Consider the following 57671-nt stretch of genomic DNA (forward strand, 5'->3'; position numbering starts at 1 on the left):
TGAAGTCTTTCTTTTGCATTCTGAAGTCTGAGATGTTTTATGGTTATGAGAAGATGTTTAAGTCAATTAAGCATTTGAAACAAGCTATTGTAAACTATTTTGATTATTACAACAACGAACGAATTGGGGCAAAACTAAAAGGACTCAGTCCTGTGCAATACAGAACCAAATCCTTCGGATAAATTAATTGTCTAACTTTTTGGGGGCAGTACACCTTCTTCATTTCGATACAAGCTAGCTTAGTTTCTACTGAATATACTTTTTTGACTATAACAAAACACTCCTGTTTCTAGTTTACCAGAATTCAACAGGAGTGTTTTCTTGTGTCTCATTTTATTGGTGCAGTGCCCCGAGCTAGTTTTTTATTTTAGTCCGTAGTTATAATCATCGTCTTGCATGGCTTCAACAGTACCTAGAAGGTAACCATTACCGACTTGAGAGAAGAAATCGTGGTTTGATGTTCCTGTAGAAATACCATTCATAACGATTGGATTAACATCGTTAGCAGAATCTGGGAAAAGAGGATCTTGTCCTAAATTCATCAATGCCTTATTGGCGTTATAGCGAAGGAATGTCATTACTTCTTCAGTCCATCCAACACCGTCATAAAGAGATTTAGTGTAGAGTTCTTCATTTTCATACAATTGATAGAGGAGATCATACATCCATTCACGGAAACTCTCTTGCTCTTCTTCAGGTAATTCGTTGAATCCTAGTTGGAACTTATAGCCAATATAGGTACCGTGAACAGATTCGTCACGGATAATGAGTTTGATAATTTCAGCGACGTTAGCTAGCTTATTATTACCAAGATAATAGAGTGGAGTGAAGAAGCCTGAATAGAAAAGGAAGGTTTCAAGATAAGTTGAAGCAACTTTTTTCTGAAGTGGCGTTCCGTTTTCATAGATATCATTAATGATTTTTGCTTTAGTTTGCAAGTACTTGTTGCTATTTGTCCACTCAAAAATTTCCTCAATTTCTGATTTAGTATTCAAAGTTGAGAAAATAGAAGAGTAAGATTTTGCGTGAACAGATTCCATAAACTGAATGTTGTTCAAGACAGCTTCTTCATGTGGTGTACGAACGTCTGCTCGAATGGCTTCAACACCCGTTTGAGATTGCATGGTATCTAGCAAGGTCAAACCGCCGAAAACTTTTCCAACTAAATCTTTTTCTTTAGCTGAAAGTTTACGCCAGTCATCAAGGTCATTTGAAAGGGGGATACGAGTATCTAACCAAAATTGTTCAGTTAATTTTTCCCAGGTAGATTTATCAATCGCATCTTCGATTTCATTCCAGTTAATGGCTTTATAGTAAGTTTCCATTAGAAACCTCTTTCTTTATTGATATCATTTCTATTTTATCATAATTAAAAATCATGATATAGTTTTTTGAGTTTATCTATTAAAAAAGTCGGCGAACCGACCTTTTTATGCATTTTATAAATAAGAGTAGTGAAGTTGTTAGTCTCAAATCACTATCTTAGATGACACAGCTTTCACACTGGTTAGAGCCAACTTCTTCACCGTCATCTGTGTAAGTACGGATGTAGTAGATTGACTTGATTCCTTTGTTAAAGGCGTAGTTACGAAGGATAGAAAGGTCACGAGTTGTTTGTTTATTTTCCGTTTTCCATTCGTAAATTTCTTTAGGCAACTCACTACGCAAGAATAGAGTTAATGACAAACCTTGATCAACGTGTTCAGTCGCAGCGGCATAGACGTCGATAACTTTACGCATGTCCATGTCGTAGGCTGAAGTGTAGAAAGGAATAGTGTCTGTTGAAAGGCTGTTGGCTGGGTAGTAAATTTTTCCGATTTTCTTCTCTTGACGTTCTTCAATACGTTGTGTGATTGGATGAATAGAAGCAGAACAGTCGTTAATGTAAGAGATTGAGCCATTTGGCGCAACAGCCAAACGGTTTTGATGGTAGAGACCATCTTTCTTAACGAGTTCACGTAGTTCTTCCCAATCTTTGGCTTGTGGGATGAAGTGGCCTTCGAAAAGTTCTTTGATACGGTCAGATTTAGGAACGTATTGGCCTGTAACGTATTTATCAAAGTAAGAACCGTCAGCATATTTTGAATTCTCAAAGCCGACAAAGGTTTCTTGACGTTCACGGGCAATATTGTTAGATTCAACTAAAGTCCAGTAGTTCATAAGCATGAAGTAGATATTAGTGAATTCAACAGATTCAGGGCTACCATACTCGATATGGTGTTTAGCAAGGTAAGAGTGAAGCCCCATAGCTCCCAAACCAAAAGTATGAGCTTGTTGGTTACCATTTTTGATAGATGGTACAGCATCAATACTTGAGCTGTCTGTAACAAAAGTAAGCGCACGTGTCATAGCCTTAATGGAACGACCAAAGTCAGGTGAAGTCATCATGTTCAGGATATTAGTAGATCCAAGGTTACATGAAATATCTGTACCGAGTTTGACAAACTCTTGTGCATCGTTAAGTTCACTTGGTGTTTGAACTTGGAGAATTTCAGAACAAAGGTTGGACATGACGATCTTACCATCAATTGGGTTGTATCGATTGGCTGTATCAACATTGACAATATATGGATAACCTGATTCTTGTTGGAGTTTAGAAATTTCAGTTTCTAGCTCACGTGCATTAATCTTGGTTTTTGTAATATTGGGATTGGCAACCAACTCATCATACATAGCTGTAATATCAATGTAGTTATATGGTTTACCATACTCTTTTTCGACTGAGTAAGGGCTGAAGAGGTACATATCTTCATTATTACGTGCCAACTCGTAGAATTTATCTGGAACTGTAACACCAAGTGACAGTGTCTTAACACGCACCTTCTCATCAGCATTCTCTTTCTTAGTAGAAAGGAAGGCAAGAATATCTGGGTGGAAAACATCCAGGTAAACAACACCAGCACCTTGACGTTGGCCAAGTTGGTTTGAGTAAGAGAAACTGTCTTCAAAAAGCTTCATAACTGGGACAACTCCAGAAGCAGCACCAGCATATCCTTTGATAGGAGCACCAGCTTCACGTAGGTTAGATAGGCTAATACCTACCCCTCCACCAATACGTGATAATTGGAGAGCTGAGTTAATAGAACGACCGATAGAATTCATGTCGTCCGTTACTTGAATAAGGAAACATGACACGAGTTCACCACGACGGCTACGTCCAGCATTTAGAAATGAAGGAGTAGCAGGTTGGTAACGTTGGTGAATCATTTCGTTAGCAAGGTCACTAGCAAGGCTTTCATCACCATCAGCAAAGTAAAGGGCGTTGAAAAGAACGCGATCTTCAATACTTTCGAGGTAAGACTCGCCATCGTTTGTTTTGAGGGCATATTGTTGGTAGAACTTGTAGGCTGCCATGAAAGATTGGAAGCGGAATTTTTGAGTATGAATGTCTGCAGACAACTTTTCGATGAAAGCAGGTTCGTATTTACCGATGAATTCAGACTCAATATAGTCGTTTTCAATCAAATAATTAATTTTATCTGTGATGCTGTTGAATACCATTGAATTTGGCTTAACATTTTCAAGGAAGAAGGCACGAAGCGCTTCTTTATCCTTATGCAAAGGAATTTGACCGTTTACAGGACGGTTAATTTCATTGTTGAGGCGGAAGTAAGAAACATCGCCAAGATTTTTTAAAGACATAATACAGATACCAGGCTTAGTTTAAAGGTAGATTAAGGTTAACATATTAAACTAAGCAAACAAGTTCCTTTCTATATAAAAACTTGATAATTAAAGGATTTCTTTAAGTTTAGCCGGTTGAAAACCTGAAAAGACGCTATCGCCTGCTTCAATAACTGGAGCAGCAGTGAAACCAAGACTTTTTACGTAATCGATTTTTTCTGGTTGTTCATCAATGTTGATTTCTTCGAAATCAGCACCTTCCTTTTCCAAGAATTTTTTAGTCATTTTGCACTGCATGCAGTTGTTTTTAGAAAACAATGTAATCTTTGCCATTGCAAATACTCCTTTTTTAAAGATTTTAAGTGACTAGGAGTCACTTTTTCGACTTTAATAGAATACCCAAAATATTGGGAAAAATCAAGCTAAATATCTTAAGGGAATACAATATTTTGTGTTTAGTATTGAAACACAACCCTATATCTTGTGTTTTAAAGGCTTTTTTTAGTTTCTTAAATTAAATCAAATTTGTTTATAGAAATTGCTAAAATTCCAACAACTGACTGAATATGTAATAAAACATGACATCAAAATGCCGATTCTATTTGTTTTTTCAAAAAAAACAGTGTAGAATAAAGGAAATTTTTTAACTAATGGAGGTTCAAGTATGCAAGAATACTGTTCAAATCTAACTGTAAATGGTAAGACATTCTCTTTTTATGATCTCGAAAAAGCAGCAAAATCTTATGATGTCAAGGTCGGAGAACTACCTTATAGCATTCGAATACTACTTGAAAGTCTACTCCGAAAAAAAGATGGTGCTGATGTCAAGGAATCTCACATTTCTGATCTAATAAAATTTCCGAATTTTCCAACAATTTCTGAAGTACCATTTAAACCAAGTCGCGTCATTTTACAAGATTTCACAGGGGTTCCTGTTGTCGTTGACTTGGCCTCAATGCGGGATGCTATAGTGTCTAATGGTGGTAAAGCAGAACTTATTAATCCAGAGATTCCAGTAGATTTGGTTATTGACCACTCTGTTCAAGTTGATTCATATGGATGTGATACAGCGCTTGAAGATAATATCAATCTAGAATTTAAACGTAACAATGAGCGCTACGAATTTCTTAAATGGGCCGAACAGTCTTTTGAAAATTACCGTGCGGTTCCACCAGCTACCGGTATTATTCACCAGGTTAATATTGAATTTCTGAGTGATGTCATTATTGAAAAAAATGGGCTACTATATCCTGACTCTATGTTTGGTACAGATAGTCATACAACTATGATTAATGGTATTGGTGTTCTGGGTTGGGGTGTCGGTGGAATTGAAGCTGAGGCAGCTATGCTAGGCGAAGCTTCCTATTTCCCTATTCCAGAGGTTATTGGTGTACATTTAACAGGTGAACTGCCTAAAATTGCTACGGCAACAGACTTGGCTCTCAAGGTTACTCAGGTACTTCGTTCTGAAAATGTTGTTGGTAAATTTGTAGAGTATTTTGGTTCTGGCTTAAAGAACCTATCTCTAGCTGATCGTGCTACAGTGGCTAATATGGCACCAGAATATGGGGCAACTTGTGGTTATTTTCCTATTGATGACGAAACCCTTAACTACATGCGTTTAACTAACCGTGATGAGGAACATATCCAGGTCACCGAAGCCTACACAAAAGCCAATCATCTTTTTTATGACCCAAGTAAAGAAGTCAAGTATACTAAGATTGTTGAAATTGATTTGTCAACCATTAAACCTTCAATCTCAGGTCCTAAACGTCCACAGGATTTGATTCTCTTATCCGATGCTAAGCAAGAATTTCAGGATGCAGTGGTACGAGAAGCAGGTGTGCGTGGCTTTGGTTTGGATAATGAAGAGTTAGAAAAAACTGCAAAAGTTGATTTTGAGGATCATTCAGAAACAATTCAAACAGGTCATGTGGCCATAGCAGCGATTACATCATGTACCAATACCTCAAATCCTTACGTCCTTATGGCAGCCGGTCTTTTAGCCAAAAAAGCTGTTGAGAAGGGACTCGAAGTCTCTCCAACAGTCAAGACCTCTTTGGCGCCTGGATCTAAAGTCGTTACAGGTTATCTCAAAGCTTCAGGCTTGCAAAGCTACTTAGATAAGCTTGGCTTCAATTTGGTAGGTTACGGTTGTACGACGTGTATTGGTAACTCGGGAGATTTACGTCCTGAGGTAGCTAAAGCTATTGTAGACAAGGACTTACTAGCGAGTGCCGTTTTGTCAGGAAATCGTAACTTTGAAGGGCGTATTAATCCACTTGTTAAAGCAAATTTCTTGGCTAGCCCACCATTGGTTGTTGCCTATGCTTTGGCTGGTAATACTAATATTGATTTGACAACGGAGCCTTTAGGTTTTGATGACAATGGGCAAGCTGTCTATCTAGAAGATATTATGCCATCACGTGATGAAATTGAAGCTTATGTTGATAAATACGTAACCCGTCAACTTTTCCGAGACGAATATGCTAGTGTCTTCTCTGACAGTGAGAAGTGGAATGCGATTCCAACTGAACATAGACAAAATTATAAATGGAATCAGAAGTCTACCTATATTCAAAACCCACCTTACTTTGATGCTTTAGGAGATGATTTGACCATCAAACCATTGAATAATTTGAAGGTATTGGCTAAATTTGGAGATACGGTTACAACAGACCATATTTCTCCAGCTGGTAATATTGCTAGAAATAGTCCTGCGGCAGTCTATTTGTCTGAAAATGGTGTAGATTACCAAGAATTTAATTCTTATGGTAGTCGTCGTGGAAACCATGAAGTCATGATGCGAGGAACTTTTGCTAATATTCGTATCAAGAATGAGTTGGCAGAAGGAAAAATTGGTGGATATACTAAATATGATGGTGACATTCTTCCTATATATGATGCTGCTATGAAATATAAAGAAGCTAATCGAGATACGCTTGTAATTGCTGGTAAAGATTATGGGATGGGCTCAAGTCGTGACTGGGCAGCCAAAGGGGCAAATCTCCTTGGTGTAAAAGTAGTGCTTGCTGAGAGTTTTGAGCGTATTCACCGTTCAAATCTAGTCATGATGGGAATTTTGCCGGTACAATTTATGGAAGGAGAAAATGCTGAAAGTCTTGGATTGACAGGACATGAGACCTTTAGCTTTGACCTTTCAGAAAATCCAGGTGTGCATGATGTTATCACCGTTACAGCTTCAACACCTGAACAAACCAAAACCTTTAAAGCCTTGGTACGCTTTGATGCAGATGCCGATATTCGCTACTATAAAAATGGTGGTATCTTGCCAATGGTTGTAAGAAAAAAATTGAAGGGAGCCTAATATGACAACAGTTGAAATTAATGGACTTAAGGATATGATTGCCTGTAATACTAGGATTTCATCTATCATTGATGATCATTTATCGTATTCAGGATATGATATTTCTGAGTTTATGGATAATAAAGCGTCTTTTGAGGAAGTGATTTATCTCTTGTGGAATGGGCATCTTCCTACGCAAATGGAACTCAAGTATTTTGAAGCTGAGTTGCGTAAGAACTATGATATTTCTGATGCTGTAGAGCAATGCATTCTTATCCAATCTCGGCCACATTTGCACCCAATGAGTGTTTTACGTTCAACAGTCTCCCTTCTTGGAGTTTACAATGTGGATGCTGAGGAAAGATCCATGGAGGCAATTTATCAGCAAAGTATTGAATTGATGGCTAAATTGCCTACAATTATTACGACTTTTGCACGCTTACGTACTGGTAAAATGCCCCTTAAACCACGGAAGGATTTAGGCTTTGCGGCTAATTTTCTCTACATGCTGAATGGTGTTGAACCTTCTGAAATTGAAGTTGAGGCTATGAATAAGGCCTTAATTCTACATGCTGACCATGAGTTGAATGCTTCAACTTTTGCAGCGCGTGTTTGTGCCTCGACTCTGACAGATATCTATTCTTGTGTTACAACAGCTATTGGTGCTCTAAAAGGTCCCCTGCATGGTGGAGCTAATGAACGCGTCTTTGATATGCTTAAAGAAATCCGTGAATCCGGTGATGTTAATGCTTACTTGCAGGAAAAGCTTGACTCTAAAGAGAAAATTATGGGATTTGGACACCGTGTATACAAGAAACAGGATCCTCGTGAAATTTTCTTAAGAGATATGGCTAAAAAGTTGACAGAGGGTACTGAGAATGAAGAATTCTTTAATATGTCTCAAGAAATTGAAGAGTTCATGAAAGAAAAGAAGGGATTAATTCCCAATGTGGACTTCTATTCAGCCACTGTATATCATACTCTAGGAATTGATAGTGATATCTTTACACTCATCTTTGCTATGAGTCGGGTTGCCGGCTGGATTGCTCATATTCAAGAGCAACAAAAAAATAACAAATTGATTCGTCCACGCTCGCAGTACATCGGACAAGAAAATATGACGTATATTCCTTTAGAAAAACGCTAGGGAGGAAAGCTATATGGCAGAAAAAATCGTAATGAAAAATGGACAGCTTCAAGTTTCTGATCATCCAATTATCCCTTTTATTGAAGGGGATGGTGTTGGACATGATATCTGGAAGAATGCCCAAGCAATCTTTGATAAAGCAGTAGAAGTAGCCTATGAAGGAAATCGTCATATTGAGTGGCAAGAGCTTCTAGCCGGTAAGAAGGCTTATGACAAAACAGGCGAGTGGTTGCCGAAAGAAACCTTGGAGGCTATTCGAGAAAGTTTAGTAGCTATTAAGGGACCGCTTGAGACGCCAGTAGGTGGTGGTATTCGTTCTTTAAATGTAGCTTTACGTCAAGAACTTGATCTCTACGCTTGTGTTAGACCTGTTCGTTACTTTGACGGAGTAGCAAGTCCACTTAAAGAACCAGAAAAAACAAATATTACTATCTTCCGTGAGAATACTGAGGATATTTATGCGGGAATTGAATGGGAAGCAGGAACGACAGATGTCAAGCGCGTGATTGAGTTTCTCCAGACAGAGATGAATGTTAGTAAAATTCGCTTCCCAGAATCAAGTAGTATCGGAATCAAGCCAATTTCAATAGAAGGAAGTAAACGTCTCATTCGCTCGGCTATCGACTATGCTCTCAAAAACAATCTAAAGAAAGTGACATTGGTTCATAAAGGGAATATTCAAAAATTCACAGAAGGTGGCTTCCGTAAATGGGGTTATGAAGTGGCTCAGGAAGACTATAAAGAAGAATTGATGGATGGTCGTTTAGAGATTAACGATATAATCGCGGATAACTTTTTACAACAGATTCTTTTGAATCCAGAAAAATTTGATGTTGTTGCATTAACCAACTTGAATGGTGATTATGCCAGTGATGCACTAGCTGCTCAGGTTGGTGGTATCGGAATCTCCCCTGGAGCCAATATTAACTATCAAACAGGTCATGCAATTTTTGAAGCAACACATGGAACAGCTCCGGATATTGCGAATCAAGATAAGGCTAATCCTTGCTCAGTTCTATTATCTGGCTGCATGCTTCTAGAATATATCGGTTGGTCTGAAGCAGCTCAACTGATTAAAAGTGCTATTGAGGAGACATTTAAAGATGATATCTTTACAGCTGACTTAGCATTTGGGAAACAAGAATATTCAACGAGTGCTTTTAGTAATCAAATTCTTTCAATTATGTGATTGTTTTTGCTCAAAAATGAAAATTAATGGTTGAAAACACTATGAAAGACATTTTCTGAAAATGTTGTAAATAACTAAAGACTAGTATTTGCTTATGTTTTAAAAAATGAAAATGAGCAGTAAAATGAGAGACAGTCTTTTGAAAAACTTGTAGAAAGTGCGTTTTAACCTTGATAATATCAAACAGCTATGTTATAATTCTAAATTGTAAGGGTTATCATTGATAACTCAAATATTCCAAATTAAGAAGGAGAGTCCATTATGGCTTCTAAAGATTTCCACATTGTTGCAGAAACTGGTATTCACGCACGTCCAGCTACTTTGCTTGTTCAAACAGCAAGTAAATTTGCTTCAGATATCACTCTTGACTATAAAGGTAAAGCAGTTAACCTTAAATCTATCATGGGTGTTATGAGTCTTGGTGTTGGTCAAGGTGCTGACGTAACTATTTCTGCAGAAGGTGCTGACGCTGATGATGCAATCTCAGCAATCGCAGAAACAATGACAAAAGAAGGATTGGCATAAAAATATGACAGAAATGCTTAAAGGAATCGCGGCATCTGATGGTGTTGCAGTTGCTAAGGCATATCTGCTTGTTCAACCGGACTTGTCATTTGAAACTGTTACAGTTGAAGATACAAGTGCAGAAGAGGCTCGTCTAGATGCTGCTCTAGCGGCGTCGCAAGACGAGCTTTCTGTTATCCGTGAAAAAGCAGTTGAAAGCCTTGGTGAAGAGGCCGCAGCCGTTTTTGATGCTCATTTGATGGTCCTTGCTGACCCAGAAATGACTGGTCAAATCAAAGAAACTATCCGTGCTAAACAAGTCAATGCCGAAGCTGCTTTGACAGAAGTAACTAACATGTTTATCGCGATCTTTGAAGGTATGGAAGATAACCCATACATGCAAGAACGTGCAGCGGATATTCGTGACGTTACTAAACGTGTGCTTGCAAACTTGCTTGGTAAGAAATTGCCAAATCCAGCAACAATCGATGAAGAATCAATCGTTGTTGCTCATGACTTGACTCCATCTGATACAGCTCAGTTGAACAAAAAATTTGTAAAAGCTTTTGTTACTAATATCGGTGGACGTACTAGTCACTCTGCAATTATGGCTCGTACACTTGAAATCGCAGCAGTTCTTGGAACAAACAACATAACTGAACTTGTTAAAGATGGTGACATTTTAGCGGTTTCAGGTATTACTGGTGAAGTTGTTATTAATCCAACTGAAGAACAAATTGCTGAGTTTAAGGCGGCTGGTGAAGCTTACGCTAAACAAAAGGCAGAATGGGCTCAACTTAAAGATGCTCAAACAGTTACTGCTGATGGAAAACACTTCGAGTTAGCAGCAAACATCGGTACACCTAAAGACGTTGAAGGTGTTAACGATAATGGTGCAGAAGCAGTTGGTCTTTATCGTACAGAATTCTTGTATATGGATTCTCAAGACTTCCCAACTGAAGAAGACCAATATGAAGCATATAAAGCAGTTCTTGAAGGTATGAATGGTAAACCTGTTGTTGTTCGTACAATGGACATCGGTGGGGATAAAGAACTTCCTTACTTTGACCTTCCTAAAGAAATGAATCCATTCTTGGGTTACCGTGCATTACGTATTTCTATCTCTGAAACTGGTAACCAAATGTTCCGTACTCAATTACGTGCCTTGCTTCGTGCATCTGTTCACGGTAAATTACGTATCATGTTCCCAATGGTTGCTTTGTTGACTGAGTTCCGTACTGCTAAAGGTATTCTTGAAGAAGAAAAAGCTAAATTAGTTGCTGAAGGTGTTGCCGTTGCAGACGACATCGAAGTAGGTATCATGATTGAAATCCCAGCTGCAGCAATGCTTGCTGATCAATTTGCTAAGGAAGTTGATTTCTTCTCAATTGGTACAAACGACCTTATCCAATACACTATGGCTGCTGACCGTATGAACGAACAAGTTTCATACCTTTACCAACCATATAACCCATCAATCCTTCGTTTGATTAACAATGTTATCAAAGCGGCTCACTCTGAAGGTAAATGGGCTGGTATGTGTGGTGAAATGGCCGGTGACCAAACTGCTGTTCCACTTCTTGTCGGAATGGGCTTGGATGAGTTCTCAATGTCAGCGACATCTGTCCTTCGTACACGTAGCTTGATGAAGAAACTTGACACAGCTAAAATGGAAGAATACGCTAACCGTGCACTTACTGAATGTTCAACAATGGAAGAAGTTCTTGAACTTTCAAAAGAATATGTTAACGTAGATTAATCAAAAAAAGTGGAGGCTTGGGCTTTCACTTTTTTTATATCTAAACAGAGACAAAATAATTGACTCATTCTTTAGTTAGGAGTAAAATACGGCTAACCTAGGTTAATAATTTTTAGTATTTTTTGTCAAAATTTTCTGAATAATCCTCATTTAAATGTTGGAATATTTCTAAAAAAGTGATAAAATAGGTCTTATAATAGATAAAAGGAGTTACTATCTTGGCTAAACAATACAAAAACTATGTCAATGGTGAGTGGAAAACATCTGAAAATTCAATTACTATCTACGCACCTGCAAACGGTGAGGAACTTGGGTCAGTTCCAGCTATGAGCCAAGCTGAAGTAGACGAAGTCTACGCAGCAGCTAAAGCAGCACTCCCAGCATGGCGTGCGCTTTCATATGCTGAACGTGCAGCTTATCTTCATAAAGCAGCTGATATCTTGGAACGTGATGCAGAAAAAATTGGACAAGTTCTTTCTAAAGAAATTTCAAAAGGTTTGAAATCTGCAATTGGTGAAGTTGTTCGTACTGCTGAAATTATCCACTATGCAGCTGAAGAAGGTTTGCGTTTGGAAGGTGAAGTACTTGAAGGTGGTGCTTTTGATGCTGGTAGCAAGAAAAAAATTGCTGTTGTTCGTCGCGAACCAGTAGGTCTTGTACTTGCTATCTCACCATTTAACTACCCAGTAAACTTGGCTGGTTCTAAAATTGCTCCTGCCTTGATCGCTGGTGACGTTGTTGCCTTCAAACCACCAACACAAGGTTCTATCTCAGGGCTTCTTTTGGTAGAAGCGTTCGTTGAAGCTGGTATCCCTGCTGGTGTCTTGAACTCTATCACAGGACGTGGTTCAGTTATTGGTGATTACATCGTTGAACACAAAGCAGTTGACTTTATCAACTTTACAGGTTCGACTCCAGTCGGTGAAAATATCGGCCGTTTGGCAGCAATGCGTCCAATCATGCTTGAACTTGGTGGTAAAGATGCCGCTATCGTTCTTGAAGATGCTGATCTTGACTTGACTGCTAAAAACATTGTGGCTGGTGCCTTTGACTATTCAGGTCAACGTTGTACAGCTATCAAACGTGTCCTTGTAATGGATAGCGTTGCAGATGAATTGGTAGAAAAAGTAACTGCTTTGGTAGGTAATATCACTGTTGGTATGCCTGAAGAAAGCGCAAGCGTTACACCACTTATCGATACAAAAGCAGCTGACTTCGTACAAGGTTTGATTGATGATGCAGTTGAACAAGGTGCTACTGCTAAAACTGAATTGAAACGTGAAGGTAACCTTATTTACCCAGCAGTCTTTGACCATGTAACAACTGATATGCGTCTTGCTTGGGAAGAACCATTTGGTCCAGTATTGCCATTCATCCGTGTATCTTCAGTTGAAGAAGCAATCAAGATTTCTAACGAATCTGAATTTGGACTTCAAGGTGCTGTCTTCACACAAGACTACCCACGTGCATTCGCAATTGCTGAGCAACTTGAAGTTGGTACAGTTCACATCAACAATAAAACACAACGTGGTACAGATAACTTCCCATTCCTTGGTGTTAAAGGATCTGGTGCCGGAACTCAGGGTGTGAAATACTCTATCGAAGCTATGACTCGTGTGAAATCAACAGTATTTGATGTTACAAACTACTAAGCGTTAAGTCAGTTAATAATTGTAAAAAGTAAAGAGGGCCTTAGTTATAAGGCTCTTTTTTTGTAAAAATTTGGTATAATAGAATAAAATTTTGAATAGAGTGAGTTTTCTGACAATGAATAAATCTTATTTTTATTTGGTGATGAAGACGCATGAGTTAGAAGTGCCTTACACTGGTAAACTTCGTCGTGTGCGTGTTCTTCTACCTAAAAACTATGAAACAGATACAGATCGTTCCTACCCTGTCGTGTATTTTCATGATGGTCAGAATGTTCTTTATAGTAAGGAGTCATTTTCTGGCTATTCTTGGAAGATTATCCCAACAATCAAGCGTAACCCTGATATTTCGCGTATGATTGTTGTAGCCATTGATAATGATGGTCCTGACCGTATGAACGAGTATTCTGCATGGAAGTACCAAGAATCTAATATCCCAGGTATGCAGTTTGGCGGTAAGGGCGTAGAGTATGCTGAGTTCATTATGGATGTGGTAAAACCCTTTATTGATAAGGAATACCGCACACTTCCAGACCGACAACATACTGCCATGATTGGATCTTCACTTGGTGGTAATATCACTCAGTTTATGGGGCTTGATTACAAGGATCAAATTGGCTGTTTAGGGGTATTTTCTTCAGCCAACTGGTTGCATCAGGAGGCCTTTGATCGATATATATCCCGTCAAGATCTAGATGCTAATCAACGTGTCTATATCTATGTAGGCACAGAAGAAGCCGATGATACAGACAAAACTTTGATGGCTGGTAATATTAAGCAGGCTTATATTGATTCGTCTCTGAGATATTATCATGATTTGATTGATCGTGGGGTTGATTTGGAGAATATTAAGATTCACATTCAATCTGGAGCTGAACATAATGAGGAGGCCTGGGCCGAGAATCTACCTGACTGTCTTCGCTTTTTCGCTGAAAACTGGGAATAGTCATCCTTGCCATAACTATTTAAATTGTAATAAAGGAAAAGGAATTAAAATATGAATACCGAACATCTTAGCCACTGGAGTGGTCAGCTTAATCGTGAAATGTATGTTAACCGTTATGGGCACGCTGGTATCCCTATCGTGGTTTTTGCCTCATCAGGTGGTAGCCATAACGAATACTATGATTTTGGTATGATTGATGCCTGTGCACGTTTTATTGAAGAAGGACGCTTACAATTCTTTACACTTTCAAGTGTAGATAGTGAAAGTTGGCTTTGCGATTGGAAAAATCCACACGATCGTGCTGAAATGCATCGTGCTTATGAACGTTATGTTATTGAAGAAGCTATTCCATATATCAAACATAAAACTGGTTGGTTTGATCCAATGATGACAACAGGTTGTTCAATGGGTGCTTACCATGCTCTTAATTTCTTCTTGCAACATCCTGATGTTTTCAATAAAGTAGTGGCACTTAGTGGTGTTTATGATGCTCGTTTCTTTGTTGGAGAGTTTGGAGGAGATGAGGCTATTTACCAAAATTCACCATCAGATTATATTTGGAATCAAAATGATGGTTGGTTTATTGATCGTTATCGTCAAGCTGAAATTGTTGTGTGTACAGGTCTTGGTGCCTGGGAACAAGATGGTCTTCCTTCTTATTACAAACTTAAGGAAGCTTTTGAACAAAAGAATATTCCAGCTTGGTTCTCTGAGTGGGGCCACGATGTTGCTCACGATTGGGAATGGTGGCGCAAACAAATGCCTTATTTCCTTGATAATATGAACCTATAATATCGTATCTAAGCTATCTAAATAACTATCAAAGAGGAATCACTAATGAATTATCTTGTTATTTCACCATACTATCCACAAAACTTCCAACAGTTTACAGTCGAACTTGCTAATAAGGGAATCACAGTTCTTGGTATTGGTCAAGAGCCTTATGAACAGTTGGATCAATCTTTGAAAGATGCTTTGACTGAGTATTTCCGTGTGGATAATTTGGAAAACTTGGAAGAAGTGAAACGTGCGGTAGCCTTTCTCTTCTATAAACATGGACCAATCGATCGTATCGAATCTCATAATGAATACTGGTTGGAATTGGATGCAGCTCTTCGTGAACAGTTTAATGTTTTTGGTGCTAAGCCAGAAGATCTTAAGAAGACCAAATTTAAGTCTGAAATGAAAAAGCTCTTCCAAAAAGCTGGAGTTCCAGTTGTACCTGGTGCTGTCATTAAAACTAATGAAGATGTGGATAAAGCCGTACAAGAAATCGGTCTTCCAATGATTGCTAAGCCAGATAACGGGGTTGGTGCAGCTGCAACTTTCAAACTCGAAACAGAAGATGATATCAATCACTTCAAAGCTGAGTGGGACCGTGAAACCGTTTATTTCTTTGAAAAATTTGTAAATTCAAGTGAAATCTGTACTTTCGATGGTTTGGTTGATAGAGATGGTAATATTGTATTTTCAACTACCTTTGATTATGCTCACACTCCACTTGACTTGATGATTTACAAGATGGATAATTCTTACTATGTTCTTAAGGAAATGGATCCTAAATTGCGTAAGTATGGTGAAGCCATTGTCAAAGAATTTGGTATGAAGGAACGTTTCTTCCATATTGAATTTTTCCGTGATGGTGATGATTATATTGCTATTGAGTACAACAATCGACCAGCAGGTGGTTTCACGATTGATGTATATAACTATGCCCATTCTATCGATTTGTACAAGGGCTATGCAGATATCGTTGCTGGTGATCCATTCCCTGGATCTCACTTTGAACCACTTTATTGTTTGGCGACTTCACGTCGTGCAAGTTCTCATTATGCTTATTCAGAGGAAGAACTTTTCGACAAGTATCGTAAACAACTCAAAGTTAAGAAAATCATGCCAGCTGCCTTTGCAGAGTTACAGGGTGACTACCTCTATATGTTGACTACTCCAAGTCGTGAGGAAATGGAACAAATGATTGAGGACTTTGGTAAAAAAGCTTAATCTGTATATGTTAAAAGCACTTCAGTTGATTCTGAAGTGCTTTTGTCATGCCTTATTTTTCGTGAAGTTCTTGATTTTTCAGAACCAGTTCTGAAACTTTGGCGAATTTTTTAAGTTTTTTGAGATCTTCTGGATGGGTTACCAAGCTAATCACCCTACCTTCATTTCCCATACGGCCAGTACGTCCTGAACGGTGAGTGTAGGCTTCACGGTCTCGAGGAATATCAAAGTTGATGACCACTTCAAGGTTTTCAATATCAATACCACGTGCTAAGAGATCAGTCCCTAATAAGAGTGAAATCTCGTGATTTTTAAATTTTTCCAAGATAACCTTACGGAATTTAACGTTGATGTCACTAGCCAATGATACCGCTGAAGCTCCGTTAAATTGGAGACGTTCTTCAGTAGCACCAAGATCAGAAAGACTGTTGAAAAAGACAAGGCCACGGAAGTCAGGAATATTGGAGAACTTACGAAGAAGTTCGACACGGTTACGTTTATCAACGCTGATGTAATAATGTTTGATGGTGTCTAGTTTCTGATCAGACAGGTCATAAACGATAGTATTTTCGATAAGATCTTGATCGTCAATTTTGTTGGTTGCTGAAATATAGATCATTTGGTGGTCGCGAGGGACATGGTGGCTGATTTTTGTGACGAAGTGATATTGGCTATCACTGAGAAGCTCGTCAAATTCATCGAGAACAATGGTATTGACGTTCATCATTTTGATTTTTTTGAGTTTAATCAACTCAAAGATACGACCAGGAGTTCCAATAAGAATCTCTGGTCCTTTTTTCAGACGTTCAATTTGTCGTTTTTGACTAGAGCCAGAAAGGAAGAGTTGAGCAGTGATTCCTAGAGGTTCACCCCATTGTTTGGTTACATCAAAAATTTGTCCAGCAAGTTCAGAGTTAGGTGCTAGAATAAGCAGTTGCTGAGCTTTTTTTGGCTTAAGAGAGAGAAGAAGTGGGAGAAGGTAGGCTAGGGTCTTACCTGTTCCAGTTGGACTGATACCTAAGATATTGTCCCCTTCAGTAATTGGTGTAAATAGTTCTTTTTGAATGGAGGTTTCTGTCGTGATTCCTTTTTCTTTAAGAAGGTTTTGCCATTGTTCAGGAAAGTTTTTAAACATAAATATAAAAGTCTCATTTTCTATATGGATTTGCTTTTATTATATCATGATTTAGTGTAGAATAGATACGAAAGACTATATTAGATAGGAATTTACCATGCCTAAAAAACCGATTATTATTGGGGTTACGGGTGGCTCTGGTGGTGGTAAGACCAGTGTTTCTCGTGCCATTCTATCAAATTTTCCAGATGAGAAAATTGCCATGATTGAGCATGATTCTTATTATAAGGATCAGTCACATTTGACTTTTGAAGAGCGTGTGTCAACTAACTATGACCATCCTTTTGCTTTTGATACAGATCTTATGATTGAGCATATCAATGAGCTGATTGCTGGACGTCCAGTAGATATTCCGATTTATGATTACACGCAACACACTCGTAGTGATAAGACCTATCGTCAGGAACCTCAGGATGTTTTTATCGTTGAAGGGATTTTGGTACTTGAAGATAAACGTTTGCGTGATTTGATGGATATCAAGCTCTTTGTAGATACTGATGATGACATCCGTATTATCCGCCGTATTAAGCGTGATATGGAAGAGCGTGGTCGTAGCTTAGATAGTATTATCGAGCAGTATATCAGTGTGGTCAAACCTATGTATCATCAGTTTATTGAGCCAACCAAACGCTATGCGGATGTGGTGATTCCTGAAGGTGTCACAAATACTGTTGCAATCGATTTGATTAATACTAAGGTAGCTAGCATTCTAGAAGAAAGTAAGAAAGCCTAAGCAGGAGCTTGGCTTTTTTGGTATAATTGAAACGTTATGATTATTTTACAAGGAAACAAGATTGAGCGCTCTTTCTCAGGAGATGTGCTCTTTGATAATATTAATATTCAGGTAGATGAACGTGATCGTATTGCCTTGGTTGGCCGTAACGGTGCTGGAAAATCAACCTTGTTGAAAATCTTGGTTGGAGAGGAAGCACCGACAAGTGGTGACATCAACACCAAACGTGATTTGAACCTGTCTTACTTGGCTCAGGATAGTCGTTTTGAGTCTAGTAAGACCATCTATGCGGAAATGTTGAATGTCTTTGCAGATCTACGTGCAGATGAAAACCGTTTGCGTGACATGGAAATGAAGATGGCTGACTTGACTGGGGCAGACTTGGACAAGTTAATGACTGACTACGATCGCCTTTCCGAGGATTTCAGACAGCGTGGTGGTTTTACCTATGAATCTGACATCAAAGCTATTCTCAATGGTTTTAAGTTTGATGAAAGCATGTGGGAGATGTCCATTTCAGAACTTTCTGGAGGGCAAAACACGCGCTTAGCTTTGGCGAAAATGCTGCTTGAGAAGCCTGAACTCTTGGTACTGGATGAACCGACCAACCACTTGGATATCGAAACCATTGCTTGGTTGGAGAATTACTTGGTTAATTATCAGGGGGCTCTAATCATTGTCAGTCACGACCGGTATTTTTTGGATAAGGTAGCAACAGTAACCCTAGATTTGACTAAACATAGTTTAGATCGTTATGTCGGAAATTATTCAAAATTCATGGACCTTAAGGCTGAAAAGTTGGCCACTGAAGTAAAGAACTTCGAAAAGCAACAAAAGGAAATTGCTAAGCTGGAGGACTTTGTTAATCGTAATATTGTTCGTGCCTCTACAACTAAGCGTGCCCAAGCCCGTCGTAAACAGCTTGAGAAAATGGAACGTCTGGATAAGCCAACAGAAGGTCAAAAGTCAGCTAATATGACTTTCCATGCGGACAAGGTCTCTGGAAATGTAGTCTTGACTGTGAGGGATGCTGCTATTGGTTATGACGACGAGATTCTCTCAGAGCCTATTTCTCTGGATGTTAAGAAGATGGATGCCATTGCCATTGTGGGACCTAATGGTATTGGAAAAACAACCTTTATCAAGTCGGTAGTCGGTAAACTGCCATTTATCAAGGGAACATCAACTTATGGTGCCAATGTTGAAGTGGGTTACTATGACCAAACCCAATCTTCCTTGACACCGTCAAACACTGTTCTTGATGAGTTGTGGAATGATTTTGCGACAACTCCTGAAGTTGAGATTCGTAACCGTTTGGGAGCCTTTCTCTTCTCAGGTGATGATGTCAAAAAGTCTGTTTCCATGCTTTCTGGTGGTGAGAAGGCTCGTCTGCTACTAGCCAAATTGTCAATGGAAAATAATAACTTTCTAATCCTGGATGAGCCAACCAACCACTTGGACATTGATAGTAAGGAAGTCTTGGAAAATGCCCTTATTGACTTTGATGGAACGCTCCTCTTTGTCAGCCACGACCGTTACTTCATCAACCGTGTGGCAACAAAAGTGATGGAAATTTCTGAGAATGGGGCAACCATTTATCTTGGGGATTATGATTACTACCTTGAGAAAAAGGCGGAGCTTGAAGAATTAGCACGACTTGAAGCGGAAGAAAATCAAGGGCCAGAGGAGACCCAAGTAGCTTCAGCGGGTGCTAGTGATTATCAAGCTCAAAAAGCTAGTCAAAAAGAGATCCGTAAACTAAGCCGACGTATTGAGCAAATCGAAAATGAATTAGAAACCATCGAAGAACGCTTGGGGAAAATCTCTGTTGCCATGCTTGAAACCAATGATGTGGCGGAATTGTCTGACTTGCAGAAAGAACTAGATGACTTGTCAGTCAATCAAGAGGCTCTGATGGAAGAGTGGAGTGACCTTTCGGAACAGTTGGAAAGTTAAACAAACATGGAAACCTTTTTATATTTTAAGTTGTAAAAGGATTTCATTGTTGTCATACTAGTCTTAGTATATAAAAGAAGACTAGATTTATGAACAAAGTGAAGAAAAAAGTGTATCGTAATATGACATCTTTCAATATGATGGCATGGGGATCATTTGCCTTCTTTGTAATCTTGATGTTGGTAGGCCTCTATACTCTTAAACATCCGTTGATGGTTAAGGGGTACTATCTTATGGGATGTGTTGGTTTGATTTTATCTTCATTTACGATATCTAAGGTTGTCCGTGATAACCAAAAGATGAGGAAAACTATAACAAACTCATTGCCCCAAAAACATATGAACAATAATAGGAGAAACCTGAAAAGGTTTTTTCTTTTTTTGCAGAAAATGTACTAATATTCTGAGTTTTGCTAAATGGAAGTGTTATAATGGAATGAGAGGGTTTGAGCACTTTGTTTTATGGTATCGGACCCAATGCCTTATAAGACTAATCATCGTATAAGAATACGTTAGTGAAAAGGTAGGTAATATTATGGAATTCAAAGTGAAAGATGGTCAAATCATCTATTATCGTGACCTTGGTAAAGGCTTTCCAATTGTCTTCTTGCATGGCAACAATTTATCAGGAAACTACTTTGGTAAGCAAGGAATTCTATATCGAGACTATCGTTTAATTTTCATTGATAGTCGTAATCATGGCAGATCCAGTCGTCAGAGTGCTAAGATGACCTTTGAACAGATGGCTGCCGATTTGGAGGAAATTTTGCAATTTTTAAATATCAAAAAGGCTCTGTTTGTTGGTCACAGTGATGGGGCTAATCTAGCTATGGTTTATGCCAGTCGCTTTCCTGACCGGATTGCAGGGCTCTTGCTTAATGCAGGGAATATGACCTTTAAAGGATTAACCAGACGCTCAAGATTTCTGGTTTATATACAGTATTATTGCCTAAAAGCCTTATCGCCATTTTCATCTAAAATGGACATCATGGCTCAGATAACAGAGCTCATGCTACATGATTTGCCACTGGATAGGGAACGACTACATCAGGCTTCCTATCCTGTTTGGGTAGTTATGGGACAAAGAGATGTCATTAGTATTAGTCATTCAAGGGATATTTCGGACCTTTTTCCAATTCATAAGCTCTATGTTGAACGGAGACAAGGGCATCGTCTGGCTCAACGAAAATATAAGGTTTTTAATCAAATGATCCGTGAGTTAGTTAGAATTAGTCGAAAAGAGGTGGTGGCATGAAGCAACTTATAGAGAGACTTCAACCTTTAAAAACTGCCGTTAAATCTATCTTCTTTATTTCTATTACGGTTCTTGTTGTTGTAGAGTTGGTTCGTTTGAAACGAACGATCACTTTAGAATCGCTAGAATCAGCTTTATCAGGTCTGTCAATTTGGCATCTTGCTTTGATGGTAGTGATAGGTTTAATTGCTGTGTCACCTATGCTCTTTTATGACCTTATCTTGAATAGGGAGTTAGAGACGGATTTTTCCAAATCCTATATACTAGAAACGAGTTGGGCTGTCAATACCATTAATAACTTGGCTGGTTTTGCCGGTTTAGTCGACGTGGGGTTGAGGTATTCCTTTTATTCTGAAGATGGGCAGGAGAAGTCTGGTGTTAAGGCACTATCACGTTTATTGCCTTACTTTATGTCGGGCTTGTCACTCCTAAGCGGCTTGGTGTTTGCTACCTTTTGGTTTTTCCCTCTAAGTCCAGACTTGAGAAAGTATTGGTTGCTTTTGTTAGGAATTTTCCTTTATTTGCCTTTTATTTTCTTTATTTCCAGTCGTGAAAAATTGACCTATTTTGGGCAAGTGTCGTTGAAAACGAGACTAAGTCTTCTTTTAGCTTCGACAGCCGAATGGGGAACGGCCCTTGGGAGCTTTGTAAGTGTGGCTTATTTAATGGGCTTGCATGTTCCTCTTTATAATCTGATTCCTCTTTATTTCCTAGCGGTTATTATTGGTATCTTCTCTATGATTCCGGGCGGGATTGGTAGTTTCGATTTGATTGTGATTACCGGTCTGACGTCTATGGGGGTTAGTAATGCTCTAGCGGTCAGCCTACTATTGCTCTTTCGTCTAACCTACTACATCATTCCATTTTTATTAGGTGTTGTCTTCTTTTTCAAACACATGGGAGGCCACATCAATGAGAAATACTTCAAAATTCCTTCACGAGTATTTGGTGGAAGTTTCCATCGTATCCTTGTTTATTTGTTACGTTTTTTAGGAATCTTCTTGATTTTATCTGCCCTAATCCCAGAACGCTTGGCAAATGTTTACTTTATTAACCGTTTCGATCCTATTCAGGAACAGTTGATCTGGCAGTTTCCGAGTATTTTATTTGGAACCCTCTTTGTTTTCATGGCTCGTCTGATCAGACGTCGGGTTAAGGGAGCTTTCATTGCCTCCTTGGTAACCTTTGTCTTGGCTTTAATTTATGTCAATCTCAATGGTATTTCTTGGGCCATGTCATTCCTAATTGTACTCTCTTTGGTGCTTATGTTGATCATCAGAAAGCGGTTGTATCATCGTTACTTTGTTTATAGTTGGGAAGACAAAACTAAGGATTTCCTTTTCCTAGCCTTTACTATTCTGGTTCTTCTTGTTCTGGGTGGTAGCGGTTTTTGGTCTCATTTATTGCCACCTAGGAACCGAGATGTTCTTGGACATTTTGTTCATATTTGGTTTGATATTTTACTGGGATCGGTAATCATTTCAACCATTGTTTGGGTTGTTTTGAGAGTTTTGGCACCTCGTAAGCATTTTGGTCAAAGCATGAATAATGAGCGCTTCACAGCACTTCTTGAGAAATATGGGGGCGCATCAGAAAGTGCTCTAGCTTATTTACATGATAAACGCCTCTTTTGGTATCGTGTCGATGGACAAGACCAGGTAGTTTTCCAATTTGCACAAACCAGTAATAAGTGTGTGATTATGGGCAATCCTATTGGTAATGAAATATATTATCGTCCAGCTTGGGAAGCTTTCTTGAAAAACTTATCTGATTGGAATTTACAGGCTTTATTTTATGAGGCGGATGAGAGTGTGACCCTTATGCTTCATGATTATGGCTTTGACTTCATGAAATTTGGAGAAAATGCCATGGTTGATTTGACAACATTTTCTGTCGATGGTAAGCATGGTAAGAAGTTTCGTAAACCAACCAATCGTGTGGAAAAAGCAGGCTTCCAGTTTAAATTACTTAATCCTCCATTTTCGGAGACTCAGATGCAGGAAATGAAGGCAGTCTCAGATATTTGGCTTAATGGTCGTAAGGAGAAAGGTTTCTCTCTTGGTTTCTTTGATGAAGCCTATCTACAAAAAGCACCGATTGCTATCGTTGAGAGTGAAGAAGGCGACATTGTGGCCTTTGCTAATATCATGCCGACCCAAAATAAACAGGTGGCGACCATTGACCTTATGCGTTACGACTTTGAGAAGGCTCCTGAAGGCATTATGGACTACCTCTTCGTTAAACTCTTCCAATACTTCCAAGCAGAAGACAAGAAGTACTTTGATATGGGAATGGCTCCCCTAGCCAACGTTGGTACTGAAGAAGATAGTTTTTTAGAGGAAAAGGTTGCCAATTTAGTTTATATTTTTGCTCAGCGTTTTTACTCTTTTAGTGGGCTCCAACGTTACAAGGAAAAATTCTCTCCAATTTGGTCTCCAAAATACATTGTCTATCCAAAAAGAACCTGGCTCTTGTTTGATATGATTGCTATTCTAAGGATTGATAATCGTAAAATTGAAGATAAAATGAAGAAAAGACGTCTTTGGAAGTAAATACGACAAAAAAAGTGACCCTTGGAGGGTCACTTTTTTTGTTTAAAAGAATTATTTCTCGAATTCAGCTTTTGATTTAGTATCTGCATACTCTTCAGCAATCTCGCTTGAGAGGATGTCATCATAACTTGGTAATTGAATATCCTGACCATATTTGTTACGAAGGGCAGTTGTTACCAAGCGGTAAGCAAGGTTAGCATTACGAGAAAGAATCGGACCATGGAAGTAGCTACCATAAACGTTTTTATAGTGGACACCTTCAGTACCATCTTCCTTGTTATTACCATTACCGTAGACCACTTTACCAAGTGGTTTTTCATCATCAGAAAGAAAGGTACGTCCTTGGTGATTTTCAAAACCATAATAGGTTTCATTGAACTCTTCGTTATGAATTTTGATGTCACCGATGTAACGGTTATCTTCTTGATTAAGGGTGTAGTGACCCATAACACCAATACCATCAATGCGGACACCATTGGCTTGGACGTAATATTGTCCGAGAAGTTGGAAACCACCGCAGATGGCTAGGAGAACTTTATTATCTTGGATGAATTGACCAATGGCATCACGTTTTGATGGGAGGTCTTTAGCAACGATAGATTGTTCATAGTCTTGACCACCACCAAAGAATACCATGTCGTAGTAGTCCTTGTCGAAGTAGTCTCCAACAGAAACGATGTTGAAGGTCATTTTAGCACCAAGCTTTTCCCCCACGTATTTTATCATAAGGACATTACCGTTGTCACCATAGGTATTGAGCAGATTACCGTAAAGGTGGGCAACATTTAGGTCATAGGTGTAGTCACGATTTTCTGGAGATTTGAGAGAAGTATAAGTCATTAGTTCATCTCCTTTCCGACAACATGACGTTGGGCAAGAATATCACGGAATTCAAGCATGGCAGTATAGGTCGCTAGGATATAGGCATGGTCGCAGTCTTGCTTTTCAATTAGGGTCATAATATCTTCGAGTTTTTCTGCTTGTGTAATTTTGTCCTCTGGATAGCCAGTCACACGAAGACGGCGGGCAATTTCAGAGTGACGGACACCACCAGCATTAATTTCAGGAATATCCATCTCGAGAATACTTTCAAAGTTGGCATCCCAAATCCAGCTGGTGTCAATACCATCAGCATAGTTGGCATTAAGAAGGACTGACAAGCTAAATGGATAGTCTGCAAGTTTAATCATATCCAGAGCTTGGCTAGCTCCAACTGGATTCTTAATCAGTACGAGAGTACATGATTTATCACCAATTTTAAAGGTTTCTTGGCGTCCAAAGACAGCGCGACTCTTTTCAAAACCAGATTTAATTTGCTCTGGCGCAACGCCGAAGAATTCAGCGACAGAAACGGCAGCGAGGGCATTGTAGATGTTGTAGAGCCCCCCAACGTTAATCTTGTAATCTTGACCATCAATGATAAATTCAGAAGTGGTGTTGGTGATTTTTGTCAGCTGCGTTAGCTTATAATCTAATTCTGGACGGTGGAAGTCACAGTTAAGGCACACATAGTCACCCAAGTTAGCGTAAGTATTAAGGCGATACTGAAGAATGCTCTCGCACTTAGGACACACAATTCCTTCAGTATTATAGTGTGCAAGCTCTGGCGCATGTTTTTTAGTGTCAAAGCCATAGAAACGCACGGGATTGACTATCTCTTTAGAATTAAAGAGAGGACTGTCCCCATTAGCCAAAATAGTTGCTGCTGGCGCCTTAGCAGCACCATCTAAAATCATCTGATAGGTAGTGTAGATTTCACCGTAGCGGTCCATTTGGTCACGGAAAATATTTGTGAAGACAAAAAGACTTGGAGTGATGTATTCAGTGATTTTTGGAAGGCTGGCCTCGTCAATTTCCAAGACAGCAATTTTCTTACCAGACTTGGCTTTTTTAGCTGTTAGGAAGGTAGAAGTGATCCCTGTGATCATGTTAGCCCCACTAGGGTTAGTTACAATTTCACCGAAAGCTTCTTTTAGAATACCGACTGTCAAAGCGGTTGTCAGAGTCTTACCGTTGGTTCCAGTGACAACGACAATTTCGTAGTCCTTAGCTAAAGTGTCTAAAATATCTTTGTCAAATTTAAGGGCAATTTTTCCAGGCAGGGTTGAACCACGTCCCAATTTTGAAAGGACGAGATGGCTAGCTTTACCCGCCAGAACTCCCATGGTAGTTTTCATAGTCATGAATTTATTTTATCACAAAAAGTAGTGATTGTAGTCTCAAAATAGTTAGAATTCGTGGTATAATAGAAACTGTTTAAAAATTAAAAGAAAGTGTGATATGTATGGGAATACTTTCGTCCATTGATATTGATTTTTGGCGGTCACTCTTTGATAGTCCGCTGAAAGTTATCGTCAATAGTTTGGACATATTGATTGTTGCTTTTTTAATTTATCGCTTTATTAGGGCCCTACGAGGGACAAAAATTATGACCCTTGTTCAAGGGGTTGTCTTATTTATTTTAGTCAAACTGATTTCTGATTTTATAGGCTTCACGACGATTTCTTATTTGATGAATCAGGTTATCAACTATGGAGCTATTGCGGCGGTTGTGATCTTTGCGCCAGAGCTTCGTTCTGCTCTTGAAACCTTTGGACGTACGCCTCAGCATTTTTTGCAAAATAAAGAGGTTAGCTCAGACGAGAAATTAGTTCAAGCCTACGTTAAAGCTGTTAAGTACATGAGTCCTCGTAAGATTGGGGCTTTGGTTTCTATTGAACAGACTCAGACCTTACAAGAGCAGATTGCGACTGGGATTCCACTTGATGCGGTGGTGACTGGGGAACTGTTAATTAATATTTTCATTCCAAATACACCTCTTCATGATGGGGCAGTTATCATCAGAGATAACAAGGTTGCAACGGCTTGTTCTTATCTGCCATTGACGGAATCTAATAAGATTTCCAAAGAATTTGGGACTAGACATAGGGCTGCTATTGGTCTTTCAGAGCAGACAGATGCACTGACCTTTATTGTGTCTGAGGAAACTGGTGCGATTTCAATTGCGTACAAGGGAAATTTCATCCATGATCTCTCTGTTCAAGAATTTGAACAAGAGTTGAGTCTTATCTTGTTGAAAGAACAAGAACCACGTCAGTCATTCTTCCAACGTTGGATGGGAGGTAGCAAAAAATGAAGCGTTTTGTAAATTTCTTTAAAAACGATCGTTTATGGCAGATGCTAGTTGCTCTCTTCTTTGCTGTGGTACTCTTTTTCACGGCATGGTCGGGAAATACGCAAAATAAAAACAATAGCTCAAGTGCATCTAATACCTTTACACAAACCGTTGAGTCGGTTCCTGTGGATATTAAATATGATAGTGATAAGTACTTTATCAGTGGTTATTCCTATGATGCTGAGGTCTATCTGACAGCAACGACACAATTGGCCTTGACGACTGAAGCAACAAGTGATACACGTCATTTTAAGTTGGTTGCAGATTTATCAAATCTTGGCCAAGGGACAAGTCGTGTTCCTATTCAGGTTAAGAATTTACCGGCTGGAATGTCTGCCCAAGTATCACCATCTACCTTGACAGCAACCATAGGTAAAAAAGCTAGTAAGACATTTGATGTAGTTGCAAATATCACACAGGATAAGTTGGCTAATGGCTATGAAGTGAAAAAGGTTAGCTTGAATGAAACCAAGGTAGAGGTGACGTCAAGTGAGGATATCATCAATCAAATTGATCACGTTCAAGCAGTCTTGGAAGGCGATGACAACTTGTCTGATGATTATGATGGTAACTTGGTTCTTCAAGCAGTTTCGTCTAGTGGAACGATTCTAGCTAGTTCAATTTCCCCAGCTAAGGTTCATGCTAAGATTAGTTTGAGAAAATTGAGTAAATCAGTTCCAGTTAAGCTAGAGTTGACTGGCGATAAGGCTAGCAACGTGTCTAATATCAGTTATAGTTTTGATCGTGGTCATGTGACCATTGTTGGTAGTCAAGAAGAGATGGATAAAATCGATAGCATCACAGTCCCTGTAGACATTAGCCAAGTAACTAAGGATACATCGAAAACCTTAGAGCTTACAGCAGAAGGTGTCACAGTGCAACCAAGTACTGTGAAGGTTAACTTGAAAGTCACGCAAAAGTGAGGGGATTACATTTTTATCAAATTCAGATATAATAGATTGGATTGAGAGGGATTAGTCTCATAAAAATGTAACCAATTAATAATATTTTAAAACAAGGGTTGAAAATATTGGTGCAATCTTATACAGTTAGATTATCTAGATAGGGTTCACTAGATTGACTCTTGCTAAACGGCATCAAAGTTTAAGGAGGATTTAGTGCACAAGCACTAATAGTAAATTTATGGGTAAATATTTTGGAACAGACGGTGTTCGTGGAGAAGCAAACGTTGAGCTTACGCCTGAATTGGCCTTTAAATTAGGTCGTTTTGGTGGTTATGTGCTTAGTCAACATGAAACTGGCCGTCCTAAAGTTTTTGTGGCTCGTGATACACGTATTTCTGGTGAGATGTTGGAATCTGCCTTAGTAGCAGGTTTGCTCTCAGTGGGTATTGAAGTCTACAAACTTGGAGTGCTTGCGACACCAGGTGTATCATACTTGGTACGTACCGAAAATGCTAGTGCTGGTGTAATGATTTCAGCTAGTCACAATCCAGCTCTTGATAATGGGATCAAGTTCTTTGGTGGAGATGGCTTTAAATTAGATGATGCACGTGAAGCAGAAATTGAAGCTCTTCTAGATGCTGCAGAAGATACGCTTCCACGCCCTTCAGCGGAGGGACTTGGAACACTTGTGGATTATCCAGAAGGTCTTCGTAAATACGAAAAATTCTTGGTGGCTACTGGTCTTGACCTCGGTGGTATGAAGGTTGCCTTGGATGCAGCTAATGGTGCGGCTGCGGTATCTGCACGTAACATTTTCCTTGACTTGAATGCAGAAATCGCTGTTATTGGTGATCAACCTGATGGCCTTAACATCAATGCCGGTGTAGGTTCTACACATCCAGAGCAATTGCAGGCCTTAGTTAGAGAAACTGGTTCAGCAATCGGTCTTGCCTTTGATGGTGACAGTGACCGTCTCATTGCCGTTGATGAAAATGGTGATATTGTCGATGGTGACAAGGTGATGTATATCATTGGTAAATACTTGTCCCAAAAAGGTGAGTTAGCTAAAAACACCATTGTTACAACAGTTATGTCGAACCTTGGTTTCCACAAGGCTCTCGATCGTGAGGGTATTAACAAGGCTGTCACTGCTGTTGGTGACCGATACGTTGTCGAAGAAATGCGTAAAAACGGTTATAACCTTGGTGGCGAACAATCTGGTCACGTTATTATCATGGATTACAACACAACTGGTGATGGTCAATTGACAGCTATCCAATTGACTAAAGTCATGGTTGAAACAGGTAAGAGCTTGTCTGAATTGGCAGCAGAAGTGACCATTTATCCTCAAAAATTGGTTAATATCCGTGTGGAAAATAGCCTGAAAGATAAAGCTATGGAAGTTCCTGCAATTGCCGCTATCATTGAAAAAATGGAAGCTGAGATGGCTGGAAATGGCCGTATCTTGGTTCGTCCAAGTGGTACAGAACCTCTCCTTCGTGTTATGGCAGAAGCACCAACAGATGATGAAGTGAACTATTATGTTGATACGATTGCTGATGTTGTTCGTGCAGAAATTGGATTGGACTGAGTATGATAGCTAAACTCAGAGCCTTCATGGCTACTGAAGTATTCAAATATCTCTTCTTTGGGGTTTTGGCAACTTTGGTTTACATGGTTAGTCGTACCTTTATTTTTCAGTTGACCCAACAAGGGACCCTATCGGCTGTCTTGGCCAATGCGATTGCCATTATCTTTGCCTTTTTTACAAATGACATCTTTGTCTTTAATCAGGAAACGACCGGTATGGCCACGCGCTTTGTTAAGTTCGTAGGAGCCCGCCTTTTGACCTTGGTCTTGGATTTGGCATTAGCCTTCTTCTTGGTCGATACCTATCCAGAAATTATTGGTCAATTTGTTGGTCATAGTCAGGCATGGGTAAATGGTATAGAGAGTGTATTTGCTCAGGTCCTTATCATTGTGTTGAATTATATTATTTCTAAATTCTTTGTCTTTACGGGCGAAAAGGTATAAATAAAAAGGAAGTTGTTAGGAAATGTGTTAAAAGCATTTCTTACCAACCTCCTTTTTTGATATAATTAAAGAGACTTAAAAAATAGAAAGATGAAATATGTACGTACAATTATCTCAACGCCTTAAGGATGTAGCAATCTATGTTCCCAAAGGCGCAAAACTCTTGGATGTAGGCAGTGATCATGCCTATCTTCCGATTTATTTAGTTGAAAAAGGCCTGATTACTTCAGCTATTGCTGGTGAAGTGGTAAAGGGCCCTTATGAATCAGCTCTAGCAAATGTCTCAGCTTATGATTTCAATGATAAAATCGAGGTGCGCTTGGCTAATGGCTTGGCTGCCTTTGAGCCTGCTGACGATGTAACCACTATAACGATTTGTGGTATGGGGGGGCGTCTTATTGCGGACATCCTTGATGCTGGAAAGGACAAACTTAAGGGCGTAGACCGTCTGATTTTACAACCAAATAATCGTGAAGATGATCTCCGTATCTGGTTGATGGAAAATGGTTTTGAGATTATTGCAGAGTCTATCATGACTGAAAATGGCAAATATTACGAAATCATGGTGGCAGAAGCTGGACACATGAGCCTTTCGGACAAGGAAGTACGTTTTGGTCCTCATCTCATGAAAGACCAATCTCAGGTTTTCCAGCTCAAATGGCAACGCGAAATCAATAAATTAGAGATTGCTTTAGGATTCATTCCACTGGCCAATCAGGCTGATCGTACAGCTATTGAAGATAAAATTCAAACCATTAAGGAGGTTTTGAATCATGTTAGCTAGTGAACTTATTAAGACTTATGAAGAATTCTGTCCACAGGAGTTTTCTATGGAAGGTGATGTGGTTGGCTTGCAGATTGGTAGTTTGGATAAGGAGATTCAGAAGGTTATGGTTACCTTGGATGTTCGTGAAAATACAGTATCTGAAGCCATTGAAAAAGGTGTGGACCTCATCATTGCTAAACATGCCCCTATCTTCCGTCCGATTAAGGACTTGGTGTCTTCACCGGATCGTGATATTTTACTTGACTTGGTTAAGCACGAAATTGTTGTTTATGTCAGCCATACCAATATTGATGTAGTTGATGATGGCCTTAATGATTGGTTCTGCGAGTTACTTGACATTAAAGACACCACTTATTTAACACAGACTTCTGAAAATCATGGAATTGGTCGAGTGGGTGATATCGTGCCACAGACCATTGAAGAACTTGCTCTTAAAGTAAAAGCAGTTTTTGGCTTGGACAGTGTTCGATTGGTTCGTTATGACCATGATAATCCTCTTGTTAGCCGTGTGGCTATTTGTGGTGGTAGCGGTCAAGGATTTTACAAGGATGCTTTGAAAAAGGGAGCACAGGTCTTTATCACGGGTGATGTTTATTACCATACAGGTCAGGAAATGATTACTAATGGTCTCTTGGCTATTGATCCTGGGCATCATATCGAAGCCCTCTTTATCGCAAAGATTGCTGAGAAATTTGAAGCCTGGAAACGTGAGCATAATTGGAATGTGACGATACTTGAAACTCAGTCATCAACCAATCCTTTTGATCATTTGTAGGAGAATGTGTTTATGACTTGGCTGTTACATCAAAATGTTGTTTTCTTGGCTTTTCTTGCGGGTCTCTTTACCTGGGGATGTACTATTGTTGGCTCAGCCATAGTTTTCTTCTTCAAGAATATTAGCCGTAAATTGCTAGACATCATGATGGGCTTTACAGCAGGTGCCATGATTTTTGTGGTAACAGAGGAATTGATTCCTGAATCACAGACCAATGGTAATACTGATGTGGCAACCTTGGGGCTTATGGTTGGCTTTGTAGTCATGATGGTTATGGATGTGGCCTTGGGATAAATGATTAATGATGAGCTGTGCCTATATGTATAGGTCTCAGCTTTTTTCAAATAGATGGAGTAAAAAATGAAAATTGCAATTGTTGGCGCAGGTATCGTCGGTTCAACGGCTGCCTATTACTTATCAAAAGAAAAAGATGTAGAGGTTACCGTTTTTGACCATGGTCTTGGACAAGCAACCAAGGCAGCAGCAGGGATTATCAGTCCCTGGTTTTCTAAACGCCGAAATAAGGCCTGGTATCGTATGGCTCGTTTGGGAGCTGATTTTTACCAAGAGTTAACTTCAAATCTTGAAAATGATGGTTACGACACGAGCTTCTATGATCAGTCTGGTGTAGCCCTTCTCAAGAAAGACGATAGTAAGTTGGACGGTTTGTATCAGCATGCTGAGACTAGGCTAGAAGAGTCACCTATTATTGGTGAACTCTCTATAAAAAATGCTGACAACCTCCCTGAATTTACTGGATTTGACCGTTATCTCTATGCCTCAGGAGGAGCCAGAGTCGAAGGGGCAGAATTGACAGCAACTTTGATTAATGCCTCTGGTTTTGAAAAGGTAGAGGGGCCAGTTACACTCTCTTCTCTTGATAATGGGTCTTATGAGATTAATTGTCAAACTTTTGACAAGGTCATTCTCGCTTGTGGTGCCTGGCTAGGTCAAACGCTTGAACCCCTTGGTTTTGAGGTGGATGTTCGCCCCCAAAAGGGTCAATTACGAGATTATTTCTTTGATGGGTTAGATACTGGTAAATTACCAGTTCTGATGCCAGAGGGTGAATTAGATGTCATTCCCTTTGCTGGTGGAAAGATTTCGGTAGGGGCCAGTCACGAAAATGACAAAGGCTTTGATTTAACGGTTGATGAAGCTATTCTAGAAGGTTTGGAGGAGGAGGCTAAGACCTATTTCCCTGACTTAAGTACTGCTAAGTCCTTCTCTGAACGTGTGGGAACTAGAGCATATACCAGTGACTTTTCGCCTTTCTTTGGAGAAGTTCCAGAGCTTAAAAACGTCTTCGTTGCTTCAGGTCTAGGTTCCTCAGGGCTTACAACTGGTCCACTTATTGGAAAAAATCTAGTTGATTTGGCCATGAATCGCTCTGGTAGCTTGGACAGTGCAGATTATCCAGTGACTCAGTACGTTAGGAAGAAAGAGCAATAGTTGTAAAGCCCCTCAACATATTAAAATTTAAGAAAAGGATGACAATCACTATTCCCAAGAGTAATAGTGCAAGAAAAGGATTTCATTCGAAATTCTTATTCCATTTGATTAAGAAAATGGACACTTGTGATTTTCTTAATGAAAGCTTAAGAACATAGGGTTTACCGTGACAAGAGGGCTGAAAAATGCTAAAATATAGGTAATATATTAGAGAAAAAAGGAGCCTTCTTATGAAAGGTATTATTCTTGCAGGCGGTTCAGGGACACGTTTGTATCCACTGACACGTGCTGCATCAAAACAACTGATGCCGATTTACGATAAACCAATGATTTACTACCCACTCTCAACGCTTATGTTGGCTGGTATTAAGGAAATCCTCATTATCTCAACACCACAGGACCTTCCACGTTTTGAAGAGCTCCTTGGCGATGGTTCAGAGTTTGGTATTTCCCTTTCCTACGCTGTACAACCAAGTCCAGATGGCTTGGCTCAAGCCTTTATCATTGGTGAAGACTTCATCGGTGATGACAGTGTTGCTCTTGTGCTAGGGGACAACATTTTCCATGGCAATGGTCTTTCTGCCATGCTTCAACGTGCTGAAGCTAAGGAAAAAGGTGCCACAGTCTTTGGTTATCAAGTTAAGGATCCAGAACGTTTTGGTGTTGTTGAGTTTGACGACAATATGAATGCCATCTCAATCGAGGAAAAACCAGAACATCCAAAATCAAATTTTGCTGTAACAGGCCTTTATTTCTATGACAATGATGTCGTGGAAATTGCTAAAAATATCAAACCAAGCCCTCGTGGAGAACTTGAAATTACTGATGTTAACAAGGCTTACTTAGATCGTGGAGATCTTTCTGTTGAGCTGATGGGACGTGGCTTTGCTTGGTTGGATACAGGTACTCACGAAAGTCTCTTACAAGCTGCTCAGTACATCGAGACAGTTCAACGTTTGCAGAATGTCCAAGTAGCTAACCTTGAAGAGATTGCCTATCGCATGGGGTATATCACTAAAGAACAGGTTCTTGAATTGGCACAACCACTTAAGAAAAACGAATACGGACAATATTTGCTCCGTTTGATTGGAGAATCATAATGACTGAACAATTTTTTGGAAAAGAACTAGCTGCACGTAAGATTGATGCTATCCCAGGTCTGATTGAATTTGATATTCCTGTTCATGGAGATAACCGTGGATGGTTCAAGGAAAACTTCCAAAAGGAAAAGATGTTGCCACTTGGTTTTCCAGAATCATTCTTTGCAGAAGGAAAATTGCAAAATAACGTTTCTTTCTCACGTAAAAATGTTTTGCGTGGTTTGCACGCTGAGCCTTGGGATAAATACATCTCAGTAGCAGATGAAGGAAAGGTTCTTGGAACATGGGTTGACCTTCGTGAAGGCGAAACTTTTGGGAATACTTATCAAACAGTCATTGATGCCTCAAAAGGAATCTTCGTTCCTCGTGGTGTTGCCAATGGTTTCCAAGTTTTGTCTGACAAAGTGTCATATAGCTACCTCGTAAACGATTACTGGGCACTTGAGCTAAAACCTAAATACGCCTTTGTCAACTATGCTGACCCAAGCCTTGATATCAAGTGGGAAAACTTGGAAGAAGCAGAAGTCTCAGAAGCAGATAAAAATCACCCATTGCTCAAAGACGTTAAGCCACTAAGAGCAGAAGATTTGTAAAAATAAACCTTGCACAGCATTTTTGCGACTGCAAGGAGCCTGTTAGGATAGTTCCTGCCCTAGTGGAAACAAGATCCCCATAAGGAAATCTTGTAGGGGAATCCGGAGACTTCGGCATCGGATTTAGCCATGAAACCGAAGGGTTGCTGGCGTCCCTCGCTAGCGAAAGGAACGATTAAGAAAAAACAATATTTTTTGGAGAAAAAATGACTGAATATAAAAATATCATCGTAACTGGTGGCGCAGGTTTCATCGGTTCAAACTTCGTACACTATGTCTACAACAACCATCCAGACGTACATGTGACTGTCCTTGACAAACTCACTTACGCTGGTAACCGTGCTAACATTGAAGAAATCCTTGGTGACCGTGTTGAATTGGTTGTTGGTGATATTGCTGATGCTGAATTGGTTGATAAATTGGCTGCTAAGGCTGATGCAATCGTTCACTATGCAGCTGAAAGCCATAATGATAATTCATTGAACGACCCATCGCCATTTATCTACACAAACTTTATTGGTACTTACACACTCTTGGAAGCTGCTCGTAAATACGATATTCGTTTCCACCACGTGTCAACAGACGAAGTTTATGGTGACCTTCCATTGCGCGAAGATCTCCCTGGTCACGGTGAAGGTCCTGGTGAAAAATTCACAGCAGAAACAAAATACAACCCATCATCACCATACTCATCAACTAAGGCTGCTTCAGACCTTATCGTTAAAGCATGGGGGCGTTCATTTGGTGTTAAGGCAACTATTTCAAACTGCTCAAACAACTATGGACCATACCAACACATCGAAAAATTCATCCCACGTCAAATCACCAATATCTTGTCAGGGATTAAACCCAAACTGTATGGTGAAGGTAAAAACGTTCGTGACTGGATTCACACTAATGACCACTCAACTGGTGTTTGGGCCATCCTTACTAAGGGCCGTATCGGTGAAACTTACTTGATTGGTGCTGATGGTGAAAAGAATAACAAGGAAGTTCTTGAACTCATCCTTGAAAAAATGGGTCAACCAAAAGATGCTTACGACCGTGTCACAGACCGTGCTGGTCACGATTTGCGCTATGCTATTGATTCAACAAAATTGCGTGAAGAACTTGGTTGGGAACCACAATTCACAAACTTCGAATCAGGTTTGGAAGAAACGATCAAGTGGTACACAGATCACCAAGACTGGTGGAAAGCCGAAAAAGAAGCTGTTGAAGCTAACTACGCTAAGACACAAGAAGTGCTTAAATAATTGGAAAATCTATCACTTATAAGCTAGTGATAGATTTTTCTATTAAGAATTATTAGGAGAGATGATGCATAGAAAAGAATAGATTGAATATTTTGAAGCGATTAATAATCGTAAGCCCACTATTCAAGAGTGTCAGCAGGCCCTTTTAAATGGTGAATTTGTCATGGAAGAAAAGCAAGCTACTTTTTCTAGCAATAGTAAATCTGGGACTGAAGAAGCCATATTTTTACTAAATCAGATGACTGGTCAATTACTCCTCTGCACAGCAGCTTGTCTTTGTTAAACAGAAAAAGTTTGGTAAGAAGACTTTTATAGGTTTTACCATTGCTTTATTTCTTGTCGTAGCAAAAAGTCTTGGATTCTTTTTGTTTTCTTCTAAAGGAACAAACTTAGGTGGTTTGTGGGTAAATGGTAATAATGATGGGCTTGTTTATGATTTAAATGGGAAGAAGTCAAAACTCGTTGCAGGCTATACGGAAGAAGAAATCAAAGAAATCTCTACTGGTAAGAAAGCTGGACAGAAGTTTGAAGCAAACTTAGAGAAACTCAGTGATTCAAAACTAAAAATTATTGCTGATTTTGACAAGAAATATCAATTATAAACAAAAGAGGTCATACTGGTAACGACGGAAGATTCTGGCTACTATAATCTGATTCAGAAAGTTGGGACAAACTTTGTTCTAGGTTTAAGCTCATCAGAACTAGCCCACTACGGATCAAAAAACAAAGATTTAAAAAAGAGCTATCTTTTTCATAAGGCAGGGGTTCCCAAAGTTTTTGTTGGAAAATGGAAGACATTTAATTATGAAGATGAATCAGAAGGGGAAACGACTATCTCTGAAAATGGTGTTATGACTACAGATTCTGATGATATAGATATATTAATAGCTAAACTTTTAAATGAATATCTGATGGATAAATCAGGCAGAGGAGATAATGGTAAGGTGCAAAAAGAGTTTGCTAGAATACAGAAGTCTCTTAAGTCACATCGTTACCAAGCTAAGAGTGTTAACGATATCTACCATGACGAGAAAGGTTTATACTATTTTCTAGTTGTGAATGGTGGTAAGCGCATTATTGTCTTGGAAGATGGCTACTATCATTCCTATTCAGGTTATCTTGAAAGAGAAGGTACTCGCTAATATCAGATAAGATAAGGAGTACTTAAATAATAGTCAAGAGTCTATCATTCCTGTGGGAGTGATAGACTTTTTTGGTTAAAAGAATATATTAACTTATGACAGCGATACAATTAATTACATAAATGTTACAAAAATTACACAAAATACTTGATTTTTGTAACAAAATAGATATAATAGACATATAGAAAAGAGGTTTATGAAAATGAAAAGAAAAGTTATTCGTGTTTGCTCACTTGTTTTGTTGTCTGTAGCTGTTTCTATAGCTCTTGGTGGATGTGGCTCTAAGTCAGAAAAAGACACTGCAGCATCATCGACAACTTCAACTTCTAAAGTAGTGAAGTCATCTGCTAAAACACAAACATCTGAGAAGCAGTCTGCTAAAAAGGCCAAGACAGAAGCTTCAAAGGATTTTCAAGGCCAAAAAGAAGCGAGCGCTCCTGAAGCAAGCTCTTCAAAAAATCAAGTTACAGCTGGAAATGATGCTCAAGGAGGAACAAGTAGCAGTGCTGCATCTGAGTCAAACAAGTCTAGTCAAGCAACAACTGATACTCAAAGTGACGCTCCTGTCCCAGCAGGTTTGGTTGGAACTTGGACAGGTACGAGTCCTCAAGCAACAGACATTAGTTTTACAGTTGATGCCGAAGGAAACATCACTTCAAAGGCAAATTTCAATGTTGATTACGAACCCTATCGTCAAAGCTCTACAACTGCAAAAGCTGTTCAAATTTCTGGAAATCTCTATGTTTGGGAGGGTGGCGATTTTTCTACCTTGCTTCCAGGTATTACAGGCCTAGGGGGAGCTGGTTTCCAAGCTAAGCCTGGCTTTATTCTTAAAAATGGAACTTATACGCCAGTTCAATTTATCTCTGATTTGGGACCAACCTTTGATTATAGCAACTACAATGCTTTCCCATTCTCATTAACAAAATAAAGTAAAGAAGCTATCTGGAGAGATGGCTTCTTTTTTGGGCTCAAACTCTTATCATTCGAAGTCTCATTTCTGCTTAAAAAATGGTAGAATAGTTACATGCAAACAAAACCAACGTCAGCCTATGTGCACATTCCATTTTGCACTCAAATTTGTTATTATTGTGACTTTTCTAAGGTCTTCATTAAAAATCAGCCCGTTGATGACTACCTGAGTGCTTTGATTCGTGAGTGGGAGCTTTTAAATATCAAGGAGCTTCGTACCCTTTATATTGGTGGGGGGACCCCAACGGCTATTTCTGCAGAGCAATTGGATTACCTTTTGAGCAATCTTCAGAAGAACTTGGATCTGTCTAAGCTGGAGGAGTTTACTATTGAGGCTAATCCCGGGGATTTGACGGTTGATAAGATTGAAGTGCTCAAAAAATCTGCTGTTAATCGCGTTTCTTTAGGGGTTCAGACTTTTGATGACAAGCACTTGCGTCAAATTGGTCGCAGTCATAATCAAGCACAGATTTATGAAAGCATTGATAGCTTAAAGTCTGCTGGTTTCCATAATATTTCCATTGACCTCATTTATGCTCTGCCTGGTCAAACCATGGATCAGGTCAAGGAAAATGTGAGAAAGGCACTGGAACTGGATATTCCACACCTAAGTCTCTATAGCTTGATATTGGAACATCACACGGTCTTTATGAATAAGATGCGTCGAGGTAAGCTTAATCTACCAACTGAGGACTTGGAAGCAGAGATGTTTGACTATATTATCCAAGAGTTGGAAAAAAATGGTTTTGAGCATTATGAGATTTCCAACTTTACCAAACCTGGGATGGAGAGTCGTCACAATCTCATGTACTGGAATAATGATGAGTATTATGGTGTGGGTGCTGGAGCCTCTGGTTATGTCAATGGTGTTCGTTATCGCAATAGAGGACCTATCCAGCATTACCTTAAGGCTATAGCTGAGGATGGTCATGCTAGACTTCACGAGGAGCATCTGACTAAGGCGGAGATGATGGAGGAGGAGTTCTTCCTTGGTTTGCGTAAAAAATCAGGTGTATCTATTAAACGTTTTGAAGAGAAGTTTGGCTTGTCATTCGCGGATACTTATGGAGACATTGTAAAAAAACTACAGGAAGATGGGCTCTTGGTCAAGGATCCAGAAGTTGTTCGTATGACCAAACGAGGACTCTTTTTGGGTGATAGTGTCGCTGAACAATTTATCTTGGAGGATTAGATGGGATTAAAATTTAGTATTCCTTATCAGATTCCGTTTTATGAGACGGATATCACGCATCAGGTAAAATTACCACACTTACTGGCTTTTTCATTGCAAGTATCCGGTATGCAGTCAGAGTCTCTGGGAAATACGGATAAGGACGTTTTTGATAAATACGGTCTGGTTTGGATTGTGACAGACTATGCGATTGAGATTGACCGTTTGCCTCGCTACAATGAAAAGGTGACAATTACAACGGAAGCTATTTCCTATAATAAGATTTTCTGTTACCGTAATTTTTACATCACAGATGAAACTGGTCAACAAATCATGCTCTTTAAGACTACTTTTGCCCTTATGGATTATGAAACGCGTAAGGTAGCCGAAGTGCCAGATGAGGTGGTAGCACCTTATGGGGCTGAAAAAACTAAAAAGTTACTTCGGGGTCCTCGCTACAAGGTTTTGGAAAATCCAATTGAGACGCTTTATCGTGTGCGTTATTTTGACCTAGACATGAATGGCCACGTTAATAATAGCAAGTACTTGGAGTGGATGTTGGATGTTTTCGATTTGGATTTTTTGACCAAGTACACACCAGCCCGTATTGACCTCAAGTACGTTAAAGAAATTCATCATGGGTCAGAAATTTATTCTGGCTATGAGTTTGATCAAGACAGTTTAAGCAGTCAACACCAGATTTGTGTTGATGGTAATGTTCATGCCCAAGTCATTATTCAATGGAAAGAAATAGGAGACAAGTAAGATGACATATAAAGGTTATTTGATTGATTTAGATGGAACCATTTACAAGGGTAAGGACCGTATTCCTGAAGGGGAGGCCTTTGTTAAGGAGTTGCAGAAGCGTCAAATTCCCTATCTTTTTGTGACTAATAACAGTATGCGTACACCAGAAATGGTCCAAGAGCTTTTGCGTAATCAGTGCGAGTTGGAAACGCCTCTTGAAACTATTTATACAGCAACCCTGGCGACAGTTGACTACATGAATGATATGAATCGTGGTAAGACAGTTTATGTTATTGGTGAAACTGGGCTTAAATCTGCTATTGCGGATGCGGGATATACGGTAGATGAGGAAAATCCTGCTTATGTGGTAGTGGGATTGGACCGTGAAGTCACTTATGAAATGTTGGTAAAGGCAACACTTGCTATCCAAAAAGGAGCTATGTTTATTGGGACAAACCCAGATTTGAATATCCCAACAGAACGCGGTCTGCTTCCAGGTGCTGGTTCACTCTTAGCTCTTATCGAGGCGGCTACACGTGTGCCCCCAATCATTATTGGTAAGCCTAAAGCTATTATCATGAACAAGGCTCTTGAAATCCTTGGAACAGAACGTAGCCAAACTATTGTGGTTGGTGATAATTACTTGACTGATATTACAGCTGGCATTAAAAATGACTTTCCAACACTTCTTGTGACAACTGGCTTCACCAAGGCGGAAGAGGTTGCGGATTTACCAGTAAAACCAGACCATGTACTTGCTAGTCTAGCGGAGTGGGATTTTGATGCGAACTAAGATTGAAGCAGTGTTGACTCCCATTTGGCTCCTAGCCTTGTCTATTCTAGTTACGATTTACCTAGCATGGGGCTTCTATTATTTTGATGTTGATTGGATGCGTCTTTTGGACTATGTCATTATCGGAAAGACGGAGCTTTGGCATAATTTCAATGTCCTCATGCAGTACCTGACTTTTCCTTGGGTAAATCATCTGGCCATGCCTGATTTTCCGTCGTCAGAGAGTGGTCTTAAGCATTTTCATGATGTCAAGTGGCTCTTTCATCTGGTTCAGGTCCTTATTGTCCTACTGGTCTATCCAGCTGTGGGCTTTATTTGGCGAAATGTGAAGAAGGGGACTTTTGGTCTCTATCGTAGACTTTATCTGAGTCTAGCTGTTTTACCAATCCTTATTGGAGTAGTGGGACTTTTCCTAGGATTTGATCAGTTCTTCATTCTCTTTCATGAGGCTCTCTTTCCTGGAGATCGCAGTTGGCTCTTTAATCCAATGTTGGACCCGATTATTAATGTTTTGCCAGAAGAGTATTTCCTTCAATGTTTTGTGATTTTCTTTATTATTTATGAGGGGTTGATGGTGAGTTTGACCTGGCTAGCCCATAAGCAGGTAAGAAGATTTTTAAAAAATAAGGAGTAATTATGTCTATTCGTGATAACCATTTGCATACCCATCATTCCTATGATTCGGATGCGGATTTTACTGATTATTTGACACATTTTGATGGCGAGATTGTAACGACTGAGCATTATGATCTCTCTAATCCTTATACCAAACAGGACGATGTGCCAGAGTACGAGGCATATAGTCATGAGATTGAAAATCTCAATCTCAAGTATGGCAATCGTATTAAACGAGGCATCGAGATTGGTTATTACAAGCCTAGAGAAAGCGATATTTTAGACTTTTTGGATGGTAAGGACTATGATCTCAAACTGCTTTCTGTTCACCATAATGGGGTTAATGATTACCTTGATGATGAGGTAGCTGATATGGACAAGGCTAGCATTATTCAAGAATATCTGGACAAGTTGGAGTATGCCATTGGTCGTGTGGACGCAGATGTTCTGGCCCACTTTGACTATGGTTTCCGCCTTTTTGATGTGACTGTTGATGAGCTAAAAGCCTATGAGAATCAGCTTAAACGTATTTTCCAGAAAATGATGGCTAATGATTTGGCTTTTGAGCTGAATGCAAAGAGCATGTATCTCTATCATCACGAAGACCTATATCGTTATGCGCTAGGCCTTGTTAAGGATTTGGGATGTCGCAAGTATTCTATTGGGTCTGATGGACATAAATTAGAGCATTTCCGTCTGAACTTTGATAAGATTCAGGAGATCTTGAGAGAATTCGGCATTACGGAAGATATGATTATATAGTGAAGACAGCTTCAACTGAAGCTGTCTTTTTCTTAAGGAAAACTTAAAGAAAAGGCGTGGTTGTGGGAATTATAGAAGATTTTAAGATTTGCTTGTTATGCTAATTTTAAGCAAAAGAAACTTATGGTTTCTATCTTATCTTTCACAATTGGAGGTCTTCTATGAAATTTCTCAAAAGGCATGCCTATGCCTTACTCTTTACCCTTTTTCTGATGGGGGCAAATGTCTACTCTCTCTTAAAGGTCTTTGTCATTCCCTCAGCGGTCTCAACGGTTTCAGCCAATACGACTAGCTCAAGCACAGCGTCGTCGACGACATCTACCAGCACTGGTAAGGTAACTAAGACGGATACGACTTATAAAGATGACAATATGGATATCAAAATCACGACAGGTAAAACCAGTGATACCACATACTATGTGGCAGATATCAAGCTTTCGAGTGCAGATTACCTTAAAACGGCTTTGGCACAAAATACCTATGGGACCAACATCACCGAGACTACTTCAAGTATTGCCCAGCAAAACAATGCAATCTTTGCCATCAATGGTGACTACTACGGAGCTAATCAGTCGGGCTATGTGATTAAAAATGGCCAAGTCTATCGTGATACTGATCGAAACAGTGACTACGAGGATCTTGCTGTTTATTCAGATGGTAGCTTCAAGACCTTTAAGGAGAGCGATACAACAGCTCAAAAATTTGGCAATCAGTGTGTCGTGGCTGCGATTGATGCGAAAAAAATGGCTGATGGGAGCTGGCATGTCTTTGTGGCGGGAGGCCGTAAGGATACAGGTAGGGACCTCATCCAATGGGCTCAAGAAGTCGTCGCTTTGGGGGCTGGAGAAATTCTCTTAACCAGCATGGACAAGGACGGTACTAAGTCTGGTTTTGATTTGGAAATGCTAAATCGTGTGGCAGAAGTCGTCGATGTTCCGATCATTGCCTCTGGTGGTGCGGGAAATATTGAGGATATTGTAGAGGTCTTTGAAAAGACAACAGCGACTGGTGCACTGGCAGCCTCTATCTTTCATTTTGGTGAGGTAAATATAGGCGAAACCAAACAAGTCTTGGCAAATGCAGGAATTGAGGTGAGATGATGACAGAGGTTAAACTTGATTTTGACAAACAAGGAGGACTGGTGCCAGTCATTGTGACAGACTACAAGACGGGACAGGTGCTCATGTTGGCCTATATGAATGAGGAGTCCTATCAGTTGACCATAGAGACCAAACAAATGCATTACTGGAGCCGTTCTAGAAACGAGCTTTGGCATAAGGGAGCCACATCTGGTCATTTCCAACATGTCAAAAGCATCAAGACAGATTGTGATCAGGACACCTTGCTTATCGCTGTGGAACAAGAAGGAGCTGCCTGTCATACAGGAGCACACAGATGTTTCTTTACGGATATATATGATGACAGACAAGACAGATAGGAGTAGATATGTTAGAAACACTTTATAAGGAAGCCTTAGATCGTAAAAAAAATCCCAAAGAAGGCTCTTATACCAATTACCTTTTTGACAAGGGCCTAGACAAGATTCTTAAAAAGGTTGGCGAAGAAGCAACAGAAGTTGTGATCGGAGCTAAAAATGCTGATAAAGAAGAAATTGCCAACGAGACAGCAGACGTCCTCTATCACCTAGCAGTCATGCTCGTTGAAACAGGGGTTAGCCCTGAAGATGTTGAAGCCGTTCTTAAAGCACGTCGGGGCAAGCAAAGCAATGTCCATGACCGAAAAGAAGTAACGGATTATTAAGGATTATCTCAACCGATTGATACTAAGAATAAAAACATGAAGTGACGCTTCAGGTTTTTGATAGAGAAATCCGATGAAGAAAAATACTACTAATATTTCAACGCTTTCTAGCTTAGCTGTTCTCTTCCTCTGTAATCTAGCATGTCATACTAGGGTATTAGATGTGGGTTTCAACTAAGTGAAAACGCAAACTTCAAAATACACAAAAACATCTCCGAAAATCAGTTGGAAGTACCTTTTTGTTTTACAGAAACGATAAGGGTTACCTTGTGACAAGGCTATTAATCGTTGGATCCGAATTCCTTCAGGTCAATGGGTATACTTCAATGATCAAGTAATTTGTGGTTGCTTTTTTCGTTAAAAAATTAACAACTTTTTATACATTCAGGCCATTTATCTGGCCGAAAAAGTGGTATAATAACTCTTGCTAAATCTTTATTTTGGAGTACACATGGCTAAGTCAAAAAATACTATTGAAAGTCGGATAGATTACTCGATTCTCTTGCCAGTCCTTATCTTACTGCTGGTTGGTCTGGTCTCGGTTTTTATCGCGACAAATTTTGATTATCCAAAGAATCTCGTGCAAGTCATTTCTCAGCAAGTACTATGGATTTTTCTTGGTTCGGTACTTGCTTTTGTTGTCATGTTATTTAATACAGAGTTTCTTTGGAAGGTAACTCCCTGGCTTTATATTTTTGGCCTGGGACTTATGGTTCTACCTCTTGTTTTTTATTCACCCGCTTTGGTTGCCTCGACAGGAGCAAAAAACTGGGTCAGTATTGGATCAGTCACCCTTTTTCAACCATCAGAATTTATGAAGATATCCTACATCCTTTTTCTTTCGAGAATAGGTGTTTGGGCTAAACAAGGAAAAGAAGTAACTGAGCTTAAAGATGACTGGCTGCTACTTTTCCAATATGTAGCGGTCACGCTTCCTGTCTTAGGCTTACTGGTTCTTCAAGGTGATATGGGAACGGCCTTAGTCTTCCTCGCTATTTTAGCGGGTATAATAGTGGTTTCGGGAATATCCTGGCGTATCATCTTGCCGGTAGTGCTAGCCTTTGCAGCTAGCGTAGCTCTGTTTATAATGGTGTTTATCACAGATTGGGGAAAGGAAGCCTTGCTCAAGTTAGGGGTTCAGACTTATCAGATTAACCGTATCTCAGCTTGGTTGGACCCTTTCACCTATGCGGATGGCATCGCCTTTCAACAGACACAAGGGATGGTATCGATAGGTACTGGGGGGATATACGGAAAAGGTTTTAATCATCTTGATTTGAATGTACCAGTTCGTGAGAGTGATATGATCTTCACGGTTATTGCAGAAGACTTTGGTTTGGTAGGCGGTGGATTGGTTCTGTTGACCTATCTCTTCCTCATTTATCGCATGTTGCGAGTGACTTTTAAGTCTAACAACCGTTTCTATACCTTTATTTCTACAGGTTTTATTATGATGATTGTCTTCCATATTTTTGAAAATATTGGGGCAGCAGTAGGAATTCTTCCTCTGACAGGTATTCCTTTGCCCTTTATTTCTCAAGGTGGATCTTCACTCATCTCAAACTTGATTGGTGTTGGTTTGGTGCTTTCGATGGCTTATCAAACCAACCTCAACGAGGAAAATAAAATTCTCTTGGCAATGTCTCGTCGTATGCGTACATCGGGGACTAGTCAAGTAAAGTCAGTGTCTAAGATCAAAACTAAGAAAAACAAACCTTCGAAGAGTGCAATCAAGGCCTCACAAGAATTGGTCAAGGCTAAAGATAAGGTTGATAAGGTCACTGAGAAAATGCGTCAAACCATTTCTCAAAATACGCCTATTCTTCACCAAGGCAAGCGTCGTAAGGGGGCTAAAAAGAAACCGACACGTAAACATTAAGAAGAAGCAAGTTGGTTAGTCCAACTTGTTTTTCTTTGAAAAAAATTAAGGTCTGTGACCTTTTCTTTGCCCCTGCCTATGGTATAATAGAAGTCGACTATTTCGAAAAGGGGTTTGCTATGATAGAGACAGCCAAACAGCAAGAACGTGCTATTTTAGTAGGTGTTGAATTGCAAGAGACAGAGCATTTTGACATGTCCATGGAGGAACTTGCTAGTCTTGCCAAAACAGCAGGAGCAGAGGTTGTAGCTAGCTATACCCAAAAACGTGAACGCTATGATAGCAAGTCCTTCGTAGGTTCAGGAAAATTAGAAGAAATCAAGGCTATGGTGGACGCGGATGAGATTACTACGGTCATTGTTAATAACCGTTTAAGCCCACGTCAAAATACCAATCTTGAAGCAGCATTTGGTGTAAAAGTCATCGATCGTATGCAATTAATTTTGGATATCTTCGCCATGAGGGCTAGGAGTCATGAAGGAAAACTTCAGGTTCACCTAGCTCAGCTCAAATACATGTTGCCTCGTTTAGCTGGTCAGGGGATTATGCTCAGCCGTCAAGCGGGGGGCATTGGTAGCCGTGGACCTGGTGAAAGTCAGTTGGAGCTCAATCGTCGTTCGATTCGTAACCAGATAGCCGATATTGAACGCCAATTAAAGATTGTTGAGAAGAACCGAGAAACTATTCGCGAAAAGCGTGTTGATTCAAGTACCTTTAAAATTGGCTTGATAGGTTACACCAATGCTGGGAAATCAACAATCATGAACCTTATGACGGATGATAAGCAATATGAGGCTAATGAACTTTTCGCGACCTTGGATGCAACGACTAAGAAAATTTACTTAAAAGATCAGTTTCAAGTGACCTTGACAGATACGGTTGGTTTTATCCAAGATTTGCCAACAGAATTGGTTGCTGCCTTTAAGTCAACGCTTGAAGAAAGTCGTAATGTGGACCTCCTTTTGCATGTCATTGATGCGAGTGATCCTAATCACGAAGAGCACGAAAAGGTGGTCTTAGACATTCTCAAAGACTTAGACATGACTGATATTCCTCGCCTAGCAATCTACAATAAGATGGATGTAGCTGATAATCTAGTAGCAACAGTCTTTCCTAATGTTCGCCTCTCAGCACGTGACAAGGGAAGTCGTGAGGCCCTCAGAAGACTCTTGATTGATGAAATTCAACAGATTTTTGAACCTTTTAGTATTAAGGTACATCAGGATCAAGCTTATAAACTTTATCAGTTGAGTCAATTGGCCTTGCTAGATAGCTACACTTTTGAGACAGAAGTGGAAGAAATTACAGGTTATATTTCACCGAAAAATAAATGGAAATTGGAAGAGTTTTATGACTGATTATATGGATTTAGCTTTAAAATATGGTGGTTTTACAAGTCTAGATAAAGTGTATCTGGAAAACACCTTGTCAGACCTTTCAGACCGTCAAAAACTGGCCTTTATTACACCACCACCAAGCGTGATTAATGCTTATTTTGCAGAGATTTACCAGAAACAGTCTCCAGAAGCAGCAACGGATTACTATTTGGAGCTTTCGAAAGAATTGAACCTCTTTAATCCAGTACCATCTTTTGATGAACACAAGCCCTTTATTCGTCTCAATTTGTCAGGCAAATCTTATGGTTTTTGCTATGAAAATGCCGATGAGGTGGCCCTAGTCTTTGCCGAGCATTTAGAGGTTCCAACAGCTAGCATTTTGTTTGAGCTTGCTCAAGTTTTCCCGCAGTATAAGGTTTATCTTGAAGGCACTCAAATTAAGATGGCCAAGGTTGATTTTGACGAAGAAGTGTTGGAGGAGTTGACACCAGAAACTCAGTTACTTAGTCGTGTCACTAAACTGAAGGGGAATGTCATTAAGTTAGCTAGCTTCAATCAAGACGAATTAGTGGAACTTTTATCTCAATATAAAGGGCAAACTGTATATTATGGCTTTGCTCAGCGTGAATGCCTGGCTTATATTGTCCAGAAATAAGAAAAACGATAGATAGAAAGTATAGAAAGTCATGGAATTACAATTTTTAGGGACGGGCGCCGGACAGCCATCCAAGGCCCGTAACGTGTCGAGTCTGGTTTTGAAGCTACTCGATGAAATCAACGAAGTCTGGATGTTTGACTGTGGGGAAGGAACCCAACGTCAGATTTTAGAAACAACAATCAAACCTCGTAAAGTAAAAAAAATCTTTATCACACATATGCACGGGGACCATATCTTCGGTCTACCTGGTTTCTTGGCTAGTCGTTCTTTCCAATCTAGCGAAGAACAAACTGACCTTGAAGTTTATGGACCAGTTGGTATTAAGCAATACGTCATGACCAGCCTTCGTACCTCGGGGACACGCTTACCTTATCATGTGCATTTTAAGGAAATTGATGAGCATAAGCTAGGCTTGGTTATGGAAGATGACAAGTTCGCTGTTTATGCAGATAAGTTGGATCACACCATTTTTTGTATTGGTTACCGTGTGGTTCAAAAGGATCTCGAAGGAACCTTGGATGCTGAGGCCCTTAAGGCAGCAGGCGTACCATTTGGTCCGCTTTTTGGACAAATTAAGAATGGACAAGATGTAGTTCTTGAAGATGGAACGAAAATTATTGCCAAAGACTTTATTTCCGCACCTAAGAAAGGTAAGGTTATCACTATCTTAGGTGATACTCGTAAGACGAATGCCAGTGTTCGTCTTGGATTGGGTGCAGATGTCTTGGTTCATGAGTCCACTTATGGTAAGGGTGATGAAAAAATTGCTAAGAACCATGGGCATTCAACCAACATGCAAGCAGCACAGGTCGCTAAAGATGCTTCAGCTAAGCGCCTTCTTCTAAATCATGTATCAGCACGATTCTTGGGGCGTGATATCGGTAAGATGGCAGCAGATGCTAAAACGATTTTTGAAAACACTCACATCGTTCGTGACTTGGAAGAGGTAGAGATTTAATGGCTAAACAACGTATTATCGCTATTACTGGTGCCTCAGGAGGCCTTGCTCAAGAAATTGTCAAGCAGCTCTCACCCAGTGATGGTATTATCCTCTTAGGACGAGACAAGGACAAACTTGAGAAATGTTATCGCCATGTGGAAAATAAAACTTGTCTTGCTATTGACCTTAGAGACGACAATGCCATTAAAGAAATGGTCGATTATCTCTATCAACGGTTTGGCCGTATTGATGTCTTTATCAATAATGCTGGCTTCGGTGAATTCAAGTCTTATGATAATTACACTAGCCAAGAAGTACGTGATATGTTTGATATCAATACCTTTGCGACGATGACCTTTTCACGTCTGATGGCTGAGAAAATGGTGGAGCAAGGCCATGGTCATATCGTCAATATCGCCAGTATGGCGGGTAAAATTGCGACAGCCAACTCAAGTGTCTATGCAGCGACAAAGTTTGCGGTAATTGGCTTTTCAGATGCCCTTCGTTTAGAGCTTTCTGATAAAGGAGTCTATGTTACTACGGTCAATCCAGGTCCAATTGAGACAAGCTTCTTTGACCAAGCCGACCCCTCTGGAGCTTATCTTGAGAGTGTTAAAAAGTTTGTCCTCAGTCCTAAATACGTGGCTAAAAAGATTGTCCGTATTCTGGGTAAAAATAAACGTGAAGTCAATCTACCACGACTCTTATCAGTTGCCCACAAAGGCTACACGCTATTTCCACGAATCTCGGACAAACTAGCTACCAATGTGTTTAACTACAAATAGGAGAAAACTAGATGACCGCAAATATCCAAGCCTATTTAGAAAACCTATAGCACTATAGGTTAAAAAAGGAATTAAGATGTTAGATTATAGAAAAGAGATTCCAGCGATGACAGACCTACTCGCACTGTACAGTTCAGTCGGCTGGACCAATTATACTAACAATCCAACCATGTTGGAAGAAGCTGTCAAAGCCAGTCTATGGCAGTTGGCGGTCTATGATGAGGAAGAGCTCGTAGCCTACATTCGTTTGGTAGGAGATGGGCACTCTGTCATTTTTGTGCAGGACCTCTTGGTGCGACCAGATTATCAGCGCCAAGGGATCGGAAAGAAACTCTTAGAAGAGGCTTTAGGGACTTTCCACAATGTCTATCAACGGCTCCTTGCCACTGATCGTAGCGAGAAAAATCTAGCCTTTTACCAATCTCTGGGCTTTGTCGAACTTTCAGAGCAAGCTTGTACAGGGATGATTTATAAATATTGATGAAAAGGATTTCCAAATAGGGAATCTTTTTCTTGCTTTTTCTAATATTACTTGAAAATGATAGTAGAGTAGAGTTAAATAACGTAAAGAGGAGAAGGGGATATCTGAGAAAATACAAGTCAAAAAGGGAGCAATATCCAGACTATTATTTTGTCTAGAAAAGCAGGTCTTGATTGGAAATGTACCATGAGTTGAAGCACCTTCCGATGTTTTCTATTCTAATTTTAGGAAACTTAGGCTTCTATCCACTATGATAAATTTATTCATGTTATAATAGGTAGACTAGATGACAGGGAGAAAATATAAGAACATGATTACATCAACGTATGATTGGAAAATAAACACAAAAGAGCCAGATGCTGGCTTTTTTAAACTTGCCAAAGAACATGGGCTGGCAGAAACAGCAGCCAAGATTGCTTATGAACGTGGCATTACGACAGAAGAGGCTCTTGAAGACTTTCTAAAGGCTGATTTATCACACCTTCATGATCCTTATCTTCTTCATGATATGGATAAGGCAGTGGCTAGAATTCGTCAAGCCATTGAAAATTATGAGCAAATCTTAGTCTATGGGGACTATGATGCGGATGGGATGACATCAGCATCGATTGTCAAGGAAGCCCTTGAAATGATGGGAGCTGAAGCTCGAGTCTATCTGCCTAACCGTTTTACAGATGGTTATGGACCAAATGAAAGTGTCTATAAGTATTTCATTGAGCAGGAAGGCATTTCACTCATTGTTACAGTGGATAATGGGGTTGCGGGAAATGAAGCTATTGCTTATGCGCAAGAGCAAGGTGTGGACGTTATCGTTACAGACCACCATAGTATGCCGGCACAGCTTCCAGATGCCTATGCCATTGTCCATCCAGAGCATCCAGATGCCGATTATCCTTTTAAGTATTTGGCAGGTTGTGGTGTAGCTTTCAAATTGGCAACTGCCCTCCTTGAAACTATTCCTACAGAGATGTTGGATTTGGTAGCCATTGGTACCATTGCTGATATGGTTAGCCTAACGGATGAAAATCGTATTATGGTCAAGGTCGGCCTGGAAATTCTCAAGACTACTGAGCGAATTGGGCTTCAAGAATTGCTCCGCATTTCAGATGTGGACCCAACAACGATTTCCGAAGAAACGGTAGGATTCAAACTGGCTCCCCAACTCAATGCCTTGGGACGCTTAGATGATCCAAATCCAGCCATTGAATTACTGACCGGATTTGATGATGAGGAAGCTCAAGCCATTGCTCTGGAAATCAATGCTAAAAATGAAGAACGTAAGGAAGTTGTTCAAAAAATCTTTGATGAAGCCATGAGCATGGTAGACTTGGATAAACCAGTTCAGGTTTTGGCCAAGGAAGGTTGGCATCCTGGCGTTCTAGGTATTGTAGCGGGGCGCATCATGGAGCAAATCAGCCAGACAGTAGTGGTTTTGAATATTGAAGATGGCTTGGCTAAGGGATCAGCCCGTAGTTTGGAATCTATTAATATCTTCCACGCTCTTGATGACCACCGAGATATCTTTACTGCATTTGGAGGACACGCTGGAGCAGCTGGGATGACCCTTCCTGAAGAAAATCTTGGTCAACTATCAGAGATCTTGTGTCAGTATGTCTACGATAATGACATTGATACGAGTGCCAAAAATACGCTTCATTTAGACGAGGAGCTCCAACTCAGCGAGCTTAGCTTGGATACCATTAAGAGTCTAGAAAAACTAGCACCTTTTGGTATGGATAATAAAAAGCCAGTCTTTTGGCTACATGATATTACTGTCACTCAAGCTAGGACAATGGGACAAAATGGAGCCCATCTTAAGTTTAAGGTTAAGCAAGGTAAGGATAGCTTTGATGTTGTCGCTTTTAATAAAGGGAATCTGCTTCAAGAATTTCAACAAGCTCAAGGTTTGGAATTGGCAGTGACCTTGTCTGTTAATGTTTGGAATGGTCAGACAACGCTACAGCTCATGCTAGAAGATGCCCGTGTGGATGGTGTTCAATTATTTGATTTCCGCTCAAAAAATATATCACTACCTGAGGGCCTACCAACGGTAGAAGAAGCAGCAGACACAGAGCCTGCGGTTGTCCTCAACACCCTACCGGATTCAGCGACGGAATTAAAAGCGTGGTTTGAAGGTAAAGCTTTCCAGGCTATCTATTTTAAAAATAATATAAAGGAAGCCTATTATCTGACGGGCTATGGAACTAGAGAACAATTTGCAAGGCTCTATAAAACCATTTATCAATTTCCAGAATTTGATGTGCGCTATAAACTAGATGACCTCAGTCATTACCTTAAGATTGATAAAATTCTCCTCATCAAGATGATTCAAATCTTTGATGAATTGGACTTTGTCACTATTGATAATGGTGTCATGACAGTTAATAAAGAGGCTGAAAAACGTGAGATTGAGGAAAGCAAGATTTTCCAGGACCTTAAACGTCTTGTCAAGTTCCAAGAACTCATGGCTTTGGGAACACCACAGGAAATTTATGATTGGCTCTACAAACAGGAGCAGTAGTGCCTAACTAAGATAACTGGTTTAGGATCTAGTGGTTAGCATTTTCTAAATCCACGGATTCATGCTATAATAATATGTAAATATTTTTTGGCAAAATGCCTATAGGAAGAACAAATGAAATTAGAAGATTATATTGCATCTATTGAAAACTACCCTAAAGAAGGGGTTACTTTCCGTGATATTAGCCCGTTGATGGCTGATGGAAATGCTTATAGCTATGCTATTCGTGAAATCGTTCAGTATGCGACTGACAAGAAGATTGACATGATTGTTGGTCCCGAAGCACGTGGTTTCATCGTTGGGTGTCCAGTTGCCTTTGAACTTGGTATTGGATTTGCGCCAGTTCGTAAACCTGGTAAATTGCCACGTGAAGTGATTTCAGCCGATTATGAAAAAGAGTATGGTGTCGATACTCTTTGCATGCATGCCGATGCAATCAAACCAGGCCAACGTGTACTTATCGTTGACGATCTCTTGGCGACTGGTGGTACTGTCAAAGCAACAATTGAAATGATTGAACGCCTGGGTGGTGTCGTTGCTGGATGTGCCTTCTTGATTGAGCTTGACGGACTTAATGGTCGTGAAGCAATCGAAGGTTATGACGCTAAAGTATTGATGAACTTCCCAGGATAAATCTATCTATGTTTTACAAAAGGCCTCAGGGCCTTTTTAACTCTTTTAAAAAATAAGTGTGTTCTTATATAGCTTAAAGCTATAGCTAACTAGAGAAAATATATATTTGATAACAATATTTACCCGGTTTATAATATGAAGATAGAATAAACAAGGATGGAGATGTTGTTATGCCTATAAAACTTGATAATAAGTTACCAGCTCTTGATGTATTGCGTTCGGAAAATGTCTTCATCATGGATGAGAATAGAGCTAGTAGCCAGGATATTAGACCAATGGAGGTCCTGATCCTTAACCTAATGCCAACTAAAGAAGTGACAGAAACTCAGTTGCTACGTCTTTTAGCGAATACACCACTCCAAATTAACGTAGAGTTTCTGTATATGGCTAGTCATAAATCAAAAAATACCCACGCTGAACATATGGAAACCTTCTATAAGACTTTTGATGAAATCAAGGACAAGTATTACGATGGTCTTATCGTAACGGGGGCTCCTGTTGAACAAATGCCTTTTGAGGAAGTTGATTATTGGCAGGAATTAACACAAGTTTTTGACTGGTCTAAAAAGCATGTCTATTCAACTCTTCACTTGTGTTGGGGAGCTCAAGCAGGTCTCTATTACAAACATGGGGTTGATAAGGTTCCCTTGTCAGAGAAATTATCAGGTATCTATAAGCAAACTGTTGACATGCCAAAAAATTTCCTCATGAATGGCTTTGATGATAGCTTTGTGTCACCGCACTCACGCTATACAGAGGTAACTCTGGAAGATATCAAGAATAAAACAGATTTAGACGTTGTTGTATCAGGTAAAGAGGTAGGTCTGTCCATTCTGGCAAGCAAGAATCTTCGTGAAGTTTATAGTTTTGGTCATTTCGAATATGATTGTGATACTCTGGCCAGAGAATATAGAAGGGATTTGGATGCAGGCATCAATCCAGATATGCCAGCAAACTATTTCCCTGGGGATGATCCAAGTCAGGAACCTAAACTTCGTTGGAACCTTGCGGCATCAGCATTCTTTAGTAATTGGATTAACTACGCGGTATATCAAGAAACACCCTATCGTTTAGAAGAGTTGGAAGACGATTTTTCATTCTACGGTTACTTGTAGTAGGTCTCTCAAAAGACTTATGTTGAAACATAAATTTTTTGAGTTGACCTATCTACTCTGAAAGGTAAATATGAGTTTTTTTGAACAGTATCGAACAGGAAATTTAGTCCTTCCAAATGCCTTATTTTTTCACTTTAAGGATATTTTTCCATCAGCGGATGACTTTTTAGTTTGGCAGTTTCTCTATCTACAAACGACTACTCAGATTGGAGAAGTGGCCTCTAGTCAGATAGCGCAGGCAACTGGAAAGACCCTCACTGAGGTTAATAAAAGTATTACGACATTAACTGAGGCTGGACTCCTTGATTTTACGACTATTAAAGTTAATAATGAAATTGAGATGGTTGTTGATGCTTCACCTGCCCTAGCAGTGTTAGACAAGCTAGTGAGTAGTGAAAAGCCAACGACAGGTCCTGTTGTTGGCCAACCAACAAATACGCAGCTTATTAAACAGCTGACAGATGAGTTGGAACAGGCTTTGGGAATATTGAATCCTATGGTAATCGAAGATTTAAATAAGGAAATTCAGGAAGAACACACTGACCCGGAATTAATCCGTGAAGCTCTGAAAGAGGCAGTATTTAACCGAAAAACCAACTGGAATTATATCAAAGGGGTTCTTCGTAACTGGAAAACAAGTGGTATTACTACTAAAATTCAAGTTGAAGAACGTCGTTTGGAGCATCAAGGAAAGAAACAACATCACCAGATTTCGGATGAGTTCAAAACTGGTATGGATGCGGCCCGTCAATTGTGGGGTGGTCAATAATGTTAGGTAGAAAACGTGTTAATGAAGCTCTAGCTTTAATGGGAAAGATGTTTCCAGATGCACATGGCGAGCTGGAGTGGGAGACTCCCTTTCAACTACTAGTTGCTGTTATTTTATCTGCTCAAACAACAGACAAAGCTGTTAATAAGGTAACACCGGGTTTGTGGGCTCGTTATCCAGAAATTGAAGATTTAGCATCTGCTAATCTTGATGATGTTGAAATGTGCTTAAGAACCATTGGGCTATATAAGAATAAGGCAAAGAATATCATCAAAACTGCTAGAGCTGTTTTAATGAATTTCGACGGACAAGTTCCCAAAACTCACAAGGAATTAGAGAGTTTACCTGGTGTTGGACGAAAAACAGCTAACGTCGTATTGGCTGAAGTCTACGGGATTCCGTCTATTGCTGTAGATACACATGTCTCTCGCGTTTCTAAACGTCTGAATATAGCTCCAGAAAATGCTAGTGTAGAGGAAATCGAAGCAGAATTGATGAAGAAAATACCAAAGAAAGATTGGATTATCAGTCATCACCGCATGATTTTCTTTGGACGCTATCATTGTTTAGCCAAGAATCCTAAATGCCAGACTTGTCCTCTTCAAAGTTACTGTAAGTATTATCGAGGAATAACCAAGAAATAAGCTGAAGATGTGATTTTCTTCAGCTTTTACAGTTGTAAGATTTTGTTACAAATTAGTAACTTGACAAAAGTCCCAGGCTTTAAGAAAATAGAAGAAACGATTTAGAAGCAGTAGCGAAATAGTGAATGGCTGAATTCAGTAATGAAGAGTATCTGAGAGCCTTAGCTGATAACGGTGATAGAGAAGCAGCCAAAGAATATGAGCAAGCTTTGGATAATCGTATTTTTTAGTTGCAAATTTCATTGACTCAAACGAGTGATTCGCAGGGTTGTAGGGAAGTGCAAAAACTCTTGGAACAAGAGGAAAAGAAAAAAAGGGACTACTTTCAAGAAAAAGAGGATAAAGCTGTGAGCGAATTTAGACGTCGTAAAACTGAAAGAACTAAGGGAAGGAATGTTTCGAGTTTTAATAAACTCAAAGATCCTAAAATCATTAGATGGGTAATTGGAGTTGTTGCAGTACTTGCAGTGGTTATTCCTGTTGTTACTTTGATGTGGTATAGTAATAACCAAAAAGAGAGTGAAACAAACCCATGGAAAAATGGCCAGTTAGCTAAAAGTAAGGAAGCAGCTGCAGCGTCATCAGATAATCAATCCTCTCAAGTTGATACCTCATCTTTGTCTGATAAACAGTTAGAAGACTGGGTTTTTTCTACCTATGCTAAAGAACAAGGTTCAACTGGAGAAAATTATAAAAATCTAGGTTGGAATGTTTATTCATGGACGGATGATGATAACCTAGTTTATGCTCAACTTTATGATACCTATGGTAATGAGGTTCTTCTTTTCCGTGTAGATAAGAAGGGACAACTCGAAGCCTATGGTGGTATTGACGGTTCAAGCGATTCTTGGGACGTCGTTTCAAAAACTTATACAACCGATTAATGAAACTATATAAAATACTTGACAATGGTGGTTGAGACTGTCTTTTGACAGTCTTTTTTGATATAATTTAAGGTAATCGTGTATACAATTAAAAAACTGACTGAGAAGATTTGGGGATGATGGTTCTACAGAACTTTTTTAATGTCTTCAGGTTTTCGAGGATAGGTTAAATAAAGGAGAATTGTCGTGTCAGACTATTTATCGGTCACATCCTTAACCAAATATTTGAAAATGAAATTTGACCGTGACCCTTATTTAGAGAGGGTATATTTGACAGGTCAGGTTTCCAATTTTCGCCGTCGGCCGAGTCATCAGTATTTTTCTTTGAAGGATGAAGGGGCTGTTATCCAAGCTACAATTTGGGCGGGAGTCTTCAAAAAACTTGGTTTTGACCTCGAAGAAGGGATGAAAATCAATGTCGTTGGTCGGGTACAGATTTACGAGCCGAGTGGTTCCTACTCGATTATTATTGAGAAAGCCGAGCCAGATGGTGTGGGTGCCTTGGCTCTCCAATTTGAACAGCTTCGTAAGAAATTAACTGCTGAAGGCTATTTCGACGAGCGTCATAAGCGGGGTCTTCCTAATTTTGTCAAAAAAATCGGGGTTGTCACAAGTCCTAGTGGTGCGGTTATTCGAGATATTATTACGACTGTTAACCGTCGTTTTCCTGGTGTAGAAATCTTACTTTTTCCTACCAAGGTTCAAGGTGAAGGAGCTGCACAGGAAATTGCTGAAAATATCCAAAAAGCCAATCAAAGGGATGACCTAGATTTACTTATCGTAGGTCGTGGTGGAGGCTCTATCGAAGATCTCTGGGCCTTTAACGAAGAAATTGTGGTGCAATCGATTTTTGAGAGTCGTTTGCCTGTAATTTCTAGTGTTGGTCATGAAACCGATACGACCTTGGCTGACTTTGTAGCAGATCGTAGGGCTGCTACGCCTACAGCAGCGGCAGAGCTTGCAACACCAGTATCTAAGTCAGATACCTTGGTTTGGATTCGGGAAAGACAAAACAGAGCCTATCAAGCTTGTTTGAGACGTATACAGTATAACCAAGAACGTTTAGCCAAATTATCGCAATCGGTTGTCTTTAGGCAACCTGAACGTCTTTATGATGGTTATTTGCAAAAGATTGACCAATTGACAGCCCGACTTGAAGTCTTTATAAAGCAGGATTTTGAACGCAAACAAAAAGAAGTGGCTCTTTTAAGTCATAGACTGCAAGGTTTGAA

General features: G+C 39.7%; 54 protein-coding genes and 2 pseudogenes (1 of these 56 running past the window's edge). 50 read left to right on the plus strand and 6 right to left on the minus strand.

Translation table 11 applies throughout. The annotated features are described in order from the left end of the window. A partial coding sequence (locus ADF62_RS04800) for an IS3 family transposase (protein WP_048788216.1) occupies positions 1-182 on the plus strand: 182 nt, incomplete at its 5' end. Positions 183-362: 180 nt separating this feature from the next. Here the strand turns inward: ADF62_RS04800 and nrdF are convergent. The 3 genes from nrdF to ADF62_RS04815 form a co-directional block, all read right to left on the minus strand. Further along, positions 363-1325, minus strand: coding sequence for a class 1b ribonucleoside-diphosphate reductase subunit beta (nrdF, locus tag ADF62_RS04805; protein ID WP_003092647.1), 963 nt, complete (start codon positions 1323-1325; stop codon positions 363-365). Positions 1326-1482: 157 nt separating this feature from the next. Next, positions 1483-3642, minus strand: coding sequence for a class 1b ribonucleoside-diphosphate reductase subunit alpha (gene nrdE / locus ADF62_RS04810; protein WP_048788217.1), 2160 nt, complete (start codon positions 3640-3642; stop codon positions 1483-1485). A 90-nt stretch (positions 3643-3732) separates the two neighbouring features. Further along, positions 3733-3957 (minus strand): redoxin NrdH, encoded by a 225-nt coding sequence (locus ADF62_RS04815; RefSeq protein WP_003092756.1) that lies wholly within the window; start codon positions 3955-3957, stop codon positions 3733-3735. A 331-nt stretch (positions 3958-4288) separates the two neighbouring features. Here ADF62_RS04815 and acnA point away from each other — a divergent pair, with 331 nt between their 5' ends. From acnA to ADF62_RS04860, 9 genes are all read left to right on the plus strand, one after another. Further along, complete coding sequence (acnA, locus tag ADF62_RS04820; protein WP_003092591.1) at positions 4289-6952, plus strand: aconitate hydratase AcnA; 2664 nt, start codon at positions 4289-4291, stop codon at positions 6950-6952. A 1-nt stretch (position 6953) separates the two neighbouring features. Next, complete coding sequence (locus ADF62_RS04825) at positions 6954-8078, plus strand: citrate synthase (protein ID WP_048788218.1); 1125 nt, start codon at positions 6954-6956, stop codon at positions 8076-8078. Between the two features lie 13 nt (positions 8079-8091). Beyond that, positions 8092-9267: an NADP-dependent isocitrate dehydrogenase gene (gene icd, locus ADF62_RS04830; RefSeq protein WP_003093026.1), complete on the plus strand. Its 1176-nt coding sequence runs from the start codon at positions 8092-8094 to the stop codon at positions 9265-9267. A 261-nt stretch (positions 9268-9528) separates the two neighbouring features. Then, positions 9529-9792, plus strand: a complete 264-nt coding sequence (locus ADF62_RS04835) for a phosphocarrier protein HPr (RefSeq protein WP_003092417.1) — start codon at positions 9529-9531, stop codon at positions 9790-9792. Between the two features lie 4 nt (positions 9793-9796). After that, positions 9797-11530 carry a phosphoenolpyruvate--protein phosphotransferase gene (gene ptsP / locus ADF62_RS04840; protein WP_048788219.1) on the plus strand — a complete coding sequence of 578 codons (1734 nt, stop codon included), beginning with the start codon at positions 9797-9799 and terminating at the stop codon, positions 11528-11530. Positions 11531-11748: 218 nt separating this feature from the next. Continuing rightward, a complete protein-coding gene (locus ADF62_RS04845; RefSeq protein WP_048788220.1) occupies positions 11749-13182 on the plus strand; it encodes an NADP-dependent glyceraldehyde-3-phosphate dehydrogenase in 1434 nt (477 codons plus the stop codon). 115 nt (positions 13183-13297) lie between these two features. Next, the gene (locus ADF62_RS04850; protein ID WP_003096903.1) at positions 13298-14125 is read left to right on the plus strand and encodes an alpha/beta hydrolase; all 828 of its coding nucleotides are present in this window, start codon (positions 13298-13300) and stop codon (positions 14123-14125) included. A 51-nt stretch (positions 14126-14176) separates the two neighbouring features. After that, a complete protein-coding gene (locus ADF62_RS04855) occupies positions 14177-14917 on the plus strand; it encodes an esterase family protein (protein ID WP_003093069.1) in 741 nt (246 codons plus the stop codon). A 45-nt stretch (positions 14918-14962) separates the two neighbouring features. Further along, positions 14963-16126, plus strand: coding sequence for an ATP-grasp domain-containing protein (locus tag ADF62_RS04860; protein WP_003096906.1), 1164 nt, complete (start codon positions 14963-14965; stop codon positions 16124-16126). 52 nt (positions 16127-16178) lie between these two features. On the opposite strand, the gene ADF62_RS04865 is transcribed toward ADF62_RS04860, so the two are convergent. Next, positions 16179-17261: a DEAD/DEAH box helicase gene (locus ADF62_RS04865; RefSeq protein WP_048788221.1), complete on the minus strand. Its 1083-nt coding sequence runs from the start codon at positions 17259-17261 to the stop codon at positions 16179-16181. 97 nt (positions 17262-17358) lie between these two features. On the opposite strand from ADF62_RS04865, the gene udk reads away from it, so the two are divergent. From udk to mprF, 5 genes and pseudogenes are all read left to right on the plus strand, one after another. Continuing rightward, positions 17359-17994, plus strand: coding sequence for a uridine kinase (gene udk, locus ADF62_RS04870; protein WP_003092587.1), 636 nt, complete (start codon positions 17359-17361; stop codon positions 17992-17994). Positions 17995-18030: 36 nt separating this feature from the next. Next, a complete protein-coding gene (locus ADF62_RS04875; RefSeq protein ID WP_048788222.1) occupies positions 18031-19950 on the plus strand; it encodes an ABC-F family ATP-binding cassette domain-containing protein in 1920 nt (639 codons plus the stop codon). A gap of 89 nt (positions 19951-20039) precedes the next feature. After that, positions 20040-20299, plus strand: a pseudogene (locus ADF62_RS04880) (YiaA/YiaB family inner membrane protein). A 185-nt stretch (positions 20300-20484) separates the two neighbouring features. After that, entirely contained in the window at positions 20485-21204 is a 720-nt protein-coding gene (locus ADF62_RS04885; protein WP_003092532.1) for an alpha/beta fold hydrolase, read from the plus strand. Beyond that, positions 21201-23756 carry a bifunctional lysylphosphatidylglycerol flippase/synthetase MprF gene (gene mprF / locus ADF62_RS04890; protein ID WP_048788223.1) on the plus strand — a complete coding sequence of 852 codons (2556 nt, stop codon included), beginning with the start codon at positions 21201-21203 and terminating at the stop codon, positions 23754-23756. Before ADF62_RS04885 ends, mprF begins: the two co-directional genes overlap by 4 nt. 51 nt (positions 23757-23807) lie before the next feature. Here mprF and gatD read toward each other — a convergent pair whose 3' ends face one another. Then, positions 23808-24596: a lipid II isoglutaminyl synthase subunit GatD gene (gatD, locus tag ADF62_RS04895; RefSeq protein ID WP_048788224.1), complete on the minus strand. Its 789-nt coding sequence runs from the start codon at positions 24594-24596 to the stop codon at positions 23808-23810. Next, positions 24596-25939: a lipid II isoglutaminyl synthase subunit MurT gene (gene murT / locus ADF62_RS04900; protein WP_048788225.1), complete on the minus strand. Its 1344-nt coding sequence runs from the start codon at positions 25937-25939 to the stop codon at positions 24596-24598. Before murT ends, gatD begins: the two co-directional genes overlap by 1 nt. Before the next feature lie 101 nt (positions 25940-26040). Between murT and cdaA the strand changes: the two genes are divergently transcribed. The 35 genes and pseudogenes from cdaA to xseA form a co-directional block, all read left to right on the plus strand. Then, positions 26041-26892 (plus strand): diadenylate cyclase CdaA, encoded by an 852-nt coding sequence (cdaA, locus tag ADF62_RS04905; RefSeq protein WP_039976172.1) that lies wholly within the window; start codon positions 26041-26043, stop codon positions 26890-26892. After that, entirely contained in the window at positions 26889-27854 is a 966-nt protein-coding gene (locus ADF62_RS04910; protein ID WP_048788226.1) for a CdaR family protein, read from the plus strand. The genes cdaA and ADF62_RS04910 overlap by 4 nt, the downstream gene beginning before the upstream one ends. A 220-nt stretch (positions 27855-28074) precedes the next feature. Next, positions 28075-29427 carry a phosphoglucosamine mutase gene (gene glmM / locus ADF62_RS04915; RefSeq protein WP_003092462.1) on the plus strand — a complete coding sequence of 451 codons (1353 nt, stop codon included), beginning with the start codon at positions 28075-28077 and terminating at the stop codon, positions 29425-29427. Between the two features lie 2 nt (positions 29428-29429). Beyond that, positions 29430-29870 (plus strand): GtrA family protein, encoded by a 441-nt coding sequence (locus ADF62_RS04920; protein ID WP_048788227.1) that lies wholly within the window; start codon positions 29430-29432, stop codon positions 29868-29870. A 97-nt stretch (positions 29871-29967) separates the two neighbouring features. After that, the gene (locus ADF62_RS04925) at positions 29968-30654 is read left to right on the plus strand and encodes a tRNA (adenine(22)-N(1))-methyltransferase (protein ID WP_048788228.1); all 687 of its coding nucleotides are present in this window, start codon (positions 29968-29970) and stop codon (positions 30652-30654) included. Next, positions 30644-31432 carry a Nif3-like dinuclear metal center hexameric protein gene (locus ADF62_RS04930; RefSeq protein ID WP_003096928.1) on the plus strand — a complete coding sequence of 263 codons (789 nt, stop codon included), beginning with the start codon at positions 30644-30646 and terminating at the stop codon, positions 31430-31432. Before ADF62_RS04925 ends, ADF62_RS04930 begins: the two co-directional genes overlap by 11 nt. Positions 31433-31444: 12 nt before the next feature. After that, entirely contained in the window at positions 31445-31726 is a 282-nt protein-coding gene (locus ADF62_RS04935) for a hypothetical protein (RefSeq protein WP_003096930.1), read from the plus strand. Between the two features lie 66 nt (positions 31727-31792). Further along, a complete protein-coding gene (locus ADF62_RS04940; protein WP_003096932.1) occupies positions 31793-32884 on the plus strand; it encodes an NAD(P)/FAD-dependent oxidoreductase in 1092 nt (363 codons plus the stop codon). A gap of 230 nt (positions 32885-33114) precedes the next feature. Next, positions 33115-33984 (plus strand): glucose-1-phosphate thymidylyltransferase RfbA, encoded by an 870-nt coding sequence (gene rfbA, locus ADF62_RS04945; protein ID WP_048788229.1) that lies wholly within the window; start codon positions 33115-33117, stop codon positions 33982-33984. Next, on the plus strand, positions 33984-34577 hold the full coding sequence (locus ADF62_RS04950) for a dTDP-4-dehydrorhamnose 3,5-epimerase family protein (RefSeq protein ID WP_048788230.1): 594 nt from the start codon (positions 33984-33986) through the stop codon (positions 34575-34577). Before rfbA ends, ADF62_RS04950 begins: the two co-directional genes overlap by 1 nt. 206 nt (positions 34578-34783) lie before the next feature. Beyond that, the gene (gene rfbB, locus ADF62_RS04955) at positions 34784-35830 is read left to right on the plus strand and encodes a dTDP-glucose 4,6-dehydratase (RefSeq protein WP_048788231.1); all 1047 of its coding nucleotides are present in this window, start codon (positions 34784-34786) and stop codon (positions 35828-35830) included. A gap of 365 nt (positions 35831-36195) precedes the next feature. Continuing rightward, on the plus strand, positions 36196-36432 hold the full coding sequence (locus ADF62_RS11865; RefSeq protein WP_003096942.1) for a hypothetical protein: 237 nt from the start codon (positions 36196-36198) through the stop codon (positions 36430-36432). A gap of 249 nt (positions 36433-36681) precedes the next feature. After that, positions 36682-36972, plus strand: coding sequence for a hypothetical protein (locus tag ADF62_RS11870; RefSeq protein WP_003096944.1), 291 nt, complete (start codon positions 36682-36684; stop codon positions 36970-36972). A gap of 196 nt (positions 36973-37168) precedes the next feature. Further along, the gene (locus ADF62_RS04970) at positions 37169-37903 is read left to right on the plus strand and encodes a hypothetical protein (protein ID WP_003096947.1); all 735 of its coding nucleotides are present in this window, start codon (positions 37169-37171) and stop codon (positions 37901-37903) included. A 96-nt stretch (positions 37904-37999) separates the two neighbouring features. Continuing rightward, entirely contained in the window at positions 38000-39136 is a 1137-nt protein-coding gene (gene hemW / locus ADF62_RS04975) for a radical SAM family heme chaperone HemW (protein WP_003096952.1), read from the plus strand. Continuing rightward, positions 39137-39880, plus strand: coding sequence for an acyl-ACP thioesterase domain-containing protein (locus ADF62_RS04980; RefSeq protein ID WP_048788232.1), 744 nt, complete (start codon positions 39137-39139; stop codon positions 39878-39880). Position 39881: 1 nt separating this feature from the next. Continuing rightward, positions 39882-40655 (plus strand): TIGR01457 family HAD-type hydrolase, encoded by a 774-nt coding sequence (locus ADF62_RS04985; protein WP_003096954.1) that lies wholly within the window; start codon positions 39882-39884, stop codon positions 40653-40655. Continuing rightward, a complete protein-coding gene (locus ADF62_RS04990) occupies positions 40645-41289 on the plus strand; it encodes a TIGR01906 family membrane protein (protein WP_003096955.1) in 645 nt (214 codons plus the stop codon). The genes ADF62_RS04985 and ADF62_RS04990 overlap by 11 nt, the downstream gene beginning before the upstream one ends. Before the next feature lie 8 nt (positions 41290-41297). Then, complete coding sequence (locus tag ADF62_RS04995; RefSeq protein ID WP_048788254.1) at positions 41298-42032, plus strand: PHP domain-containing protein; 735 nt, start codon at positions 41298-41300, stop codon at positions 42030-42032. A 161-nt stretch (positions 42033-42193) separates the two neighbouring features. Then, on the plus strand, positions 42194-43132 hold the full coding sequence (locus tag ADF62_RS05000; RefSeq protein WP_048788233.1) for a HisA/HisF-related TIM barrel protein: 939 nt from the start codon (positions 42194-42196) through the stop codon (positions 43130-43132). Continuing rightward, entirely contained in the window at positions 43132-43470 is a 339-nt protein-coding gene (gene hisI, locus ADF62_RS05005) for a phosphoribosyl-AMP cyclohydrolase (protein WP_037621427.1), read from the plus strand. The genes ADF62_RS05000 and hisI overlap by 1 nt, the downstream gene beginning before the upstream one ends. Before the next feature lie 8 nt (positions 43471-43478). Continuing rightward, positions 43479-43793, plus strand: a complete 315-nt coding sequence (hisE, locus tag ADF62_RS05010; protein ID WP_048788234.1) for a phosphoribosyl-ATP diphosphatase — start codon at positions 43479-43481, stop codon at positions 43791-43793. Positions 43794-44244: 451 nt separating this feature from the next. Next, a pseudogene (locus tag ADF62_RS05015) lies at positions 44245-45414 on the plus strand (FtsW/RodA/SpoVE family cell cycle protein); the annotation flags it as partial. A 377-nt stretch (positions 45415-45791) separates the two neighbouring features. Then, positions 45792-47030, plus strand: coding sequence for a GTPase HflX (hflX, locus tag ADF62_RS05020; RefSeq protein WP_048788255.1), 1239 nt, complete (start codon positions 45792-45794; stop codon positions 47028-47030). Then, positions 47023-47664 carry a hypothetical protein gene (locus ADF62_RS05025; protein WP_003096968.1) on the plus strand — a complete coding sequence of 214 codons (642 nt, stop codon included), beginning with the start codon at positions 47023-47025 and terminating at the stop codon, positions 47662-47664. Before hflX ends, ADF62_RS05025 begins: the two co-directional genes overlap by 8 nt. 31 nt (positions 47665-47695) lie before the next feature. After that, the gene (gene rnz / locus ADF62_RS05030) at positions 47696-48625 is read left to right on the plus strand and encodes a ribonuclease Z (RefSeq protein ID WP_003096969.1); all 930 of its coding nucleotides are present in this window, start codon (positions 47696-47698) and stop codon (positions 48623-48625) included. Continuing rightward, positions 48625-49392: an SDR family NAD(P)-dependent oxidoreductase gene (locus tag ADF62_RS05035; protein ID WP_003092437.1), complete on the plus strand. Its 768-nt coding sequence runs from the start codon at positions 48625-48627 to the stop codon at positions 49390-49392. The genes rnz and ADF62_RS05035 overlap by 1 nt, the downstream gene beginning before the upstream one ends. Before the next feature lie 76 nt (positions 49393-49468). After that, positions 49469-49873: a GNAT family N-acetyltransferase gene (locus ADF62_RS05040; protein ID WP_003092934.1), complete on the plus strand. Its 405-nt coding sequence runs from the start codon at positions 49469-49471 to the stop codon at positions 49871-49873. Positions 49874-50183: 310 nt separating this feature from the next. After that, positions 50184-52394 (plus strand): single-stranded-DNA-specific exonuclease RecJ, encoded by a 2211-nt coding sequence (recJ, locus tag ADF62_RS05045; RefSeq protein WP_048788236.1) that lies wholly within the window; start codon positions 50184-50186, stop codon positions 52392-52394. Between the two features lie 114 nt (positions 52395-52508). After that, a complete protein-coding gene (locus ADF62_RS05050; protein ID WP_048788237.1) occupies positions 52509-53027 on the plus strand; it encodes an adenine phosphoribosyltransferase in 519 nt (172 codons plus the stop codon). 170 nt (positions 53028-53197) lie between these two features. After that, complete coding sequence (gene metA, locus ADF62_RS05055) at positions 53198-54142, plus strand: homoserine O-acetyltransferase MetA (protein ID WP_003093071.1); 945 nt, start codon at positions 53198-53200, stop codon at positions 54140-54142. Between the two features lie 70 nt (positions 54143-54212). Further along, positions 54213-54911 carry a DnaD domain-containing protein gene (locus ADF62_RS05060; RefSeq protein WP_003092593.1) on the plus strand — a complete coding sequence of 233 codons (699 nt, stop codon included), beginning with the start codon at positions 54213-54215 and terminating at the stop codon, positions 54909-54911. Further along, entirely contained in the window at positions 54911-55555 is a 645-nt protein-coding gene (gene nth, locus ADF62_RS05065) for an endonuclease III (protein ID WP_003092414.1), read from the plus strand. Before ADF62_RS05060 ends, nth begins: the two co-directional genes overlap by 1 nt. A gap of 347 nt (positions 55556-55902) precedes the next feature. Next, a complete protein-coding gene (locus ADF62_RS11445) occupies positions 55903-56439 on the plus strand; it encodes a hypothetical protein (protein ID WP_003092586.1) in 537 nt (178 codons plus the stop codon). 186 nt (positions 56440-56625) lie between these two features. Continuing rightward, positions 56626-57671 carry the 5' portion of an exodeoxyribonuclease VII large subunit gene (gene xseA / locus ADF62_RS05075; RefSeq protein WP_048788238.1) on the plus strand. It continues 295 nt past the right edge of the window, so only the first 1046 of its 1341 coding nucleotides appear in the window; it begins with the start codon at positions 56626-56628; the stop codon falls past the right edge of the window.

Source organism: Streptococcus sp. 1004_SSPC (genome assembly GCF_001069025.1).
GTDB classification, from domain to species: domain Bacteria; phylum Bacillota; class Bacilli; order Lactobacillales; family Streptococcaceae; genus Streptococcus; species Streptococcus vestibularis.

Excerpts from the sequence above, each read along its gene's own strand:
- nrdF (WP_003092647.1), bottom strand. The coding sequence starts at position 1,325 with ATGGAAACTTACTATAAAGCCATTAACTGGAATGAAATCGAAGATGCG.
- nrdE (WP_048788217.1), bottom strand. The coding sequence starts at position 3,642 with ATGTCTTTAAAAAATCTTGGCGATGTTTCTTACTTCCGCCTCAACAAT.
- ADF62_RS04815 (WP_003092756.1), bottom strand. The coding sequence starts at position 3,957 with ATGGCAAAGATTACATTGTTTTCTAAAAACAACTGCATGCAGTGCAAA.
- acnA (WP_003092591.1), top strand. The coding sequence starts at position 4,289 with ATGCAAGAATACTGTTCAAATCTAACTGTAAATGGTAAGACATTCTCT.
- ADF62_RS04825 (WP_048788218.1), top strand. The coding sequence starts at position 6,954 with ATGACAACAGTTGAAATTAATGGACTTAAGGATATGATTGCCTGTAAT.
- icd (WP_003093026.1), top strand. The coding sequence starts at position 8,092 with ATGGCAGAAAAAATCGTAATGAAAAATGGACAGCTTCAAGTTTCTGAT.
- ADF62_RS04835 (WP_003092417.1), top strand. The coding sequence starts at position 9,529 with ATGGCTTCTAAAGATTTCCACATTGTTGCAGAAACTGGTATTCACGCA.
- ptsP (WP_048788219.1), top strand. The coding sequence starts at position 9,797 with ATGACAGAAATGCTTAAAGGAATCGCGGCATCTGATGGTGTTGCAGTT.
- ADF62_RS04850 (WP_003096903.1), top strand. The coding sequence starts at position 13,298 with ATGAATAAATCTTATTTTTATTTGGTGATGAAGACGCATGAGTTAGAA.
- ADF62_RS04855 (WP_003093069.1), top strand. The coding sequence starts at position 14,177 with ATGAATACCGAACATCTTAGCCACTGGAGTGGTCAGCTTAATCGTGAA.
- ADF62_RS04860 (WP_003096906.1), top strand. The coding sequence starts at position 14,963 with ATGAATTATCTTGTTATTTCACCATACTATCCACAAAACTTCCAACAG.
- ADF62_RS04865 (WP_048788221.1), bottom strand. The coding sequence starts at position 17,261 with ATGTTTAAAAACTTTCCTGAACAATGGCAAAACCTTCTTAAAGAAAAA.
- udk (WP_003092587.1), top strand. The coding sequence starts at position 17,359 with ATGCCTAAAAAACCGATTATTATTGGGGTTACGGGTGGCTCTGGTGGT.
- ADF62_RS04875 (WP_048788222.1), top strand. The coding sequence starts at position 18,031 with ATGATTATTTTACAAGGAAACAAGATTGAGCGCTCTTTCTCAGGAGAT.
- ADF62_RS04885 (WP_003092532.1), top strand. The coding sequence starts at position 20,485 with ATGGAATTCAAAGTGAAAGATGGTCAAATCATCTATTATCGTGACCTT.
- mprF (WP_048788223.1), top strand. The coding sequence starts at position 21,201 with ATGAAGCAACTTATAGAGAGACTTCAACCTTTAAAAACTGCCGTTAAA.
- gatD (WP_048788224.1), bottom strand. The coding sequence starts at position 24,596 with ATGACTTATACTTCTCTCAAATCTCCAGAAAATCGTGACTACACCTAT.
- murT (WP_048788225.1), bottom strand. The coding sequence starts at position 25,939 with ATGACTATGAAAACTACCATGGGAGTTCTGGCGGGTAAAGCTAGCCAT.
- cdaA (WP_039976172.1), top strand. The coding sequence starts at position 26,041 with ATGGGAATACTTTCGTCCATTGATATTGATTTTTGGCGGTCACTCTTT.
- ADF62_RS04910 (WP_048788226.1), top strand. The coding sequence starts at position 26,889 with ATGAAGCGTTTTGTAAATTTCTTTAAAAACGATCGTTTATGGCAGATG.
- glmM (WP_003092462.1), top strand. The coding sequence starts at position 28,075 with ATGGGTAAATATTTTGGAACAGACGGTGTTCGTGGAGAAGCAAACGTT.
- ADF62_RS04920 (WP_048788227.1), top strand. The coding sequence starts at position 29,430 with ATGATAGCTAAACTCAGAGCCTTCATGGCTACTGAAGTATTCAAATAT.
- ADF62_RS04925 (WP_048788228.1), top strand. The coding sequence starts at position 29,968 with ATGTACGTACAATTATCTCAACGCCTTAAGGATGTAGCAATCTATGTT.
- ADF62_RS04930 (WP_003096928.1), top strand. The coding sequence starts at position 30,644 with ATGTTAGCTAGTGAACTTATTAAGACTTATGAAGAATTCTGTCCACAG.
- ADF62_RS04935 (WP_003096930.1), top strand. The coding sequence starts at position 31,445 with ATGACTTGGCTGTTACATCAAAATGTTGTTTTCTTGGCTTTTCTTGCG.
- ADF62_RS04940 (WP_003096932.1), top strand. The coding sequence starts at position 31,793 with ATGAAAATTGCAATTGTTGGCGCAGGTATCGTCGGTTCAACGGCTGCC.
- rfbA (WP_048788229.1), top strand. The coding sequence starts at position 33,115 with ATGAAAGGTATTATTCTTGCAGGCGGTTCAGGGACACGTTTGTATCCA.
- ADF62_RS04950 (WP_048788230.1), top strand. The coding sequence starts at position 33,984 with ATGACTGAACAATTTTTTGGAAAAGAACTAGCTGCACGTAAGATTGAT.
- rfbB (WP_048788231.1), top strand. The coding sequence starts at position 34,784 with ATGACTGAATATAAAAATATCATCGTAACTGGTGGCGCAGGTTTCATC.
- ADF62_RS11870 (WP_003096944.1), top strand. The coding sequence starts at position 36,682 with ATGACTACAGATTCTGATGATATAGATATATTAATAGCTAAACTTTTA.
- ADF62_RS04970 (WP_003096947.1), top strand. The coding sequence starts at position 37,169 with ATGAAAATGAAAAGAAAAGTTATTCGTGTTTGCTCACTTGTTTTGTTG.
- hemW (WP_003096952.1), top strand. The coding sequence starts at position 38,000 with ATGCAAACAAAACCAACGTCAGCCTATGTGCACATTCCATTTTGCACT.
- ADF62_RS04980 (WP_048788232.1), top strand. The coding sequence starts at position 39,137 with ATGGGATTAAAATTTAGTATTCCTTATCAGATTCCGTTTTATGAGACG.
- ADF62_RS04985 (WP_003096954.1), top strand. The coding sequence starts at position 39,882 with ATGACATATAAAGGTTATTTGATTGATTTAGATGGAACCATTTACAAG.
- ADF62_RS04990 (WP_003096955.1), top strand. The coding sequence starts at position 40,645 with ATGCGAACTAAGATTGAAGCAGTGTTGACTCCCATTTGGCTCCTAGCC.
- ADF62_RS05000 (WP_048788233.1), top strand. The coding sequence starts at position 42,194 with ATGAAATTTCTCAAAAGGCATGCCTATGCCTTACTCTTTACCCTTTTT.
- hisI (WP_037621427.1), top strand. The coding sequence starts at position 43,132 with ATGACAGAGGTTAAACTTGATTTTGACAAACAAGGAGGACTGGTGCCA.
- hisE (WP_048788234.1), top strand. The coding sequence starts at position 43,479 with ATGTTAGAAACACTTTATAAGGAAGCCTTAGATCGTAAAAAAAATCCC.
- hflX (WP_048788255.1), top strand. The coding sequence starts at position 45,792 with ATGATAGAGACAGCCAAACAGCAAGAACGTGCTATTTTAGTAGGTGTT.
- ADF62_RS05025 (WP_003096968.1), top strand. The coding sequence starts at position 47,023 with ATGACTGATTATATGGATTTAGCTTTAAAATATGGTGGTTTTACAAGT.
- rnz (WP_003096969.1), top strand. The coding sequence starts at position 47,696 with ATGGAATTACAATTTTTAGGGACGGGCGCCGGACAGCCATCCAAGGCC.
- ADF62_RS05035 (WP_003092437.1), top strand. The coding sequence starts at position 48,625 with ATGGCTAAACAACGTATTATCGCTATTACTGGTGCCTCAGGAGGCCTT.
- ADF62_RS05040 (WP_003092934.1), top strand. The coding sequence starts at position 49,469 with ATGTTAGATTATAGAAAAGAGATTCCAGCGATGACAGACCTACTCGCA.
- recJ (WP_048788236.1), top strand. The coding sequence starts at position 50,184 with ATGATTACATCAACGTATGATTGGAAAATAAACACAAAAGAGCCAGAT.
- ADF62_RS05050 (WP_048788237.1), top strand. The coding sequence starts at position 52,509 with ATGAAATTAGAAGATTATATTGCATCTATTGAAAACTACCCTAAAGAA.
- metA (WP_003093071.1), top strand. The coding sequence starts at position 53,198 with ATGCCTATAAAACTTGATAATAAGTTACCAGCTCTTGATGTATTGCGT.
- ADF62_RS05060 (WP_003092593.1), top strand. The coding sequence starts at position 54,213 with ATGAGTTTTTTTGAACAGTATCGAACAGGAAATTTAGTCCTTCCAAAT.
- nth (WP_003092414.1), top strand. The coding sequence starts at position 54,911 with ATGTTAGGTAGAAAACGTGTTAATGAAGCTCTAGCTTTAATGGGAAAG.